The organism is Rubellimicrobium sp. CFH 75288, assembly GCF_009904055.1.
Classification (GTDB): domain Bacteria; phylum Pseudomonadota; class Alphaproteobacteria; order Rhodobacterales; family Rhodobacteraceae; genus Rubellimicrobium.
The window spans coordinates 1-54,799 of the sequence record NZ_WYDP01000023.1; the positions used below are offsets into that span (position 1 = coordinate 1).

A 54,799-nucleotide genomic window follows, 5' to 3' on the forward strand; every position below is an offset into this window, starting at 1 on the left:
CCGATGCCCCGCTCCGACGGCTCGAGCCAGGTGACGTTGCGCCCCTTGATCCAGATCTGCCCGTCCGTCGGCTCCAGAAGTCCCGCGATGCAGTTGAGCAGCGTGCTCTTGCCGCAGCCCGAGGAGCCGAGCAGCACCAGGAACTCCCCCTCGCCCACATCGAGGTCGAGGTCGCGCAGCACCGACACCGCCCCGAAATCGAGGCTCAGCCGGCGGATCGAGACGGACGGGATCATCGGCTCACCCCTTGACGGCGCCGGCGGCGATGCCGCGCACGAACAGCTTGCCCGAGGCGAAGTAGACGAGCAGCGGCACGAGCCCGGTGAGCAGCGTCGCCGCCATGTTGACGTTGTATTCCCGCACCCCCTGGACCGAGTTGACGATGTTGTTGAGCTGCACCGTCATCGGGTAGTTGGCGGGCGTCGTGTAGACCACGCCGAACAGGAAGTCGTTCCAGATCCCCGTCACCTGGATGATGGCCGAGACGACGAAGATCGGCAGGCTCATGGGCAGCATGATCCGCACGAAGATCCCCCAGAACCCCGCCCCGTCCACCCGCGCGGCCTTGTGCAGCTCTTCGGGGATGGCGGCGAAGTAGTTGCGGAACAGCAGCGTGTTGATTGGCATCCCGAAGATCGTGTGCACGAGCACGAGCCCCCAGAGCGAGCCGTAGAGCCCCATCTCCCGCAACAGGATCACGAGCGGGTAGAGCATCACCTGATAGGGGATGAAGGCCCCCACCAGCAGGATCGCGAAGAACAGCTCCGATCCCCGGAACCGCCACTTGGACAGCGCATAGCCCGAGACCGAGGCGACCGCGATCGACAGCAGCACCGAGGGCACGAGGATGCGCACCGAGTTCCAGAATCCCCGGCTCAGCCCGTCGCAGTTGATCCCCGTGCAGGCCGAGGACCAGGCCTTGACCCAGGGCTCGAAGGTGATCTCGACGGGGGGCGAGAAGATGTTGCCCATCCGGATCTCGGGCATCCCCTTGAGCGAGGTCACGACCATCACATAGAGCGGCAGCAGGTAATAGGCCGAGACCACGAACAGCGTGCCGTAGAGCATCACGTTGCCCCGGCTCAGGGCGCGGCGCGGCCGCGGCCCCCGCGGCCCCTCGAGCAGCCCCGCCGAGCCGGTGCGGGCCGCCACGGGGTCGAGCGCGGCGAGATGGGCGGTGGCGGCGGGGCTGGACATGGGTGCGCTCCTCAGGCCTTCCGCCGCCGGCCGAACTCGAGATAGGCCCAGGGGATCAGCACGATGGCCACGCTCACCAGCATCATGGTCGAGGCGGCGAATCCCTGCCCGAGGTTCTGGTCGCGGAACATCCGGTCGTAGACGTACTTGGCCGGCACCTCCGAGGCGATGCCGGGCCCCCCCGATGTCTGGGCCACGACCAGGTCGTAGACCTTGATGATCCCCGACCCGATCAGCACCAGCGCGGTCACGAAGACGGGGCGCATCATGGGGATGATGACCAGGAGATAGGTCTTCCAGGCCGGGATGCCGTCCACCCGCGCGGCCTTCCAGATCTCGCCGTCGATGCCGCGCAGCCCGGCCAGCATGATCACCATGACGAGGCCCGTCCCCTGCCACAGCCCCGCGATCAGGATGCCGTAGATGACGATGTCGGGGTTGTTGAGCGGATCGAAGGTGAAGCCCGTCCAGCCCCAGGACCGCACCACCGCCTGCACCCCGAAATCGGGATTCAGGATCCACTGCCACACGAGGCCCGTGACGATGAACGACAGCGCGAAGGGATAGAGGATGATCGTGCGGAAGACGTCCTCGCCCCGGATCTTGCGGTCGAGCAGCGCGGCCAGCGTAAAGCCGATCACCAGGCTGAAGACCAGCGTCAGCGCCCCGTAGATGGCCAGGTTCTCGATCGAGACGAGCCAGCGCTGCTCGCCCCACAGGCGCCGGTACTGCGCCAGCCCCGCCCAGTCCGTCCGCGGCAGCAGCCGCGAGGTGGTGAAGGAATGGAACACCGTCCAGAGCGTGCAGCCCACGAACACCACGAGCGCGATCAGGATCATGGGCAGCGAGGCGATCTTGGCCTGGAGGTTGCGCAAGACCGCGGGCCGCCGCCGGGCAGGAGCGGCCGGGGCGGCGGCCCGGCGCGGGATCTCGTCGAGGGCGGCCATGGGCGCCTCCGGCTGGACGGACGAAAGGCCCGGCCGGACGGCGCCGGCCGGGCGGAGAGGCTCAGTCGGCCGCCTCGATGATGGCGGCGTAGCGCTCCTGCGCCTGCTCGGCCGTCATGGAGGTGCTCCAGAACTCGGCCATCAGGTCGTCGATCTGCCCCGTCGTGTCGGGCGAGAGCGTGGTCACCCCGTCGGGCAGCACCGCGCCGGCCGCGAGGATCTCGAGCCCCTTTCTCATGCAGTCGTTGGCCGCATCCAGATTGACGTCGCCCCGCACCGGCAGAGAGCCCTTGGCGAGGTTGAAATCGACCTGCACCTCCGGGTCGAGCAGCAGCGCCGCCAGCTCCTTCTGCGCCTCCGTCACGGCCGGATCGGAATGGACGGGGAAATAGAAGGCGTCGCCGCCGGCCGAGATGACCTCGTTGACGCCGAGCCCGGGCAGGCAGGAGTAATCCTCGCCCGCGACCTGGCCGGCCACCTGGAAGTCGCCCTGCGCCCAGTCGCCCATGATCTGCCCGCCGGCCTGTCCGGTGATGACGAGGTTGGTGGCCTGCTGCCATTCCTGGACGTTGGAGCCCTGCGCCATCTCGCGCGCGGCGACGGCGGCCTCGAAGACGCGGGCATAATCCTCGCCCCTCGCCACCTCGGCGTTCTTTTCGCCCATCACCTGCGCATAGGCTTCGGGACCGGCGATGGCCACGGCCATGACGTTGAAGGCGCCGGTGGATTGCCAGGGCTGGCCGCCGAGGGCGAGCGGGATCTTGCCCGCCTCGCGCAGGGCGGGGGCGGCTTCCACGAACTCGAACCAGTCGGAGGGCACCTCGAGCCCGGCATCCTCGAAGGCCTTGTGGCTCAGCCACAGCCATTGCCAGGAATGGATGTTGACCGGAACGCAGTAGATGCGGCCGTCCACGGTGCAGGCATCGAGCAGGTTGGAGGGGCGCACGATGTCGCGCCAGCCCTGCGCCTCGGCCACGTCGGTCAGGTCCAGAAGCAGACCGGCCTCGATCAGCTCCTCGGCCTGACGGCCGTGGTTGAACTGGAACGCCCCCATCGGGTCGCCCCCCAGGATGCGGCTGACCATGATCGGCCGTGCAACCGCCCCGCCCCCGGCGATGGCGCCGTCCACCCAGGTATGGTCGGTGCGCTCCTCGAAATGGCGCGCGAACTCGGCCACGGCCGCGGCCTCGCCGCCCGAGGTCCACCAGTGCATCACCTCGAGCTCGACCGCCCAGGCGGACCCGGCAGCGACGCTGATCGCCGTCATGCCGGCCAGGCTTGCAAAACGTGTCACGGATCTCTCCTCCCGTTGGAAACGCGGCGTTTTCTTGTGGCGTCCGCCGTCTGTTCCGGACTATAACGATTTAAGGCTATACCGGGCGGCCCCGTCCGGCAAGCCCTTTCTGGGGGACCGACCGCATGGAACCGCAGGACCGCAGAGCGGGCAGGATGCGCCCGACCCTGCGCACGATCGCCCAGGCGACGGGGCTCGCCGTGGCCACGGTCTCGCGCGCGCTGTCGGACGCGCCGGACCTCAGGGCGGACACCAAGGCGCGCGTGCGGCGCGTCGCCGACGAACTCGGCTATGTGCCCGACCGGGCCGCGCTGCGGCTGCGCACGGGGCGCACGCAGGTCATCGCCCTCGTGATCGGGACCGAACCCGACGTGATGAGCAACACCGCCCGCCTGATCCGCGCTGTCGCGGTGGCGCTCAGGCCCACGCGCTTCCACCTCAACGTCACGCCCGTCCTGCCCGACGAGGAGCCGCTCCGCCCCATCCGCCACATCGTCGAGAACGCGCTGGCCGATGCCGTCATCTTCAACCAGACCCGCCCGCGCGATCCCCGCGCGGCCTGGCTCCTGGCGCGCGGCTTTCCCTTTGCGACCCATGGCCGCACCGCCTGGGCGGACCGGCATCCCTGGGCCGATTTCGACACCGCCGCCTTCGGCGCCCTGGGTCTGCGCCGCCTGGTTCGGCGCGGCCGGCGGCACATCGCCCTTCTGGCGCCGCCGCTCGGCCAGTTCTACGGGCGCGAATTCGTCCGCGGCGCCCGCGCGGCCGCCGCCGAGGCCGGTGCGGCCGTCGCGCTCCTGCCGCGCGTGACCTCCGACAGCCCCGCTCCGGCCGTCCGCGCCGCCGTCGCGCGCGCGCTCGGGGACGGAATCGACGGGCTCCTGTCCTGTTCCTCCTTTGCCACGCTGGCGGCCGTGGACGCGATCGAGGCCGCGGGGCTGCGCCTCGGCCGGCAGATCGATGTCGTGGCCAAGGAGGCCGAGCCCTTCCTGTCGGCGGTCCGCCCGGACCTGCTGATGGTGCGGGAGAACGTGGACCGGGCCGGCACGGTGCTGGCCCAGGCGGCGATCCGTGCCATAACGGAGCCCGAATCGCCCCCCCTCCAGGATCTGGAGGTGCCGGGCGACGGCCACAGCGAGGAGCCCCGCGCATGACGAGCGAAAGCCAGATCAAGGGACCGGCGATCTTTCTCGCCCAGTTCGCAGGCGACGAGGCCCCCTTCGACAGCCTGCCCGCCATCGCCGCCTGGGCCGCGGGGCTGGGCTACCGGGGCGTCCAGATCCCGACCTGGGACGCGCGGCTCTTCGACCTCGACCGCGCCGCCGAGAGCGGGGATTACTGCGACGAGGTGCTGGGCATCTGCCGCGAGGCGGGCGTGGAGGTCACGGAGCTCTCCACCCACCTCCAGGGCCAGCTCGTGGCCGTGAACCCCGCCTATGACCGCGCCTTCGACGCCTTTGCGCCCGCGCGCGTGCACGGCAATCCCCGCGCGCGCACCGAATGGGCCGTGGACCAGGTCACCAAGGCGGCCGCGGCCTCGCGCCGGATGGGGCTCACGCGGCATGTGGGCTTCTCGGGCGCGCTCGCCTGGCCCTTCCTCTATCCCTGGCCCCAGCGCCCCGACGGGCTGATCGAGGAGGCCTTCGCCGAGCTGGGCCGCCGCTGGACCCCGATCCTCGACGCCTTTGCCGAAAACGGCGTGAGCTACGGCTACGAGATCCATCCGGGCGAGGACATCTTCGACGGCGCCACCTTCGAGATGTTCCTCGACGCGGTGGGCGGGCACGTCGCGGCGACGATCAACTACGACCCCTCGCATTTCGTGCTCCAGGCGCTCGACTATCTCGCCTTCATCGACATCTACCACGAGCGGATCACCTCGTTCCACGTCAAGGACGCCGAGTTCAACCCGGACGGGCGGCAGGGGGTCTATTCGGGCTACCAGCCCTGGGTCTCGCGTGCGGGGCGCTTCCGCTCGCTCGGCGACGGTCAGGTGGATTTCGGCGCCGTGTTCTCGCGCCTCACGCAATACGGCTATGACGGCTGGGCGGTGCTCGAATGGGAATGCTGCCTCAAGTCGCCCGAGCAGGGCGCGCGCGAGGGGGCGCCCTTTATCGCCGGCCACCTGATCGAGCGCGCGACCCGCGCCTTCGACGACTTCGCCGGCGGCGAGCGGGACAAGGCCGCGATCAAGGCGATGCTGGGGCTCTGACATGACGCCCGGAGAGGCGCGCCGGGACCACTGGGAGCGGGTCCACCGGACGCGGGAGCCGCAGACCACGAGCTGGCACCAGCCGCATCCCGCGCCCTCCCTGCGCGCGCTCGGCCATCTAGGCGCGGGGCCGGCCGATTCGCTGATCGATGTGGGCGGGGGTGCCGCGCGGCTGGTCGATGCGCTGCTCGACCGCGGCTGGGAGGATCTGGCCGTGCTCGACATCGCCGCGTCCGCCCTCGAGGCGGCGCGCGCGCGGCTCGGCGCGCGGGCGGAGCGGGTCCGCTGGATCGCGGCGGACGTCACGCGCTGGCAGCCCGACCGCACCTGGACGGTCTGGCACGACCGGGCGGCGTTCCACTTCCTGACCACCCCCGAGGACCGTGCGGCCTATCGCCGCGCGCTCGAGGCCGCGCCCCGACCGGGCTCGGGAGCGATCCTCGCCACCTTTGCCCCGGACGGGCCCGAGCGGTGCAGCGGCCTACCGGTCCGGCGCTGGGACGCCCGGAGCCTGGCGGCGGAGCTCGGCCCCGGCTGGTCGCCCGTCGCCGCCTGGCGCGAGGATCACCGCACGCCCGCAGGCGCCGTTCAGGCCTTCCAGTGGACGGTCTTCCGGCGCGCGGGCGGCCCGGACCCATCCTGACGATGACGCACAAGGGAGGACAGCGCATGGCACGACGGCTGAGGCTGGGCATGGTGGGCGGCGGGCGGGGGGCCTTCATCGGCGCCGTCCACCGCATCGCGAGCCGCATCGACGACCGCTGGGAACTGGTCGCGGGGGCGCTGTCCTCCGACCCCGAGCGCGCACGCCTGTCGGCGGCCGATCTGGGCATCGCGCCCGACCGGGCCTATGCCTCGTTCGAGGAGATGGCCGAGGCCGAGGCCGCACGGCCCGACCGCATCGACGCGGTCGCGGTGGTGACACCCAACCACATGCATGCAGGCCCCGCCGTGGCCTTCCTGCGGCGGGGCATCGCGGTGATCTGCGACAAGCCGCTCGCCGCCACGACCGAACAGGCCGAGGCCATCGCCGCGGCGGTGCGCGAATCCGGCGCGCCCTTCGTGCTCACGCACAACTACACCGGCTATCCCCTGATCCGGCAGGCGCGCGAGATGGTGGCCAACGGCGATCTGGGGACGATCCGCCTCGTGCAGGCCGAATACGCCCAGGACTGGCTGACCGAGAGCGTGGAGACCGCCGGCAACAAGCAGGCCGAGTGGCGGACCGATCCCGCCCAGGCGGGCGCGGGCGCCTTGGGCGACATCGGCACCCATGCCTTCAACCTGCTGGGCTTCGTCACGGGCCTCAGGACCGAGGCGCTGCTGGCCGATCTCCAGAGCTTCGGGGCCGGCCGGCGGGTGGACGACAACGCCCATGTGCTGCTGCGCCTCGAGGGGGGCGCGCGGGGGATGCTGTGGGCGAGCCAGGTCGCCCCGGGCAACGAGAACGCGCTGCGCCTGCGCGTGTTCGGCACCAAGGGCGGGCTCTTCTGGGAGCAGGAGAACCCCAACGTCATGACCTTTGCCCCCCTGGGCGAGCCCAAGAGGCTGCTGACGCGCGGGGGGGCCGGTCTGGGGGGCGGCTCGTCGCAGTTCACGCGCGTGCCCCCCGGCCATCCCGAAGGCTATCTCGAGGGCTTCGCCACGCTCTACAACGACGCGGCCGACCTGATCGCGGGCACGGGCGACGGCGCGCTCCTGCCGGGGATCGAGGCGGGGCTCGAGGGGATGTGGTTCATCGGCGCCTGCCAGCGGTCGAGCGCGGCAGGGGGCGAATGGGTGGCGCGCTAGCGCCCCCTATTCGGCCGCCGGCCGGCCGGGGATGTCCTCGCGCCGCTCGCCCCGGTGGGTCCAGGTCCGGATCGCCTCCAGCGCCTCCTCGGCCGTCTCGACGAAGCGGAACAGATCGAGGTCCTCGGGGGCGATCGTGCCGGCCTCGGCCAGCGCCTCCCAGTCCACGATGCGCTCCCAGAAGGCGCGGCCGAAGAGCAGGAACGGCACCTGCGCCATCCGGCCGGTCTGGATCAGGGTCAGCGTCTCGAACAGCTCGTCCAGAGTGCCGAAGCCGCCGGGAAAGACCGTGATCGCCTCCGCCCGCATCAGGAAGTGCATCTTGCGGATGGCGAAATAGTGGAAGTTGAAGGCGAGGTCCGGCGTCACGAAGAGGTTCGGGGCCTGCTCGTGCGGCAGCACGATGTTGAGCCCGACGCTGCGGCCGCCCGCCTCGCGCGCGCCGCGGTTGCCGGCCTCCATGACGCCGGGCCCGCCGCCCGTCACGATGACGCCGCGCCGCCCGCGCGAGCGGTGCAGCGATTCCTCCGTGACCAGGCGGGCGAAGCGGCGCGCCTCCTCGTAGAAGGGGGCAAGCGCGCGCAGGGTCGCCGTGCGCGCCCCGTCCGCGTCCTCGGGTCGCGGGATGCGCGCGCCGCCGAACATCACCACGGTCGATTCCACCCCCGCCTCGTCCAGCACGAGCTGCGGCTTGAGCAGTTCGAGCTGCAGCCGGACGGGGCGCAGCTCCTCGCGCAGCAGGAAGTCCTGGTCGGTGAAGGCCAGCCGGTAGGTCGGCGACAGGGTCTGGGGCGTGGCGGGAATCTGGGCGGCGGTCTGGAGATCCTCGACGCTGTCGCGCATCATGTGCCGCCCGGGCGGGGGCGCTGCGGGGTCGAAGGGATCGGGCTCTCGGCTGTCGTTCATGGAAGGCTCCTCTCCCCGCCCCTTTGCCAGCTTGGGCCCGCAGGGGAAAGGGTCGGGCGTTGCACCCCGTCCCCGCCCGCCCTAGGACGGGCGCCGACCTCACGCGGGAGAGACGCCATGCCCACCGACCCCTCGCTCGACGCGCTGCGCCCGGCCATCGAGGCTGCCTGGGAGGTTCGCGACACGCTCTCGCCCGCCACCCGGGGCGAGGCGCGCGACGCCGTGGAGGCCGTGCTCGAGGCGCTGGACAGCGGGCGGCTGCGCGTGGCCGAGCGCGGGGCGGACGGAACCTGGACCGTCAACGGTTGGGCCAAGCAGGCCGTGCTGCTCAGCTTCCGGCTGCGCGCCATGGAGCCGATGGAGGGCGGCCCCCAGGGTTCGGTCTGGTGGGACAAGGTGGACAGCAAGTTCAAGGGCTGGGGGCCGGCCGAGTGGGAGCGGGCGGGCTTTCGCGCCGTGCCGGGCGCGATCGTGCGCCGCTCGGCCTTCGTGGGACGCGGCGCGGTGCTGATGCCGTGCTTCGTCAATCTCGGCGCCCATGTGGGCGAGGGGACCATGGTGGACAGCTGGGCCACCGTCGGTTCCTGCGCGCAGATCGGCGCGAACGTGCACCTGTCGGGGGGCGTGGGGATCGGCGGCGTGCTCGAACCCATGCAGGCCGCCCCCACGATCATCGAGGACAACTGCTTCATCGGCGCCCGCTCGGAGGTGGTGGAGGGCGTGATCGTGCGCGAGGGGGCGGTGATCGGGATGGGGGTGTTCCTCGGCCGCTCGACTCGGATCGTGGACCGCGCCACGGGGACGGTGAGCTATGGCGAGGTGCCGCCCTACAGCGTGGTGGTCGCAGGCTCGGTGCCCTCCTCGGGAGGGGTGCACCTCGCCTGCGCGGTGATCGTCAAGCGCGTGGACGCGGGCACGCGCGCCAAGACGGCGATCAACGACCTCCTGCGGGACTGAACGCGGGTCTCACGCGTCCGCGGTCACGAGCCGGACCAGCGCCTCGCCGAGGTCGCGCTCCTGGAAGGGCTTCTGGACCAGCGCGGCCTCCTCGAAGCCCGCGGGCAGGCCGCTGGCGCCGTAGCCCGTGGCAAAGGCGAAGGGGACGCCGCGGGCGCGCAGCGCCTCGGCCACCGGGGCGGTGGTCTCGCCGGCCAGGTTGACGTCGAGGATGGCGGCATCGAGCCGCTCGGCCGTGGCCAAGTTCAGCGCCTCGGCCACCCGGCCGACCGGACCCACGACCGCAGCGCCGGCATCCGACAGGATGTCCTCGATCAGCATGGCCACGATCACCTCGTCCTCCACGACGAGGATGCGCTTGCCGGCCAGTGCGACGCCCCAATCCGTCACGCGTTGCCTCCCTCGCGGACGCGCGCGGCCCCTCGCCGCCGTCCGAAAACGGAACATATCGTGTTCCGGCACGGGCGCCAAGCGCGCAGGCGCCGCCTTCCGTCGGGGAAGGCAGGCTGTCAACGGCGCTGGCCGATCCGCGGCTCGGTCCCGTCCCGGAGGCGGGCGATGTTCGCCCTGTGCCGCCAGACGACCAGCAGCGCGGCCAGCCCGGCCGCGAGCGCGAGATCGGGCCGGCCCAGAAGCAGCGCCCAGACCGGGGACAGCGCCGCCGCGCCGAGCGCCCCGGCCGAGGAGATCCGCGTCAGCCCCGCGACGCCGAGCCAGCTCGCGCAGGCCAGGAGGCCCAGCACCGGCTGGAGCGCCAGCAGCATCCCCAGAAAGGTCGCCACGCCCTTTCCGCCGCGAAAGCCCAGCCAGACGGGAAAGCAGTGCCCCGCCATCGCGGCCGCTCCGGCCGCGAGCGCCGCGCCCTCGCCCCCCAGGGCGCGCGCGAGCAGGACCGCCGCCGCGCCCTTGCCCCCGTCGAGCAGAAGCGTGGCGAGGGCGGCGCCCCGGTGGCCCGTGCGCAGCACGTTGGTGGCCCCGATATTGCCCGACCCGACCTGCCGCAGGTCGCCCAGGCCCAGGGCCCGCGCGATCAGCAGTCCGAAGGGGACCGAGCCCAGCAGATAGCCGAGCGCGGCCCAGAGCAGGACAGCCCCCGTCACGGCGCATCCCCGAAGACCTGCCGCCCGCCGACCCAGGTGGCGCGCACCCGGCCCTGCAGCCGCGCCCCGTCGAAGGGGGTGTTGCGCGACTTGGACCGGAGGGTGGCGCGGTCGAGGACAAAGGGGCGGTCGGGGTCGAACAGCACCAGATCCGCCGGCGCCCCCGCCGCGAGCCGCCCCGTGGGCAGCCCCAGGCGCCGCGACGGGTTGAGCGAGAGGGCCCGGAACAGGACGGGCAGGCTCAGCCGGCCCGCATGGACGAGGCGCAGCGCTGCGGGCAGCAGCGTCTCGAGCCCGACCGCGCCGGGGGCCGCGGCCTCGAAGGGCAGCCGCTTGCTTTCCTCGTCCTGCGGGCTGTGCCACGAGCAGAGCACGTCCAGAAGACCCGAGGCGAGGGCCTCCACGGCGGCCTCGCGGTCGGTTTCGGCCCGCAGGGGGGGGACGAGCTTGAAGAAGGTGCGGTAGCCGCCGATGTCGAGTTCGTTGAGCGTGACGTGATGGATCGAGACGCCGGCGGTGACGTCGAGCCCGCGCGCCTTGGCGCGCGCCAGCGCCTCCAGCGCGGGGGCGGTCGTGACCTGATGGGCATGGAGCGCCGCCCCCGCGGCCTCTGCCAGCGCGAGGTCCCGCTCGAGCCCGATCCGCTCGGCCACGGGCGGCGCCGAGGGCAGGCCCAGAAGCGTCGCGAAGGGTCCCGACGTGGCGGAGGCGCCCGTCGAGAGCCACGGGTCCTGCCCGTGCGTGCCCACCAGCGCGCCGAGGCCCCGCGCATAGGCCAGCGCCCGCGCCATCACGCGGCTGTCGGCCACCAGCCGGTCGGCATCGGTGAAGGCCACCGCGCCCGCGTCGCGCAGGAAGCCCATTTCCGCCATCTCGCGGCCCTCGCGGCCCTTGGTCAGCGCGGCCATGGGATGCAGGCGCACGGGGCAGCCCTCGGCCGCGCGGCGCAGGAGCCACTCGACCGCCTCGGGGCGGTCGAGCGCGGGCTCGGTGTCGGGGCGCGTCACGAGAGTGGTGACGCCGCCGGCCGCGGCCGCGAGCCCCGCGGTGCGGAGGCTCTCGCGGTGGCGCTCGCCCGGCTCGCCGATCTTGACGCCCCAATCCACGATGCCAGGGGCGAGGACGTGACCCTCGCCCTCCACCGTCGCGTCGAAGGTCCCCTCCGGCGGGGCTGGCAGGACGGCGGCGATGCGCCCGCCTTCGAGGACGAGGGCGCCGGGCCCCTCGCGCCCTGCTTCCGGGTCCACCAGGCGCACGTCCCGGATCAGCGTGCGGACCATCCTGCCCCTCCCTGTCCCGCCCCCCTCTAGCCCCGGCCGCGGCGGGGCGGCAAGGGGATCAGCCGCGGGGCTGGAGGAGAGGCGGAGCCGGGGGCAGGGCGCTGAGCAGGGCAGGCGCCTGGCAGCCGGGATCGGCGGGCGGCGTGGGCTGGGCGATGAAGGGCGTGGCGGGGGGGACGCCCGATTCCTCCACCCAGCGGCCATCGAGGCAGAAATCCTGCGCGTAGTTGCCCGCATTGAAGCCGAAGCGTCCCTCGCCGCAATCGGTGGCCGTGCCGTCCGCGTTCCAGCCCTGGTCGAAGGGGCCCGGAACCTCGCCATTGGTGGGAAAGTGCCAGTCGCGCGGGAAGTAGCGCAGGTACCAGGTGTCGCCCGGCTCGCGCGTGGCCATGTCCCAGCTGCCGATGACCTCGCCGTGGAGATAGCCCACGATGCGGAAGGCCGTGACGTCCCTCTCGGTGATCATGTCCGCCTCGCGCAGCGCGTCCGGAAACTCCATCGTGCCGGTCATGGAATAGCCGTTCGCGCCCAGCCAGCAGAAATGCACCGTCGCCGCCGGCGCGGGCGAGGCGAGAAGCGCGAGACCGAGGGCCGCCCGGATCATTCCCACTCCCTCAGGACGTGGCCGGCAAGGTAGAGCGAGCCGCAGATCAGCACCCGGCCCGCGCCGTGGGCCGCGGCCGCGCGCACCGCCGCCTCGACCGAGGGGGCGGTCCCGGCGCGCAGACCCGCCGCCTCCGCATGCGCGGCCGTCTCCTCCGCCGGCAGGGTGTTGGCCTCGCCGGGGATGGAGACGGCCCAGAGCCGGTCGGCCACCGCGGCCAGCGGGCGCAGGAATCCCCCCACATCCTTGGTCCGCAGCATCCCCGCGACGAGGTGGACAGGCCGCGGCGGCATCCGGCGCAGCGTGGCGGCCAGCGCCTCTCCCGCAGCCGGGTTGTGCCCGCCGTCGAGCCACAGCTCCGCCGGCCCGGCCAGAGCGGCAAGGGACCCTCGCAGCCGCTGCATCCGCGCGGGCCATTCGGCGCGCGACACCGCCGCCTCCGGGTCGCCCTCGCCCAGGACGCGCAGGGCGGCGACGGCCGTGCCCGCATTCACGATCTGGTGGGGCCCGGGCAGGTTGGGCAGGGGCAGGTCCAGAAGCCCGCGCTCGTCCTGATAGACGAGGCGGCCGCGGCTTTCCTCGGCCACCCATTGCTCGCCCCAGGCATGGAGCGGCGCGCCCAGACGCTCGGCCCGCGCGGCGATCACGGCCATGGCCTCGGGGTGCTGGCGGGCGACCACGACGGGGACGCGGCGCTTGATGATCCCGGCCTTCTCGCCCGCGATCGCGCCCAGCGTGTCGCCCAGATATTGCTGGTGGTCCATGTCCACGGGGGTGATGACCGACAGGCGCGGGACGACCACGTTGGTCGCGTCGAGCCGCCCGCCCAGTCCCACCTCGAGCAGCGTCCAGTCCGCCGCCTCCTCGGCGAAGGCCAGAAAGGCCGCGCAGGTGGTGATCTCGAAGAAGGTGATCGGCGCCTCGCCGTTGGCCTCCATGCAGCGGTCGAGCACGGCCGACAGCCGCTCCTCGGCGATCAGGCGGCCCGCGAGGCGGATGCGCTCGTGGAAGCGGGCCAGATGGGGCGAGGTATAGGCGTGGCAGACCCGGCCCCTTGCCTCGAGGCCCGCGCGGATCATGGCCAGCGTCGAGCCCTTGCCGTTCGTGCCCGCCACGTGGACGACGGGGGGCAGCCGCGCCTCGGGATGGCCGAGCGCGGCGAGCAGACGCTCCACCCGCTCGAGCGTCAGGTCGATGATCTTCGGATGGAGCGCCGTCATCCGCTCGAGCAGCGCGTCCGAGGCGGCACGGGGCAGGGTCACCGGACGGGCCTCGGCGGGATCACGGGGGCGGCCTCACTCGGCGGCGCGCGTCTCGGGCGGCGCGGCGGCGGCCTCGGGCGCGGGCAGGTCGCCCTTGACGGCCGCGGGCTCGCGCAGCAGCAGCCGCAGGATCGTCACGATCTCGTCCTTGAGCTGGCCGCGCGGCGTCACCCGGTCGAGCATCCCGTGATCGAGCAGGTATTCGGCCCTCTGGAACCCCTCGGGCAGCTTCTCGCGGATGGTCTGCTCGATGACGCGCGGCCCGGCAAAGCAGATCAGCGCGCCCGGCTCGGCGATCTGGACGTCGCCCAGCATCGCATAGGAGGCGGTGACCCCCCCGGTCGTCGGATGGGTGAGGACCACGAGATAGGGCAGCCCCGCCTCCTTGAGCGACTGGATCGCGACGGTGGTGCGCGGCAGCTGCATCAGCGACAGGATGCCCTCCTGCATCCGCGCGCCTCCCGCGGCGCTGAAGAGCACGAGCGGACGGCGCAGCTCGACTGCGCGCTCGGCCGCGGCGATGACGGCATTGCCCACATACATGCCCATGGAGCCCGCCATGAAGGCGAAGTCGTGCGCGGCCGCGACGATCGGGGTGCGGCCCACCTCGCCCTCGGCGACCAGCATGGCCTCCTTCTCGCCGGTGGTCCTGCGCGCCTCCTTGAGGCGATCGACGTATTTCTTCTGGTCGCGGAAGCCCAGCGGGTCGGCGACGGGTTCGGGGACCTTCACCTCGGTAAACACGCCACCGTCGAACAGCGCCTTGAAGCGCTCGCGCGGCTTGATCGCCATGTGGTGCCCGCAATGGGTGCAGACGTTGAGATTGGCGGCCAGCTCGCGGTGGAACAGCATCTGCCCGCACTCGTCGCACTTGGTCCACAGGTTCTCCGGCACCTCGCGCCGCGAGAAGATGGAGTTGATCCGCGGACGGACGTAGTTGGAGATCCAGTTCATGCGCGCGGGCTCCGTTGGGGCTCGGGAGGCGGAGATAAGCAAGCGGCGGGCCGGATGCAATCGACCGGGTCCTCGGCCCCTCCGGCCCGGCGCCCCTCCGCGCCCGCCCTTGCCGCCTCTCCGCCCCGCCTCTATCCCTGCCCGGAGCCAGAGGGGGAGAGCCATGAACCAGCGCTTCGACAAGTCGCGCCTGCCCAGCCGCCACGTGACCGAGGGGCCCTCGCGCGCGCCGCACCGGTCCTACTTCTACGCCATGGGCCTGACCGAGGAGGAGATCCACCAGCCCCTCGTCGGCGTGGCGACCTGCTGGAACGAGGCCGCCCCCTGCAACATCGCGCTCAATCGCCAGGCGCAGGTGGTCAAGCTCGGCGTCAAGAAGGCCCGCGGCACCCCGCGTGAGTTCACCACGATCACCGTCACCGACGGCATTGCCATGGGCCACGAGGGGATGCGCTCCTCGCTCGCCAGCCGCGACGCGATCGCCGACACGGTGGAGCTGACCATGCGCGGGCATTGCTACGACGCGCTGGTGGGGCTCGCGGGCTGCGACAAGTCGCTGCCGGGCATGATGATGGCGATGGTCCGCCTCAACGTGCCTTCCGTCTTCATCTATGGCGGCTCCATCCTGCCGGGGCGCTACCAGGGCCGCGACATCACCGTGCAGGACCTGTTCGAGGGCGTGGGCAAGGTCCAGGCCGGCGCCATGTCCGAGGCCGAGCTGGAGATCATGGAGCGCGTGGCCTGTCCGTCCTCGGGCGCCTGCGGGGCGCAGTACACGGCCAACACCATGGCCTGCGTCAGCGAGGCGATCGGGCTCGCGCTGCTCAACTCCTCGGGCGCGCCCGCTCCCTACGAGAGCCGCGACGCCTTCTGCGAGGCCTCGGGCGAGGCGGTGATGCGCCTTCTGGAGAAGAACATCCGCGCCCGCGACATCGTCACCCGCCAGAGCCTGGAGAATGCCGCCCGCGTGGTGGGCTGCACCGGGGGATCGACCAACGCGGCGCTGCACCTGCCGGCCATCGCGCACGAGGCGGGCATCCCCTTCGACCTCTTCGACGTCGCCGACATCATGCGCGACACGCCCTATTTCGTGAACCTGCGCCCCGGCGGCCAGTATGTCGCCAAGGATCTCTGGGAGGTGGGCGGCGTCCCCGTGGTGATGAAGGAACTGGCCAAGCTCGGCCTTCTGCACCTCGACTGCCTGACCGCCTCGGGCCGCACGCTGGGCGAGGAGCTCGAGGAGATCCGGGGCGAGGCCGACGGCCGCGTGATCCATCCGGCCGCCACCCCGATCACGCCGACCGGCGGGGTCGTGGGGCTGAAGGGCAACCTCGCCCCCGACGGGGCCATTGTGAAGGTCGCGGGCATGAGCCCCGAGGAGCAGGTCTTCACCGGCCCGGCGCGCGTCTTCGAATGCGAGGAGGAGGCCTTCGAGGCGGTGCGCGCGCGCGCCTACCGCGAGGGGGAGGTGCTGGTGATCCGCAACGAGGGCCCTGCCGGGGGGCCGGGCATGCGCGAGATGCTGGCGACCACGGCCGCCATCTCGGGACAGGGGATGGGAAAGAAGGTCGCGCTCATCACCGACGGGCGCTTCTCGGGCGCGACGCGGGGCTTCTGCGTGGGCCATGTGGGACCCGAGGCCGCGCATGGCGGGCCCATCGCGCTGCTGCGCGACGGGGACATGATCACCATCGACGCGATCCGGGGCGAGCTGTCGGTGGCGCTGTCGGACGAGGAGCTGGAGGCGCGCCGCCGCGAATGGAGCGGGCCGCGGCCCACCCCCTACACGTCGGGCGCGATCTGGAAGTTCGCCCGCCTTGTGGGATCGGCCCGCTACGGGGCCGTCACCCATCCCGGCGCGGCGGGCGAGTCGCATGTCTATGCGGATCAGTAGTGGCCGCCCGCAGCCGGGGCGTTTCCGTTTCGTTAACGATTCGATGCTATAGTGGCCGCGAATCGGGGGCGGATGATGGCCGGCGGGGCAGGGGGGCGCGTGTGGTCGGCGGTGCTCGATCGCGCGGCGGTGGCGCGGTGGACGCGCGCCGGCCGACAGGTCTCGTCGGCCGAACTGTCGGCGCTGCGGCGCGATCTGGCGCAGGCTCATGTCCTGCGCCACCGGCTCGAGGAGTTTCTGGCCGCGGGCGAGGACCGTCTGGCCCTGCCCCGGATCGGCTCGCAGGCCTTTGCCCGCCCGGCGGGGACTGATTGGGCCTGGCGGCCCAGGCTCTGGCGCGGGCCCTTGGCGCGGAAGGGAGTGGCAGCCGTGGAGACGCGCACCCGCATCGGGGACGAGGCGACGCTCTTTCACGACTGCGCGGTGAGCGAGATCACCCTGCGGCAGATCCGCAACAGCCGCGAGGCGGATCTGGCTCCCTTCGGGCTGCGCTTCGACGTGTTCCGCTTCGACGGCACCTATCTCGCGCTTGCCATCGACCTGCCGGCGGCCGCCTGCGCGGGGCTGGGGCGGCGCCATCTGATCCGTCTCGGGGTGGGGGTCGAGATGGAAAAGCCGCTGGAGATCTTTGCGCGCCTGAACATCCGCCACGGACCCAACACCGAGCAGATCGTGCGCGAGCTGCCGCTGCACCTGCCGCCGCCCCACGACGATGTGGGGGTGGAATTCGACCTCGCCTATACCCGCCTCAACGAGAAGCGCGTGGAGCGGATGTGGCTCGACCTGATCCTCGAGGGGCCGCAGATGAACCAGGTGACGCTGCGCGACCTGACCTTCGCCCGCTATCCGAGGGCGGACCTGTGAGGGGCGAGGAGGCCGTCTCGCCCCGGCTCGTGCCGCTCCGTCTCGCCGGGGGCATGTGGGAGGGACTCTGGGAGGGCGCGGACCCTCCGCGGCTCGTGGCCAGCCACACGGGCATCCCGCTTCCGCCGCCCGAAGCCGCGGAAACCGAAGGGGGCTGGCTGGTCCGCCTCCGCCTGCCGGTCGAGCTGATCGCGGAGGGCGTGCAGACGGTCGTCATCGCCGATGCCGGGACGGGAGGGACGCTCGCCCGCATCACCCTCGTGGCAGGCGAGGTCCTTGCCGACGACCTGCGCGCGGAGATCGACCTGCTGCGGGCCGAGCTCGACATGCTCAAGCGGGCCTTCCGCCGCCACTGTCTCGAGACCGGCGGCGCCTGATCAGCGGCGTGCGCCGAACAGCGCGCTGCCCACGCGCACATGGGTCGCCCCCTCGGCGACGGCGGCCTCGAAGTCGCCGCTCATGCCCATGGACAGCCAGGGCAGTCCCTCGGTCTCCGCGATGGAGCGCAAAAGGCGGAAATGGGGGCGGGGATCGGCGCCGTCCGGGGGAATGGCCATGAGACCGCGCAGCGGCAGGCCCAGCCGCCGGACAAGCGCGACGAGCCCGGCCGCGTCCTCGGGCGCCACGCCGGCCTTCTGCGGCTCGCGGCCCGTGTTGACCTGCACCAGCAGGTCGGGGCAGGAACCCCTCTCGTCGGCGAGGCGCGCCAGAGTCTCGGCCAGGCGCGGGCGGTCGAGGCTGTGGATGGCGTCGAACAGGGCCATCGCCGCGCGCGCCTTGTTGGTCTGAAGAGGCCCCACGAGGTGCAGCGCCACGCCGGCATACCGGCTCCGCAAACCGTCCGCCCCGTCCCAGCGGGATCGCGCCTCCTGCACGCGGTTCTCGCCGAACAGGCGGTGGCCGGCCTCGAGCACGGCGCGCACACGCTCGCATGGCTGTTCCTTGGAGACCGCCACAAGCGCGACCGATCCGGGGGGGCGGCCGGCCGCGGCCTCGGCCGCCCGCAGCCGCGCGAGAACCGCTGCCAGACCCCGTGCCGAACCCGTTTCGTCCAACGTCCCGAACCCCCTTGCCGCGCCGCCTTCGCGCTCCATCTGGCTGACGCGCGAGCCGGTCCGGGTCAAGGGGTGCGGCAGGTTTGCCGCTGTGTGGCCGGCCTGCATCATTTTCGGGGCGCAGGCCGGGCACCCGGCCGAGACGGTTGAATGTGGCGCTGCCCCGGCGCAAAGACGGATCAATGCTAGTCGGACTGGCATTCTCGGGAATGCACAACACGAGGGAAACCATGAAACGCATCCTCTTGGCCTCGGCCTCGATCGTGGCCTTCGCCGGCGCCGCGGCGGCCCAGAACATCACCTTCGGCGGCACCGCCGAACTCGGGTTCAACGACGAGGAAGAGGACGGGTTCTTCTACTCGGCCGACCTCGATGTGACCTTCACGACCACGCTCGACAACGGCCTCGTGGCCTCGGCGACCTTCACGCTGCCGATCGCCAGCAACAACCTCGGCAACACCAATATCGGCGTGGACGACAACTTCGTGCTCGCCATCGAGTCCGAGGGCTTCGGCGGCCTGTTCTTCGGCGACACGGCCTTCGCGGCCGAGACCCGCTGGGATCCGGGCTTCGCCATGGCGTCCGACAACTTCTCGGAGCAGGACAACGAGACCGTCCTGCGCGGCGACGGCGTGTTCGGCGACTGGGAGTTCTCGGTCTCCGGCATCGTGGCGGATGCGGACAACGACCGTCCGGGCACCGGCGGGTCGGGCCGTGACTATCTCGACCAGATCTCGCTCGGCGGCGCCGGCTCGTTCGGCAACTTCGTGATCGACTTCGCCTATCAGGAAGAGTCGCAGATCGCGTCGGATCGCGTCGGCCTCGACGAAAGCGAGGAAGGCGTCTACGACAGCGCCAACGACGACTTCAACCCGAACGAGATCCTCGCCGCGGCCGTCGGCACCACCTTCGGCGGCGCCGACCTGAAGTTCGCGGTCGCCCGCGACCTGACGGCCGAGACCACCTCCTACGGGGTGCTGGCCCGCTATCCGTTCGGCCCCGTGACGCTGACCGGCTCCTACACCTTCGAGCCCGATTTCGACGAAGACTCCTGGCGGGTGCAGGCGGACTACGCCTCCGGCCCCGTCACGGCGAAGGTCTTCTACGAAAGCGAAGTGGGCGAAGAGGACTGGGGCATCGAGGCCGGCTACGCCCTCGACGACCTGACCAACATCTATGTCGGCTACATCGACGCGGATGGCGCCTATGCCGGTGCGCGGTTCGGGATCGGCTCCAACGCCTATCTCGAGGCTTCCTACTCGGAATTCTCGGATGCCGGTCCGACCGAGTTCCGTCAGGGCACCACGCTGCTGGTCGGCCTGACCTTCTGATCCTTCGGCGGTCGGATGGAACGGGGGCGGGTCTTCGGGCCCGCCCCTTTGCGTTGGCCGTCTGGACAAGGACGCGCCCGGCGGGCATCACCGGCGGCGCCATGCCCCCAGCCGAAGGTCGATCCATGTCCGCCCGCTACGACGCTCCCGCCATCGAGGCCCGCTGGCAGGACGCCTGGGACAGGGCGGGCCTGTTCCGCGCCGTCGCGGACCCCGCGCGGCCGAAATGCTATGTACTCGAGATGTTTCCCTATCCGTCGGGGCGCATCCATATGGGCCATGTGCGCAACTACACGATGGGGGATGTGGTGGCGCGGCACCGGCGAGCGACGGGCCATGCGGTGCTGCACCCGATGGGATGGGACGCCTTTGGCCTGCCGGCCGAGAATGCCGCCATGGCCTCCGGCGGCCATCCCAAGGACTGGACGCTCGCCAACATCGCGGCCATGCGCGACCAGATGAAGCCGCTCGGCTTTTCCATCGACTGGAGCCGGGAATTCGCGACCTGCGATCCCGCCTATTACGGGCACCAGCAGCGTCTCTTTCTGGACATGTGGGAGGCCGGCCTCGTCACCCGCAAGGCGGCCGTCGTGAACTGGGACCCGGTGGAGAACACGGTCCTGGCCAACGAACAGGTGGTGGACGGCAGGGGCTGGCGCTCGGGGGCCGAGGTCGAGCGGCGGGAACTCACGCAATGGTTCTTCCGCATCAGCGACATGGCGGGCGAGCTTCTGGATGCGCTCGACGGGCTCGAGGCCTGGCCGGCCAAGGTGCGCCTGATGCAAGCCAACTGGATCGGCCGGTCGCGCGGCCTGGAGATGGCCTGGCCCCTCGTCGAGCCGAGCCACGGGCACGAGACGATCCCCGTCTACACGACCCGTCCGGACACGCTGCTGGGCGCGAGCTTTGTGGGCATCTCGCCCGATCATCCGCTGGCGCGCGCCCTGGCGGCGGCGGATGCGGGAGTCGCCGCCTTCTGCGAGGAGGCGCGCAAGGGCGCCGCCACGGAGGAGGCGATCGAGACCGCGCCGAAGCTCGGGCTCGACACGGGCCTGCGGGTACGCCATCCGCTGGAGACCGGCCGCACGCTGCCGGTCTGGATCGCCAACTTCATCCTGATGGATTACGGCACGGGGGCCATCTTCGGCTGCCCGGCGCATGACGCGCGCGACCTCGAATTCGCACGCAAGTACGGCCTGCCCGTGATCTCCACCTTCGAGGCGGAAGGGGGCAATCCGCTGCCCGAGGAGGGGGCGCCCGCCTTCGTGCCGCCCAGGACCGAGCGGGTCCGCTACACCCGCTCCGTCGCCGGGCCCGAGCACCAGACGGGCGCGGACGCCGTGGAGGCCGCCATCGCGCGCGCCGAGGTCGAGGGCTGGGGCAGGGGTGTCACGCGATACCGCCTGCGCGACTGGCTGCTCAGCCGGCAGCGCTACTGGGGCTGTCCGATCCCCGCGATCCATTGCCCTGCCTGCGGCACGGTGCCGGTGCCGCGCGACCAGCTGCCCGTGCTGCTGCCCGACGACGTGACCTTCGACAGGCCCGGCAACCCGCTCGACCGCCATCCGACCTGGAAACATGTCGCCTGTCCCCGCTGCGGGGGTCAGGCCCAGCGCGAAACCGACACGATGGACACGTTCGTGGACTCGTCCTGGTATTTCGCCCGCTTCACGGCGCCGCACGCATCCACGCCCACCGACCCGGCCGAGGCCGCCTACTGGATGAACGTGGACCAGTATATCGGAGGCATCGAGCACGCGATCCTGCACCTGCTCTACAGCCGCTTCTTCGCCCGTGCGATGGTCCGCACGGGGCATCTGCCGCCCAAGGCTGCCGAGCCCTTCGACGCGCTGTTCACCCAGGGCATGGTCACGCACGAGATCTACCAGACGCGCGACGCGCAGGGCCGCCCCGTCTATCACTTCCCCGAGGAGGTGGAGGACGGCCGCCTGCGGAGCACCGGCGAGGCGGTGGAGATCATCCCCTCGGCCAAGATGTCGAAGTCCAAGAAGAACGTCGTGGACCCCGAGACGATCGTGCGGCGCTGGGGCGCGGACACGGCGCGCTGGTTCGTGCTCTCGGATTCTCCGCCCGAACGGGACGTGGAATGGACCGCGGCCGGGGCGGAGGCGGCCTGGCGCCACCTCGCACGCGTCCATCGTCTCGCGCAGGAGGCTGCCCTGTCGGAGGCGCCCGCCGTGCCGGAGGCCGATGCGGCGCTCGAGCGGGCGCTCCACCGCACGATCCACGAGGTCACGCAAGGTATCGAGAGCTTCGGCTTCAATGCGGCGATCGCCCGCCTGTACGCCTTCACCAACCTCGTGGCCCGGTCCGAAGCCGGAGCCGAGGCGAAGCGTCGCGCCCTGCGGATCATGGCCCAGCTCATGGCGCCCATGACGCCGCATCTGGCCGAGGAGATGTGGTCGCTGCTGGGCGGCGAGGGCCTCTGCGCGGCCGCCCCCTGGCCGGTGGCCGATCCGGCCCAGCTCATCGACGACACGATCACGCTGCCTGTCCAGGTCAACGGCAAGCGGCGCGGCGAGATCACCGTTCCGCGGGATACGGGTCCGGTCGAGATCGAGCGGCTCGCCGTCGAGGCGGTGGCGCGCAGCCTCGATGGCGCGCCGCCCCGCAAGGTCATCGTCGTGCCGGGCCGGATCGTCAATGTGGTCGCCTGAGCCGATCGGCCGGCGCGCGCTCGTCAGCGCCCTGCTGCTCGGTCCGGTCGGTTTGGCCGGATGCGGATTCGCCCCCGCTCTTGCCCCCGGTTCCGTCGGGGCGGGGCTTCGCGGGCAGGTGAGGGTGCTGGCGCCTGCCACGGCCCGCGGCTTTCGCCTGCGAGCGGCCCTGGAGGATCGCCTGGGCGCTCCGGCCGCGGGGGCGCCGCTCGTCCTCGAGACGGATGCGACGGTGCGACAGGTGGAATCCGCCGTCGGCCCGACGGGGGCGATCGCCCGCTACACGCTCGAAGGCCGCGCGCCGTGGCGTCTCGGTCGGGCCGGCACCCCGCTCGCCGAAGGGGAGGTGCAGGCGTTTTCCGGCTACTCGGCCGGGGGCTCGACCGTTGCCCTGCGGGCAGCGGCCATGGATGCCGAAACGCGGCTGATGGCGCAGCTGGCCGAGGCGATCGTGGCACGGCTGCTGCTGCTGGAGGATCTGCCCTGAAGCTGTCCGGGCGCGAGGCACGCCGCTTCCTCGGCCGCCCCCCTGCCGACGTGGCGGCGGTGCTTCTGTCGGGAGAGGATCCGGGGCGCATCGCGGACGCGCGGGGCCGCCTGGTCTCCCTCTGGGCAGGGCCGTCGGCCGAGGCGGAAATGCGGATCGAGCGGCTGTCCGGCGCGGACCTGCGCCGCGACGGACGCGGTCTCGGGGATGCCCTCAAGGCGCAGGGCTTCTTTCCCGGCCCCCGGGTGGTCATCCTGGAGGACGCGACGGACGGTCTGGCGCCGGTCGCGGAGGCGGCCCTGGAGGATTGGCGCGAGGGCGATGCGCGGCTCGTGGTGACGGCGGGGAGCCTGCCGGCCCGCGGGGCGCTGCGGCGCCTGTTCGAGGGTCGGCGGGGTCTGGTGGCGATCACCTTCTACGACGATCCTCCCGATGCGGCCGAACTGGACGCGCTGCTGGCGGAGGCGGGCGTCGGATCGCTGGAACCGGAGGCGCGGGCCCTGATCGAGACGGCGGCGCAGAGCCTGCCGCTCTTCGAACTCTGCGGGCTTCTGGAGCGTCTCGCGCTCTACGGGTTCGGGGATACGGGGCCTGTGGCAGCCGAGGCGGTCGAGGCGTTGTTACCCGACGGGGCCGAGGCGGATCTCGACGCCCTCCTGGCGGCCGTTGCGGCAGGCGAAGAGGCGCGAATTCCCTCGATACTTCAGCGGCTTTCCGCTCAGGGTGTGAATGGCGTGGCGATCGCGACCGGCTTGGGGCGCCATCTGCGCGCCGCCATGGGCGTGGCTGCCGCGAAAGGGGGCCGCGATTCGGCCCTGGCTTCGCTCAGGCCGGTGCCGTTCGGTGCCCGGCGGACGGCGCTCCTGCGTCTGGCCTCCTGGGCCCCGGAGCGACTGGAGAACGCAGCCGGCCTGATCCTCGAACTCGACCGCAACCTTCGCGGCGGCTCGCCCGCGCCGCAGGGCGCTCTGGTGGAACGGGCGCTCCTCCGCCTGGTTCGGCTGGGCCGCTGACACAAGAAGGCCCGCGCCCCGGGAGGGGACGCGAGCCAGCCGTGATCCCGTGGAGGATCAGTTGTTGGGCGTGTCGCTGTCGCTGTCGTTGGCGACCGCGAGCGCGATCAGGCCGCCGAGCAGGGCGAGCGGGAGGATGATGCCCCAGGTGCTGCGCGGAGCCGGCGGCGGCTCGGCGATCACGACGGGCGGGGGCACGTCCACGACGGGGGCAAAGCCACCGGCGAAGGACGGGCCGGCCGCGGCGGCGAGCGCGGCGGCGAGGGCGAGGGATTTCAGATGGCGCATGGTCTCACTCCTGTTTTCTGCGCACGGCCGGGGCCGTCGTTCACGATCATGGCGCATTGCCGTGATGCAGACAAGGCAGGCAAGTAGGCCAGCCTTGTCGGAAATCCCCACCTTGCGGCGGGAATGTCACTAGGCGTCCGGGTCGTCATCGTCGTTGCTGCTGTTGGCGACGGCGAGCGCGATGAGCCCTCCGAGCAGCGCGAGCGGCAGGATGACACCCCAGGTGGAACGGGGCGCGTCAGGCTCGACCAGCACCACGGGACCTTCGACCATCGGCGCGGCGAAGCCGCCCGCCAAGGCCGGTCCCGAGAAACCAGCCAGGGCGGCGATGAGGGCGAATGACCTGAAGGCGCGCATGACCTGCTCCGATGGGCTCACGAAACGCTGAGCCCCACCTAGAGCGATCTGTCCCGCTGCTCAAGCATGGGACGGCCGAAGCGGCGGTTTCTGTGTCGTTACAGCCGATTGGCGCGCAAATATGCAACAGTCGGCGAGACGTATTGCCGGGATGCCGCGATCTCTCCCCGTTCGTCGAGCCAGTAGATGTTGTCGAAGATGAGCCGGTCGCTCCGGCAATTCTCGTCGAAGCGGGCGAGGGTAGCCTGCCTGAGGCCGAGATCCACCGTCTCTCGTCCGGCTGGCCTGACCTGGCAGGCAAAGCGGGTGGTCACGACCTGATCCTGCGCGTCGAGCGTCTCGGCCGTGCGGGTGAGGCTGCCGCCGCCTGCCCGGAGAAGTCCCAGAAGGCCCGGCGCGTCGATGGTGAGCAGATCGTCGCCGAACCCCCGCGTGGCGGTCAGGATGCCGGCATCGAAGGCGGCGGTCGGCCCGGACTGGAGCGCGAGCGTCGTTCGCGGACCGTTGGTCTGGATGATCCGGCCCAGTTCGTTGATTCCGAGGGCGTTGATCTGGACGATCCGGTAGGCGCCGGGAGCGGCAGCGATCGCCTCCGGCGCGAACTGCTCCGGTCCGACCGGCGGGCGGCCGACATCGTCCACCGCGCTGCCGCCGAACAGGCGGCCGATCCCCTGGGCGACCGCGAGGACCCGGGTTTCGGCCGCGGACGCCCCGGGCGGCGCATCGGGGGGAGGGCCGCCGCAGCCGGCCAGCAGGAGCGCGGCGGCCGCCGCGAGCAGGGTCCGTGTCATCGCCAGAACCGCCCCCATGTATCCTCGAGATCCGCATAGCGCCCGCCGCGGACGACCTCGTAGAGGCGGCCCTCCACGTTGAGCCGCGCTCCGCCGTCGCGGTTGAGCGACCGGATCGTGTTGGTCAGATCGCGCCGCGTGGGCCGGCCGAGCACGAAGTCGATCGGCACGGTGAACCGGATGCCCTTGTCGAACGATCCCTCGCCGAAATCCTCGAACGGGATGTCGGTGAGCGTCGCATAGGCGCCGACGCGCCAGCCGTTCTCGAATTCCCGATCCACGGCGAGGGTCGCACCCCAATCCCCCGCAAGGTAGCGCCCGGCATCGACCTGCGCATGGAAGCCGTTGCCCAGATCGTAGTAGAGCGAGGCGTGCCCGGTCACCGTGTCGTAGTCGCGGAAGCCCAGGAGCATGTCGAAGTCGCGCTGGACGGCATAGTTGATCTCGGCGCCCAGCGCCCAGCGGGTGCTGACCGGGGCATAGAGCAGCTCGCCCGAGACCCCGCCATACATGGCCTCGAGATAGCCGGCGGTGACGCGGCTGTAGAGATCGCGGCCGGGCCGGCCGTAATGCGACAGCGTCAGGGTCTGGAGAACCGGATGGCCGTCGCGGCCATAAAGGCCCTGGTCGCGGCGCACCACGGGGATGCCCGCGATGGGCTCGGCCGGCTCGAGGTCGCGCAGGCCCGAGCTGATGACGCGCTGCCGCACGGCCCCCGACAGGATCAGGTTGGGCTGGATGCGGTAGGCAGCCGAGAGTTCCGCGCCGGCGCTGAACTGGATCGGGCTTCCCGCATTGAACAGCGTCAGTCCGAAATACGGCCGGACCCCCCAGGAGAAGGGGTCGCGCGGCGACGGGACGGGCGTGAGACCCGCCGAGGGGCCGGCATCGTCGAACTCGGCTCGGGCCAGGCTGGCGGCGGTCCCGCCGACGCGGTTTTCCAGATCCTCGATGTCCGAGCGTGCGAAGGTGACGGCCGACAGGGGGATGCCCCTCTGCATCGGCTCCAGCGTGAGCCGCTCGATGGAGGGCGGCAATTCCCGCGTCAGGATGCGCGCGATCCGCCCCATGGCCTGCGCCTCCGAGCGGTAGCGCGTGTTGGTATAGCGCACCCGGGCCGTCCGGTCGGTCAGCTCGAGGCCAGCCAGTTCCACGCCTTCGGCGCGCATCGCGGCGGTCAGGCGGTCGCGCAGCGTGCTCTCGGGAAGGGCGGCGCGGTCCCAGCTCTGGGCGGCGCGGAGACCGTCGGCTCGCACCGCCACGGGCAGGGGCGCAGGATCGAGGCCGCTCAGGAACGGACGGTCGTTGGGATTGACGGTGATCGTGCCGCGAAAGGCCAGCTCGCTGCCATACAGATAGCCGAGACCCAGCTGGATGCCGGGCAGGGGCGTCCAGGCGACGCCGAAGTTGAGCGGCGTGCGACGCTCGAACAGGGGCTCGCCCTGGAAGGTCGTGTAGCCGTCGTCCGAGGAATATTCGGCCGTGACGATCCAGCGTTCGTTGGGCGCCCACTCGATGCCGCCGAACAGGGCCGCATCGCCGCGGAAGAACGTCTCGTAGGAGGGCGTGCCGCCCGGATCGCCCGGCAGGAATCCCACGGGACGTTCCTCGAAACGGTCGTCGAGAGCGCCGAGCGGGTTGGTGAAGCCGTTATAGGTGCCGAGCCGCCCCCAGCCCAGGCCCGTGGTCACGCGGAAGGCGCTTCCGATCGTCTTGGTCGCCACGAGATACTCGGACGCATAGAGTCCCGTGCCGAGGAAATCCTGAAGGCCGATCGCGATGGCCGGCATGACCGGCCCCTCGTCGGTCAGGCGGAACCGGAGGTCGAAGGAGCGGTCCCAGTAGCCCTCCCCCTCCTCGGCATAGCCGTCGATGCCGGCATAGCGGAAGGTGCCCGAGAGCCGCGGCGTCACCTGGAAGGTGAAGGAGTTGCGCAGTTCGCGCCCGCGCCAGCCCAGGGTGCCCGCGATCTGCCCGTCCGGTGCGCTGATCGCGGAAGGCATCTCGATCAGACCCGGCGTGCCGTAGAGCGTGTAGTTGGTCCCGTCCTGCGCTCCGGCGGGAACGGCCACGGCCAGCGCCAGCGCGCTTGCAGCGCGGAGCGGTCGGAAGAGGGAGCGGGCCATGGGGCACCTCCTGATCGCGATCGCTGCCACCTAAGCGGAAGCGGACCCCGATGAAAAGCCGTTCTCCTCGTCCCGCGCTCCGTCGCGGGGGCTTTCCGCCGCCGCGATCCAGGCTGCGGCCCCGATCCCGGCCAGCCGGCCCGTGGCCAGGCAGGCCGTCAGAAGATAGCCGCCGGTCGGTGCATCCCAGTCCAGCATCTCGCCGGCCGCGAAGGTCCCGGCCCGGTTGTGCAGCATGAGCCCGTCGGTGAGCGCCGCGAAGCGCAGGCCTCCCGCGGTGGAGATGGCCTCGTCAAGCGGACGGAATCCGTGGTGTCGGACCGGCAGCGCCTTGAGAAGGGGGGCGAGATCCCCGGGCAGGGGACGGCCCCATTCGTGCAGCAGCGCCGCTCGCACCCCTTTCAGCCCCAGCCGCTTGCGCAGCCGGTTGGCGAGGCTGTCGCGCCCGCCCGCCGGCCCCAGCCGCGCGCGCAGCGCCTCTGTTGTCAGATCGGGAAAGAGGTCGAGCCGGAGCGGCGCGCCCTCCCGCAGCGGACGCGAGAGCGCGTAAAGACCGCCCCCCTCGAGCCCTCGGGCCCCGACCACCACCTCTCCGCGCGAGACCACATCGCCAGCGATCCAGGCGGCGGCCTTCACGGCTTGTCCGAAGACCCGTTCCATGGGAGGCGACCAGGACACCGACAGACCGGCATTGGAGGGCGCGAAGGGCGCCGTCAGGCCGGGGGGGAACCGGGCGGACCAGGTCCCGTCCGAACCCAGCCGGCTCCAGCTCGCCCCGCCCAGCGCGAGGACGGTCGCCTGCGCCTGCACCTGCCAGGTGCCCTGGGGGGTGGCGAAGCGGAGGGCCGCTCCGGCCCAGCCGGTCCAGCGCCAGCGCATCCTGAGGACCGCGCCTGCTGCCGTGAGGCGGGCGAGCCAGGCGCGCAGGAGCGGCGAGGCCTTCCAGGCCAGCGGAAACACGCGCCCGGTCGATCCGGTAAACAGGTCCTGCCCCAATCCCCGGGCCCAGGCCATCGCCGCCTCGGGGCCGAACTCCGCAAGCGCCCGGTCCAGGGCCGGCGGGAGCGCCGCGCCATAGGCGGCCCTGAACATCTCCTCCGGTTCGTTCTTGGTCAGGTTGAGCCCGGACCGGCCGGCCATCAGGAACTTGCGCGCCGGCGAGGGCATGGCATCGCAGATCAGCACCGGCCGGCCCGCGGCACACAAGGCTTCGGCCGCCATCAGCCCGGCGGGTCCCGCCCCGACGACGACCGCTCCCGGCCAGCGTTCGACGCTGCCATCCCCCTCCCCCGGTGCGCCCCCCTTGTCGGCCCGCCTTTCCGCCCCGAGATCCCCTGCCATGCCCCGCCGCCGCGCCCGTCCCCCGCCGCCCGGTCCCCCGCCCCCCGAGGAGCGCGGCGAGCCGCTCTGTGCCCTGTGCCTGCGGCCGATCCCGGCCGGCGCGCCGCAGAGCCTGCACCATCTGGTGCCGCGCCTGAAGGGGGGCGGCCGCGGTCCCACAGTGCTCTTGCACCACCTCTGCCACAGGGAAATCCATGCCACGCTGACGGAAGCGGAACTGGCGAGGGGCTATGCCACGGCCGAGGCCTTGCGCGCCCATCCGCGCCTGGCCCGCTTCATCGAATGGCTGCGGGGCCGGCCGCCCGGCTTTCACTCGGCCACGCGGCGCGGGTCCGGTCCGCTCCGGCGCGGGGGGCGCTGAGGATCGCGTCCGCCCGGCGGTTTTGCTGCTTTCCCTTGTGGCTGGGGCGCCGTAGTTTGGCGTCAGGCGCACGTGTCCGCCCGGTGGCGGATCGTGGGCGTGCGCGCCGCAGAGAAGGACCGTTCGATGATCGCACCGCGCTTTCGCCGCCTCGGCGCCGCCTCGGCGCTGGCCCTCGCCGCGTCGCCGGCCCTGGCCGACCTGACCGCGCAGCAGGTGTTCGATGACTGGCTGTCCGGCCTGAACGTCTATGGCGAGGAGGGCGTCACGATCGGCGCGCAGGATTATGCTGCAGGCGTGCTGACCGTTCGCGACATCGCCTTTTCCTTCGAGAGCGAGGACGGCACCGTGGTGGCGGGCCGGGTGCCCGAAGTGGTGATGACCGAGAACGACGACGGTACTGTGACCGTCACGATGTCGCCGGAATATCCCATGACCATCTCCGCGCCCGCCGACCCGGAGGCCGGCACCGGCGCGTCAGAGGCCCGCCTCCTCTTCCGCCAGGCCGGGCTCGCGATGACCGTATCGGGCGAGCCGGGGGCGATGACCTACGACCTGTCCGCCGACCGCTTCTCGCTCGAGCTCGACTCGCTCGCCGAGGATGGAGAGGCGGTGCCCGCCGAGTTCCTCCTCGCGCTCAACGATCTGGAGGGCACCACCGTGTCCACCGGTCTTCCGGGCGAGGACAGGGGCTTCGACTACGACTGGGAGGCCGGCACGCTCGACCTGCTGCTCGACATTCCCGATGCGGAGACCGGAGGCCATGTGATGCTCTCGGGGCGTGTCAGCGACATGGCCCTGCAGATCCTGCTCGACATGCCCGCGGCCGCGCTCGACTCGCCCGAGACCGCCCTGCGCGACGGCCTGTCCATGGAGGGCGGCTATGAGTATGCCTCGGCCAGCTACCTCTTCGAGGTAGCCGATCCCGACATGGGCAGCCTCAACGGCACGGTCGCGACCGGTGCCGGAACGCTCTCCTTCGCCGCCAGCGGCGAGGAGGTCAGCTACAGTTCCCAGGTTGTCTCCCTTGCGCTCGCGGCCACCGGCGATCAGCTGCCCTTTCCGATCGAGGCCAGCATCGCCGATTACTCGGTGGACCTGCTGATGCCGCTGGCTGCCAGCGACGAGCCGAGGCCCTGGGCGCTCGGGCTCAACCTCGCCGGCTTCGCCCTCAACGAGGAGATCTGGCAGACCTTCGATCCGGGCGGGGTACTGCCGCGCGATCCTGCGACCCTGACGCTCAGCCTGTCGGGACTGGCGACCCTGTTCTCGGACCTGACCGATCCCGCCTTGGCGGAGGCCGCCGAGCCCCCGGGGCAGATCGACTCGGTGGAGATCGAGACGCTGGTCCTGTCGCTCGGCGGAGCAGAGGTGACGGGCAGCGGTGCCTTCACGCTCGACAACACCGATCTGGAGACGATGGGCGGCCTGCCGCGCCCCGAGGGCACGGCCGAGTTCCGCCTCGTGGGGGTTAATGCCCTGCTCGACAACCTCGCCGCACTGGGCCTTCTCCAGCCCGACCAGATGCTCCCTGCACGGATGATGCTGGGCGCCTTCGCCACGGCGGTCGGCCCGGACGAGCTCACCAGCCGGATCGAGGCCACAGCCGAGGGGCAGATCCTCGTCAACGGACAGCGCATCCAGTAGGATCGCGGCCGGGCTGCTGCGGCCCGGTTTTCCTGCGCCCGATCGCGACCCACCTGCCGCGAAGGATCGTTCATGGATTCGCCTGCCGAACTTGCCGCCCGGCTTCTGGACCTTGCGCGTCGCGCGGGGGCCGACGCCGCCGACGCCCTCGTGGTGCGCGGCGCCTCCCTGTCCGTCGAAGTCCGCGGCGGACGACTGGAGGAGGCGCAGCGCGCCGAAGGGATCGATCTGGGTCTGCGCGTCCTCGTGGGACGGCGGCAGGCGGCCGTGTCGGTCTCCGACCCCCGCGAGCCCGTCCTGACCCAGCTGGCGGAGCGGGCCGTCGCCATGGCGCGGGAGGCGCCGGAGGACGACACCGCGGGTCTTGCCGATCCCGGAGAGCTCGCCACCGCCCGGGCCATGGAGTCGCTCGATCTCGAGGACCGATCTCCCGAGCCCGACCCCTCTGCCCTCGAGGAGCAGGCCCGTCGCGCCGAGGCCGCCGCGCTGGGCGTGCGGGGCGTGACGCAGGTCGAATCGGCCTCTGCCGGCTGGTCGCGCCGGGAGATCGCCCTGGCCGCCACCAACGGCTTTGCCGGTGCCTACACGCGGACCGAGCGCGGCCTGTCCTGTTCTGCCATCAGCGGGCAGGGCACCGCGATGGAACGCGACTGGGACTATGACAGCCGTGTCCACGCCTCCGACCTGCGTTCACCCGAGGAGATCGGCCGGACGGCCGGCGAGCGCGCAGCCGCCCGCGAGGGGGCGAGCAAGCCGCCCACGGGCGCGTTCCCCGTCCTGTTCGACGAGAGGGTGGCGGGCTCTCTCATCGGACACCTTCTGTCGGCGATCAACGGGGCGGCCGTCGCGCGCGGATCGTCCTTCCTGCTCGACCGGCTGGGCGAGCCTGTCCTGCCCGACGGCCTGACGCTGCGCGAGGACCCCCATCGTCCCCGCAACCCGGTCTCGCGCCTGTGGGACGCCGAAGGTCTTCCGACGCGACCCAAGGCCCTGGTGGAGGAGGGGCGGCTGACGACATGGCTTCTCGACCTTGCCTCGGCGCGGCGGCTGGGGCTGCGGAGCACGGCGAATGCCGCGCGGGGGCCTGGCAGCGCGCCTGCCCCCTCCGCGACGACGGTCGAACTGACCCAGGGCACGGAGACCCGCGACGACCTGCTGCGCCGGATGGGACGGGGTCTCTGGGTGACCTCGCTCATCGGATCGACGATCAACCCCAACACGGGCGACTATTCGCGCGGGGCAGGCGGGTTCTGGGTCGAAGGGGGCGTGCCCGTCCGTCCGGTCTCGGAGGCGACGGTCGCGGGCAACCTGCGCGACATGCTCCGGCGCATCGTGCCCGCGTCCGATGCGAGACCTCACGTGACGCGCGTCGTCCCGTCGCTCCTGATCGAGGAGGGCATGACCGTCGCGGGAGCCTGACCGGCGGCGCATGCGGCTCCATCACCCTTGACGAGTGCGGAGGGGCGGACCAAACCCGCCGCGACCCGTTTCCTTCAGGAGCCGATCATGGCCAAGCAGCGCCTCCACCTGGTGTTCGGCGGCGAACTCGTGGACCCGGCCCGGACCGAGTTCCGCGACGTCTCTCGCATCCACATCGTGGGCATGTTCCCGGATTATGCCAGCGCCTTTGCCGCCTGGAAGGCCGAAGCCCAGCGGACCGTGGACGATGCCCACATGCGCTACTTCATCGCCCACCTGCATCGCCTGCGCGACGAGGAGCAGGCCGGGTCCGCCGTCCCGCAGGCCATGGAGGGCTGAGGAGCGCAGGGGTGCCGCGCCATCCTCTGGCGCTGACCGCCTGGGCGGCCCTGTCGGCCGCGGCTGCCGACCAGCAGGGCGGCGAGACTGACGGCGCCGGGCGGGGCGGGGGCTGCCTGGTCTGGCTGCACAGCGACAGCGAGGGTCGGCTGCCTTCGCTTCTGGCGCTGGCCGAGCGGCTCGAGCGCGAGGATGGGGTCGCCTGTCTGCTGACCCTTCCGGCGGAGGCAGCGGCCCGTCCGACCTGCGCGGCGGCGCTCGCCTCGGGGGCGATCCGGCCCAGCCTGCGGCCCGTGCCGTCCGAAGCGCCCGCGGCGGTGCAGGCCTTCCTGGACCGGTGGCGGCCCGATGCCGCCGTCTGGTGCGGCGGCGGCCTGCGGCCCAATCTGCTGGCGCGGGCCGCGCGGGCCGGCCTTCCGCTCGTTCTGGCCGAAGGCGCGCCGAACCCGCGGCTCCTGGCCCAGGGGGGATGGATGCCGGGCCTTTCTGCGGCGGTCGTGCCGCTCTTCGCTCGCGCGCTCGTCACCGGGCGGGTGTCCGCCGACCGTCTGGCCCGGGCGGGCCTGCCCCCGGAACGCATCGAACTGCGCCCTCCGCTCGAGGCGCCCCCGGTCGTGCTGCCCTGCAACGAGCGCGAACGGCGCGACCTCGCTGCCCTGATCGGAGCGCGTCCGGTCTGGCTCGCTGCGGACCTGCCGCTCTCCGAACTCGCGCAGGTCGCCGCGGCCCATCGTCTGGCCAGCCGTGCGGCCCATCGGCTGCTGCTGCTGATCGCCCCCCGCGATCCCGACGAGGGCTCCGCCATGGCGCGCGGCCTGACCGAAGCCGGTCTGCGGGTCGCGCTGCGGGCGGAGGGCGCCGAGCCCGAGGAAGATGCCGCCGTCTATCTGGCCGACGGCACCGGGGAGACGGGGCTCTGGCTGCGCCTGGCCCCCGTGGCCTATCTGGGCGGCACCTTGCCGGGCGGACCCGGCGGGCGGCACCCCTTCGAGGCGGCCGCACTGGGCTCGGCGCTGATCCATGGTCCCGTGACGGCCCCGCATACCGGAGCCTGGGGACGTCTCGACGCGGCGGGCGGCGCCCGCGCCGTCCGCAACGGAGTCGAGCTGGGCCATGCGGTCGAGTCGCTTCTGGCGCCGGATCGGGCGGCCGCCTCCGCCCGCGCCGCCTGGGACATCGCGACGGAAGGCGCCGAAACGCTCAACCGGCTGCACGATCTGGTCCGCGCCGCGCTCGACGGAGCGCTGCGGTGAAGCCCCCGTCCTGGTGGTGGCGCCCCGAGCCTGCGCGCCAGGCGCGGCTTCTCGCTCCGCTGGGGGCGCTCTATGCGGCGGCCACGGCACGCCGGCTCGCGCAGGGCGGCGGCTCGCCGCCCGGCCTGCCCGTGATCTGCGTCGGCAATCTCGAGGCGGGCGGCGCCGGCAAGACGCCGGTGGTGATCGCGCTCGCCGAGCGGCTGACCGTGCGGGGCGTGAAGGTCCATCTGGTTTCGCGGGGCTATGGCGGCCGGCTGCCCGGTCCCGTGCAGGTCGGGCCCGTCCACAGCGCCGGCGACGTCGGCGACGAGCCGCTTCTGCTGTCGGCCTTTGCGCCGACCTGGATCGCCCGCGACCGCGCCCAGGGGGTCCGCGCCGCCGCCTCTGCCGGGGCGAAGGCGATCGTTCTCGACGACGGGCTCCAGAATCCCGCTCCGCCGAAGGATCTGTCCCTGCTCGTCGTGGATGCCGCACGCGGCTGGGGCAACGGTCTGCCGCTTCCGGCCGGTCCCCTGCGCGAGCTGCCGCGCGACGGGGTGTCCCGGGCCGACCTGCTGGTCACGCTGGGGCCGCCCGAGGCCCAGGAGGCGTTCGAGCGACGCTGGGCTCCCCTGGTCGCACGATTGCCGCGCCTGCGGGCGATGGTGCGGCCCCTGCCCACGGGGATGCCGTGGGAGGGGTTGCGCGCCCTGGCCTTCGCCGGGATCGGGGTGCCGGACAAGTTCTTTGCCACCTTGCGGGGTCTGGGCGTCGATCTGGCTGGAACGCGCGCGCTTGCGGATCATCAGCCGATTCCGCCGCGGCTGTTTGCGCGGCTGGAGGCGGAGGCGCAGGCACTGGGGGCGCGGCTCGTGACCACCGAAAAGGATGCGGTGCGGCTTCCCCCGGAATGTCGCGGGCGCGTTCTCGTCCTGCCCGTACGGCTCGCGAGCGAGGACTGGAGCCCGCTCGACGCCGCGCTCGATCGGCTGTTTGCGGCCTATGCGCCGCCGGCCTCGCCCCAGAGGTCCGGGTCATCCTGATCCGCCCCGAGCCGCGGCGAGGGGCGCGCCAGCACCAGCGGCGAGCGGGAAAAGCGGACGGGCGAGCGCACCCCCGGCACGTCCTCCGCTTCGATCCGCAGGCCGCGGGCGGCGACCTGCGGATCGTCGAACACGTCCGCCATGGTATTGATCGGCCCCGCAGGGACACCCTGCGCCTCGCAGGCCGCCAGAAGGTCGGCGCGCGTGAACCGGACGGTCTGCTCCGCGATCCGCCGCACCAGTTCGGCCCGATGGGCGAGCCGGCCCGGATTGGTGTCCCAGGGCGGATCGGCCAGTCCGGGCACACCCAGCAGGCCACAGAGCCGCCGGTGCTGGGCATCGTTGCCCACAGCCAGGATCACGTGTCCGTCCGCGCAGGGAAAGATCTGATAGGGCACGATGTTTGGATGGGCGTTCCCGAGCCGTCCCGGCGGGTGCCCCGAGGCGAGGAAGTTCATCGCCTGGTTGGCAGCCATGGCCACGCCCACATCCAGAAGCGCCATGTCCACCCGCTGTCCCAGACCGGTGGCGTCGCGCTCGCGCAGGGCAGCCAGGATCGCGGCGGCGGCATAGACGCCGGTGAACAGGTCCACCACCGCGACCCCGACCTTCATCGGTTCGCCCTCGGGTTCGCCGGTAAAGGACATGAGTCCGCTCATGCCCTGGATGATGAAGTCGTAGCCCGCCCGGGCCGCATAAGGCCCGTCCTGGCCGAACCCGGTAATCGAGCACCAGACCAGACGGGGATTGACCGCCGAAAGGGCCTCCCAGCCCAGGCCGAAGCGGTCGAGACCGCCGACCCGGAAGTTCTCGATGACGACGTCCGCCTCGGCCGCCAGACGGCAGACGAGATCACGGCCCTCGGGGGTGGAGAAGTCGGCCACGACCGACTTCTTGCCCCGGTTGGCCGCATGGAAGTAGGCCGCGGCCCGTTCGCCGTCCCGCTCGATCCAGGGCGGACCCCAGCGGCGCGTGTCGTCGCCCTCCGGCGCCTCGACCTTCACCACGGAGGCTCCCAGATCGGCCAGGAACTGGCCCGCCCAGGGCCCCGCGAGAATGCGGGCGAGCTCGAGCACCTTCAACCCCGCGAGGGGCGGAGCGGCCGTGGCGGCGGATGGGCTCACTCGGCGGCGGCCGCGACGTATTCGGCGTCGAGCAGCTGGCGCATCGCCTCCCAGCCCATGTTGGAATGACGCTCGCCGTTGATGATGAAGGTCGGAGTGCTGTTGATGCCGTCGGCCTCGGCATTTCCCTGCCACCAGGCGACCAGCGCTTCGGCCTTCTCCGCATCGCTCAGGCAGGCGTCCAGCGCCTCCGCCGTCAGACCCGAGGCCAGTCCGATCCGCCGGAGGTTGTCGGCGATGGCGGCCGGAGACCCGTCGCCGACCCATTGCCTCTGCTGCGCGAAGAGCTGGTCCAGGACAGGGAAGAAGCGCATGGGACCGGCACAGCGCGCCACCATCGAGGCCCAGAGGCCGTAGCGGTCGAAATACACCTCCCGGAAGGTGTAGTGGACCTTGCCCGTGTCGATGAACTGCTCCTTGAGCTGGGGATAGCCGTTGGCGTGCCAGGCGGCGCAGTGCGGGCAGGTGAGCGAGCCGTATTCGATCATCCGGACGGGCGCCTCGGGATTGCCCAGCGTCATCTCGAAGATGCCGGGGGCCACCTCCTGCGGCTCGTCGGCGGCGACCTCGGTCCCCGTCCCCTCCGTCGTTTCGGCGGGCGCCTCGTCGAGCGCCGGCGCCATCTCGGCGACCGCCTCGTCCGCTGCCGCGGGAGCGGGATCGGCCGGAGCCTCCTGGGCGGCCAGCGGCAGGGCGGCCAGCAGCGCCGCGATGGAAGCCGGAAGAAGGGGTGTCATGTCGCGGGCTCTCCGTCCTGGGCGCCGTCAGGGGCGCTGCGGCTCAGGACATTGGCTGCAAGGGCGGCAAGCGCAAGTCGCAATCGCGTGTCGTTGATGCCCTCGGCGCCGCATGTTTCGGCGAGGGCGGCAGGCCCGGATGCGGCAGGCGGAACCGGCGGGGCGGGCGGAGCGGATCCCGCGGCAAAGGCGGCCGCGCTCGTCTGCCGGATGCGCAGGCGCGCGACGGCCTTGTAGCCGTAGCAGGCATTCACCCGGTCGCAGATGCGGTCGCGCTCCATCTCGAGGCGCAGGGCAGCGGCGCCCACGGCCAGCACCACCAGCGTGGCGCCGTCGGGAGCGCCCTTCCGGGATGGGCGCGGATGGCGCACCTCCAGTGGTCGCGCCAGGCGCGCGATCTCCTCGCCTACGATCTCGGGCCAGTGGGTGAGAAGCCGCGTCGCCAGAAATCCGCGCGCCTCGCCCACCTCCCGGATTACGGGCCGCAGGATGTCCGCGGCAGGAACGAATCGGCCGGCGCGCTGCATGGTCCCTCCTCCGGGACCATGATAGGCCGTTCGCCGGCCCGGAAACAGATCCCGGGCACCCGGATCTGATGGACCTGACTTCCGCTCTTCTCGACTGGTACGACCGCCACGCACGGGTCCTGCCCTGGCGTCTGCCGCCCGGCAGTCCCGATCGGCCCGATCCCTACCGGGTCTGGCTGGCCGAGGTGATGCTCCAGCAGACCACCGTCGCGGCCGTTCGCCCCCGCTGGGAGCGCTTCGTGGCGCGATGGCCCGACATCGGGAGCTTGGCGGACGCGCCGGACGCGGCCGTCATGGAGGAGTGGGCGGGACTGGGCTACTACGCGCGCGCGCGCAACCTGCTGGCCTGCGCGCGCGCAGTGGCGGCCGTCGGGGAGTTTCCCCGGACCGAGGCCGAACTGCGCCGCCTGCCGGGCCTCGGGGCCTATACCGCTGCCTCCGTGGCGGCCATCGCCTTCGGCGAGCCTGCGGCGGTGGTGGACGGCAACGTGGAGCGGGTCATCGCCCGGCTCGACGATCTCGACGAGCCGTTGCCCGCCGCGCGCCGGACGATCCGCGATCGCGTCGCGCAGCTCGTGCCCGCGGATCGCCCGGGCGACTTCGCCCAGGCGATGATGGATCTGGGCGCCACCATCTGCACCCCGCGCCGCCCGGCCTGCGGACTCTGCCCCTGGCGGGATGCCTGCCTGTCCCGCCGGCACGGAACGGAACTGTCCAGACCCGTCAAGCCTCCGCGCCGGACCGTGCCGGAGCGCGAGGGGGTCGTCTATGTCGGCCGTCGCGATGACGGAGGCTGGCTTCTGGAGACGCGGCCTGCCGACCGCATGCTGGGAGGGATGCCGGGCTTTCCGGGCTCCGCCTGGGATCGTGGCGAGACCGAGGCACCGCCCCCGGTTCCCGGCCCCTGGGAGGAACTGCCCGCCCGCGCCCGCCACGGCTTCACGCATTTCGCGCTGGTCCTGCGGGTCAGGGTTGCCCGCCTGTCGCGAGACACGGTCATTCCCGAAACCCTCTTCGTGGGCGAGCTGCGCCCCGAATCGCTCCCCACGGTCATGCGCCGCGTCTGGGATGTCGCCCGCACCGCTCCGCAACTGGCCGATCCGCTCTCCGGCGCACCAGCCGATTGAGCCCGCGACAGCGCGGTCCTAGTCTGTCCTCGCGTTCCCCCGCCCAGAAGATCCGGACAACCGCCATGGCCGACCTGTCCTCCTCCGGTACTGCTCCTCAACACGTTCCTGTCTCGTTCTGGCGGGCCATTCCCTACTGGATGTCCGTCCTGACGGTTCCGGTGGCCTTTGCCGGCGCGTGGTGGGGCGGCTGGACGGTGTTCCTGCTGCCGCTGCTGACGTGGTTCCTGTTCGATCTGCTGGACCTCGCGATCGGTCTCGACACGTCGAACGCCGATCCCGCGACGCCCGATTCGGCGCTGTTCTGGTATCGGCTGGTCACGCTGATCTGGTGGCCCCTCCAGGCGCTCATGGTGTTCGGTCTGATCTGGTACGTCCCGGGCGCGGACCATCTCGCCCCCTGGGAAAAGATCGCGCTGTTCTTCGGGGTGGGGATCGTCTCGGGTGCCGTGGGCATCGTCTATGCCCATGAACTGCTCCATCAGGGCTCGCGGCTCGAGCGCTGGCTGGGCGACCTGCTGCTCGCGCAGGTGCTCTACTCCCATTTCCGCTCGGAGCATCTGCGCGTCCATCATCCCCATGTCGGCACGCCGCGCGATCCGGTCTCCGCACGCTACAACGAGGGCTTCCACCGCTTCTTCCTGAGGGTCCTGCGGCAATGTCCCCCCTCGGCCTGGCGGGCCGAGCGGGCGCTTCTGGCCCGCAAGGGCCTGACGATGCGCAGCCTGCGCAACCCCTTCTGGCTCTACGGGGCGCTTCAGGCGGGGTTCGTGCTGCTGGCGCTCGCCCTGGGCGGCTGGGAGGGGCTGGGGCTGTTCCTGCTCCAGGCCGCGGTCGCCGTCTGGCAGCTCGAGCTGACCAACTACATCGAGCATTACGGCCTCACGCGGAAGCATCTGGGCGAGGGCCGCTACGAGCCCGTCCGTCCGCGCCATTCCTGGAACGCGGCGCATCGGGCCTCCAACTGGTTCCTGATCAACCTCCAGCGCCATTCGGACCACCATACCAAGCCCGACCGACGCTTTCCGCTCCTGCAGACCTATGGCGAGGACGAGGCGCCCCAACTCCCCTTCGGCTATCCGACCATGGCTGCCATCGCGCTCGTGCCGCCGCTCTGGCGGCGGGTGATGAATCCGCGCGTGCGCGCTTGGCGGCGGCGTTTCTACCCGGAGGTCACGGACTGGACCCCCTACAAGACGGGCGCTCTGCCGATGCCAAGGGGCGCCTGAAGAAAAGGGCCCCGCGCGGGTAGCGAGCCGTCGCGCGGGGCCAGGTGGGAGCCGGGCGCATGAGGGCGCACGCCGGCTCCGGCGGTCTGGAGGCCCAGCCCCGGGGCGGGGGCGGGCCGATCCGGTCAGGTCAGGCGTGGGCGGCCATCTCGGCGCGCACCTGCTGGCGCAGCACGTCGATCGGCACCAGCGCGCCCTCGCGGCGGAAGTGCCAGTAGGTCCAGCCATTGCAGGACGGGGCGCCTTCCAGATGCGCGCCCACCTGGTGGATCGAGCCCTTGACGTCCTGGCCTACCAGCGTGCCGTCGGCGCGCACCCGGGCCTTGTGCCGCCCGCCCAGCGACCACAGCTCCTCGCCCGGCCGGAGCATCCCCCGTTCCACGAGCTGGCCGAAGGCCACGCGCGGCTCGGCGCGGCGCGAAAGGGCGGTCTCCAGCGCCTCGCGGTCGTGCGGCCGCACGTCCCTGAGCCGCGCCTCGGCAAGGCGCCGATAGGCCTCCTCGCGCTCGATGCCGACGAAGTGCCGGCCCAGGCGCCGGGCGACCGCGCCGGTCGTGCCCGTCCCGAAGAAGGGATCGAGCACCACGTCGCCCGGATGGGTCGTTGCCAGCAGGACCCGGTGCAGCAGGGCCTCGGGCTTCTGGGTCGGATGGGCCTTGGCCCCGTCCGCATCCTTGAGCCTCTCGTGCCCGGTGCAGATCGGCAGATGCCAGTCCGATCGCATCTGCACGCCGTCGTTGAGCGCCTTGAGCGCCTCGTAGTTGAACGTGTAGCGGCTCGCCTCCGCCCGCGAGGCCCAGATCAGCGTCTCGTGGGCATTGGTGAAGCGCGTGCCGCGGAAGTTCGGCATCGGGTTTGCCTTGCGCCAGATGACGTCGTTGAGGATCCAGAAGCCCAGGTCCTGCAGCGCGGCGCCGACGCGGAAGATGTTGTGATAGGAGCCGATCACCCAGATCGCTCCATGGGGCTTGAGCACGCGGCGCGCCTCCGCGAGCCAGGCCCGCGTGAAGCGGTCGTATTCGCCGAAGCCGCCGAAGCGGTCCCAGGCGGCGTCCACGCCGTCCACGCGCGATCCTTCCGGGCGGTGGAGTTCGCCCCGAAGCTGAAGGTTGTAGGGCGGGTCCGCAAAGACGAGGTCCACGCTCGCCTCCGGCAGGCGCCGCATCACCTCGATGCAGTCGCCCGCCAAGACCCGGTCGAGGACCTCCGAGAGGCCCGCCGCCGCTGCCGTTTCTGCCATTCACTGCCTCATGAACCGGCGGGTTGTCCCGCTCTGGTTGACCGAACACTGGCAGGGCCTTCGGGAGGCGTCAAAAACTAAAAGTCACGGCCGACAGGTTGCACCCTCTGGACACAACATGTGGCGAAGCGGTGCGAAACTGCGTCTATGGGCAGGGGATGGTCCCAGCCGGTGTAGCGCGGCGATGTGGCTTTCGGACCCGTAGCCCTTGTTGCGCTCCCAGCCATAGCCCGGATGCTGTTGCGCCAGTGCGACCATGATCCTGTCGCGCCACGATTTTGCCACGATCGAGGCCGCTGCGATCGAGAGCGACAGCCGGTCGCCGCCGACCACGGGCCGGGCGGGGCAGGGCAGATGGGCGGGTCGCCAGGGCCCGTCGATCAGCACGTGATCGGGGGCGCACGCGAGTGCGCCGACCGCCCGCTCCATGGCCAGAAGACTCGCCCGAGCGATTCCCAGCGCGTCGATCTCGTCCGCCTCGACCAGTCCGAGGCCCCATTCGGCCGATTCGCGGATCAGCCGATCGAGCCGGTCCCGCGCGGCAGGCCGCAGGCGCTTGCTGTCGTCGATACCGTCCGGGATGCGGTCCGGATCGAGGATGACGGCAGCCGCCACGACGGGTCCGGCCAGAGGGCCGCGTCCGGCTTCGTCCACGCCGGCGATCCGCTGCAGGCCGGCATTCAGCAGGGTGGTCTCGTGCGAGAAGTCGGGCGGCGTCCGCATGTCCCCATCCCGCCATGCCGCTCCCGAGCGATCAAGCCCGTCAGGTGCCGTCTGGACGGATCGGGGGAGGCCTTCGAGGCCTCCCCCGTCCCGACGCGAGCCACCTGGGGCATCGGGCCCGCGCCGCTGCTCGACCTTCGGCTCCGATGGAGCCTCTGCCGAAGTCCTGTGGTCCGTCCGGGCCCGCCGTCGCTGTCGGGCGGCGGGCATGTCCGACGAGGCCATCTGCGGGCACCCCGCCCAGCTAGGCAATGACAGCCCGCGGTTATCGGCTGGCCGGTCCCTCCGGAGCGGCCGCGGCAGCCCGGAGGGGGTCGGGCGGGCAGGGTGCCGGACCGCTATTGAATAGCGCACGCGCGCCTGAGACATGTGGAACCATGAGACCGCTCCTTCTTGTCCTTCTTCTGGCCCTGCCGGCCGAGGCGTTCGCCGCCTGCTTTGCCGATTACAAGGCGAGCCGCCGCGATCCGTTCGAACTGCATTACGGCGTGGCCGAGATCCTCGGCCCCTGCGATCCGCGATCGGCCGAGCAGGAACTCGCGCCGCGTCTGGCGGCGGACGGCTGGCAACTCCTCGAAGTGGTCGCTACCTTCGACGAGACCGGCCTGGAGGAGCGACGTGAGAGCGCTGGCGACTTCTATCTCCGCTACTGAGGCGCGCGCGGCCGGCAGCCGCACCATCGTTGCAGGAATCGCCGCCATCGTCCTGATCCTGGGGCTGACGGCCGTCCTGCTGTTTGCCAACCTGCCCGATGCCGACGCGTTCAACGCGCAGGTGGAGCGGCTCTTTGTCGAATCGGACCTGACCTCGCGCGGCGAGATCCGCCTGCTGGAGATCCTGGCCCAGTCGGGCACGGCCTTCTCCGAGGTGCTCGCCTCCTACCGGTTCATCATCTTCGTGCTTCTGGTCTTCGCCGCGGCCCTGCTGATCGCGGCGGTGACGTTTCTCGTGATGCTGATCGCGCTCAACCGCCGCATGGGCCGGATCGAGCGCAAGGGCATCGAGGTCAACTCGCTCCTGATCTCGCGCGAGTCGAACACGGTCTACCTCAACGACTTCGAGTTCAAGCTGACGGAGGCCGCCATCGAGACGCTGGCCGTGCTGGCCGAGGCGCGCATGGACGACGAGGTTCTCTCGGGCGCCCAGATCGAGGCGGTGATCTCGGGTCGCGATCCGTCGCAATGCGACGAGGCGGCCGGGGCCACGCGGATCAAGCGGCTGCGCGACACGCTGGGCAACCAGATGGTCTCGGAGCTTCTCGTGCGCAACATCGCGCGCAAGGGCTATACCCTGGCGGTGGACAAGAACGCGATCCGCATGGTCTAGGCGGGCAGGCGGGCGCGCGGACCCTCGATCCCCGCTGCGCGGCGCTCGGCCACCAGGCGCTCGACATGTCCGCGCAGGACCGGCTCCTCGGCCATCAGCGTGCGGAAGCGCTCCTCGTCGAGCCGGAAAAGGGTGGCATAGCTGATCGCCTTGACGTCGGCGCGCCGGGCGCGGCGGCCCAGGACGCCCATCTCGCCAAACACCTCGCCGCGCCCGAGACGGACGGCACGATGGCCGAAATCCGCTTCCACCGCGCCCGAGGCGATAAAGAACACCGCATCGGCCGGCTCGCCGCGCCGCACCAGGACGTCGCCCGGCGCGGCATAGATGGGCACAAGGGCATCGGCCACGCGATCCACCACCGCGTCGTCCACGCCGCGAAAGAGCGCCGAGCCGCGGACGATCTCGCGGTTGCGCAGCGCCGGATCGAGGGGGGGGCGGCTTTCCTCGCGCCGTCGCGCTGCCGCGATCCCCCGCAGCAGGCTGCGGTGCAGCTCCGGTCCGATCAGGCGATCCTCGAGGAGGCGGTTGTATTCGATCTCCTCGCGCCGCAGGGCCGCCTTGCGGATCAGACGGCGCTCGAGTTCCTCCGCATAGCCGGGATATTGCAGCCGCAGGGCATCCAGCGCCTGCTGCACCTGCTCGGCCCGGCGCGACAGGATTTCCTGGATCAGGGCGCAGACCCGATCCCCATGGATTGGCCGGACTCGCGCCTGCGCGAAGTCCTGAAGCTCGCGCACGATGATGCGGGTGGTCACCAGAAGCTCGAAGCGGCGGGCGATCTGCTGCTGGAGCGGACCGGGCAGCCCGAACCGGAGCTGAAGGGCGTGGGCGAGGCGGAAGGCCCGCGAATAGGCCAGCGCCCGGGCGGCGGTGCGGTTGTATTCGGTCCGCCCTCCCGCCCGGGTGCGGTCGATCAGGCGGCTCGCCTCCGACAGCATCGGGTCCACCAGCCGCAGCGAGATCAACCGCTCCCGGAAGAGTTCGAGAACCAGGTCGTATTCGCGCGCGGCGAGGGTCAGAAGGCTCAGCGTGATGCGGTCCTTGTCGCCGATGCCACCCCCTTCCTCGGCGCGCCGGATCGCCGCTTGCAACCTTTCGCCGAAACGCTTGGCCTCGCTGCGCACTACGCCCCTGGCGAACCCGTAGGCGGCGGCCGTCTCGGCGACGCTTTCGCGCACGTTCTGCAGCGCCACGGCGATGACCTGATTGCGCAGGGCGAGGTCGAGCGGGCCGAGCCGGTCGAGCCCCAGCGCCCGGATCATCCGGCGCAGCGTCGTGCCCTGCACCAGAAGCGTGAACAGCAGGAACCCCGTGGCCAGCACGGCGACAAAGCGCTGCGCGTCGGGGGGCAGCAGGCGGTTCTCCGTCACCGACAGCGCCAGCGCCAGCGTGACCGAGCCGCGCAGGCCCCCCCACAGGATCACCGCGCGGTAGGGCGTGCTCACATGCGGGCTGAGCCGCGCCCATGTCAGCAGCGGCAGCACGCCCCACAGAACGATTGCCCTCGCGGCCAGCGCCGCAACGACCACCACCGCGATCAGTCCGACCTCGATCAGCGTCACCTCGCCCAGAAGGCGCGGAATCAGCAGGGCGGCGAGAAGGAAGATCAGCGTGGCCGCCCAGAAGGCGAGCTGATCCCAGGTGGCGGTCAGATAATCCCAGTCCTCGGGCCTGAGCCTTGCCGGTCCCATCAGGTTCAGCGTGAGACCGGCAAAGACCACCGCCACGACCGCGGAGACTCCCACGATCTGGTCGGCGGTGATGAAGATGACATAGGGCAGGGCGAGCGAGACCGACATCTCGGCCTGCCTGTATTCCCGCACCACTCCCAGAAGGAACACGCCCACCCGTGCCGCGCCGTAGCCGAACAGGCAGCCTCCGATGAGCGTGACGGCGAAGTCGAGCACGACGGTCAGCGCATCCGTCTCCGCCGCGGTGGTGGCGAGCGCCAGAAAGACACCGAACAATGCGATCGCGGCAGCGTCGTTGAGCAGGCTTTCCCCCTCGATCAGGCGGCCCAAGCGACCCGGGGCGCCGATGTCGCGGAAGATGCCGACGACGGCCGAGGGATCGGTCGTGGCCACGATGGAGGCCACGATCAGGCAGACAATGAGGGGCTGGACGCCGAAGGGCGCCAGCGCGAACCCGATCACGAAGGTGGCGACCACCACCGCCACCACGGCCAGCACGAGGATGGGCACCCAGTCGTCGATCAGCCGCCGCACTTCGAGCGTCAGCGCCGTCTGAAACAGCAGCGTGGGCAGGAAGACGTAGAGAAAGACGGTCGATCCGATGGGCAGCAGCAGGATCGACAGGGCGAGGTCGTTGAACGCATCCGTCAGCCGCGTCTGGAGCAGAAAGGTGGCGCCCGCCCCGATCAGGATGCCGACAAGCGCCAGCAGCACCGTCAGCGGCAGGCGCAGGCGCTTGGCCAGCGGCTGCATCAGCCCGATGATGATCAGGAAGACCGCCAGAAGCAGAAGGATGATGACGAGGCTCATGGCCGCGGCCGACGGATCGGATGGACGGGACCGGAAGGAATCGGATCGCGCGGTCCTGTCATGCCCTCGTCCCTCCCCTCACCGGATCGCTGGCCGAACGCGGATCGGGCGGCCGCAGGAGCCGCTGGCGCCGTCCGGATTGTCGGCTGTCCGGACACGAGATACGCACTCGCCGTCCGCGATGAAAGGGCGCAGGTCTCCGACCGGCGAAGTGGCCGGGCAAGGGGCCGCCGATCGGGTCTGGCATCCGGCGGCGGGCTGACGCAGAACGGCGTCCGACCTGCCGCCGTCCGGAGCCTCGCTTGCGCCGCTACCTCAAGGACCCCGACGCCATCTACGCCGAGAGCTTCGCCACCGTCTCGCGCGAGGCGCGGCTCGACCGCTTCCCCGAGGGGCTGCGCCCGCTCGTCCTGCGCGTGGTCCATGCCTGCGGCATGACCGAGGTGGCCGACCGCCTCGCCTTCTCGCCCGACGCGGCCGAGGCGGGGCGCGCGGCGCTGGCCGCGGGCGCGCCGGTGCTGTGCGACTGCGCCATGGTGGCCGCCGGCATCACCCGCCTGTCGGGCAACGACCTCGTCGTGACGCTGAACCACCCGGGCGTGCCGGACCTCGCCCGCCGGCTCGGCACCACGCGGTCGGCCGCCGCGGTGGAACTCTGGGAGGGGCGCATCGCCGGGGCGGTGGTGGCCATCGGCAATGCCCCGACCGCGCTCTTCCACCTGCTCGAGCGGCTGGATGCGGGCTGGCCGCGCCCGGCGCTGATCCTCGGCTTTCCCGTGGGCTTCGTGGGCGCCGCCGAGTCCAAGGCCGAGCTGGCCGCCGACCCGCGCGGCACCCCCTTCGTCACCCTGCGCGGCCGGCGCGGCGGCTCGGCCATGGCCGCGGCGGCCGTCAACGCGCTGGCGCTGCCGTGACGCCCTGGCTCCATGTCGTGGGCCTGGGCGAGGACGGCCTCCCCGGCCTTTCTCCCGCCGCCCGCGCGCTCGTGCTTGCGGCCGAGGTGCTGGTGGGCGGACCGCGCCACCTCGCCCTCGCGGCCGAGGCTCCGGCGCCCGAGCGTCTCCCCTGGCCCTCCCCATGGGACGTCATGGAAGGCACGCTCGCCGCCCGGCGCGGCCGGCGCGTGGCGGTGCTCGTCTCGGGCGATCCGCTCTGGTTCTCGGCCGGGGGGGCGATCGCCCGCGCCTTCGGCCCCGAAGCCGCGTTCCATCCCCACCCGTCCGCGTTCCAGCTCGCCGCCGCGCGGCTGCAATGGCCGCTCGAGGACACGGCCTGCCTGTCGATCCACGGCCGCCCCGCCGCCCGCCTCCTCGCCCATCTCGCCCCCGGCGCGCGCCTCCTGCTGCTCGCGGCCGGCCCGGCCTCCGCCGGGGAGGTCGCGCGCCTCGTCACCGAAGCCGGCTGGGGCCCCAGCCGCCTCGTCGCGCTTTCGCATCTGGGCGGCCCCGGGGAGGCGGTCCGCGAAGCCTCCGCTCAGGACTGGGCCGGAGAGACCCCGGCGCTCACCACCCTCGCGCTCGAGGCCCGCCCCGCACCCGGCACGCGCGTCCTGCCCCGCTGGGGCCTGCCCGACGACGCCTTCGCAAGCGACGGCACCATGACCAAGCGAGAGCTGCGCGCCCTCGCGCTCGCCCGCCTCGCCCCCCGCCCGGGCGAGACGCTGTGGGACATCGGCACGGGTGCGGGCTCGGTCGCCGTCGAATGGCTGCGCGCCGCGCCGGGCGCCCGCGCCTGGGGACTCGAGCCGCGCGCCGACCGGCGCGCGATGGCCGCCGCCAACGCCCTTGCCCTCGGTGCCCCGGACCTCGCTCTTGTGGCCGGAGAGGCGCCTGCCGCGCTCGCGGACCTGCCCGACCCCGACGCCGTGTTCCTCGGCGGCGGCCTTTCCGAGGAAACGGCCGAGACGGCCCTCGCCCGCCTGCGCCCCCGCGGCCGCCTCGTGGCCCATGCCGTCACGCTTGAGGGCGAGGGCGTGCTCGCCCTGCTCCACGCCCGCCACGGGGGCGACCTCGTCCGCGTCGCCGTCTCGCGGGCCGAGGCGCTGGGCCCCCGCCGCGGCTGGCGCCCGCTCATGGAGGTGACGCAATGGGCGTGGACGCGCCCGTGACCGGGCGGCTCTGGGGGGTCGGCGTGGGGCCGGGCGCGCCGGACCTGCTCACGCTGCGCGCCGTCTCCGTGCTCGGGCGCTGCCCCGTCGTCGCCTATCCGACGCTCGAGGACGCTCCCTCGCTCGCCCGCTCGATCGCCGCCCCCCACATCCCCCCGGGGGTCGAGGAGGTGGCGATCCCCGTCCCGATGACGCCCGCTCGCGCCCCCGCCCAGGCCGCCTACGACGCAGGCGCCGCGCGCCTGGCCGCCCATCTCGCCGCGGGCCGCGACGTGACCCTCCTGTGCGAGGGGGACCCCCTCTTCTACGGCTCCTTCATGTATCTCGCCGCCCGCCTCGCGCCCCGCTTCCCGGTCGAGGTCGTCCCCGGCATCACCTCCGTCTCCGCCGCCGCTTCGCTCGCCCGCCTGCCGCTCGGCGCGCGCGCGGGCCGTATCGCGATCCTCCCCGCCACCCTGTCCGACGAAGCCCTGCGCGAGGGCCTCCTCGGCCACGAGACGGCCGTCATCCTCAAGCTCGGCCGCCACTGGCCGCGCCTGCGCGCCCTGGTCGAGGGGCTGGGCCTCGGCCCCCGCACGGTCTATGTCGCGCGCGCGGGCCTGCCCGGAGAGGCGGTCCTGCCCTTCGCCCAAGCCCCGCCCGAGGCCCCCTACTTCTCGCTCCTTCTCGTCACCCGCGAGGCCGATCCGTGGACCTGAGCGCATCCCCGCCCCCCGCCGTGGTCGCCCTGACCCCCTCGCCCGTGGCCCGCCGGGTGGCCGAGGCGCTGGGTGCGCCGCTTCACGCCCGCGCGGGCCGGGCCGAGGGGGACCTCCTTTTCGACGACACGGCCGAGCACCTGCGCACCCTCTTCGCCGCCGGCACCCCCATCGTCGGGATCTGCGCCGCGGGCATCCTGATCCGCGCGCTCGCCCCCCTTCTCGCCGCCAAGACCGACGAGCCGCCGGTCCTCGCCGTGGCCGAGGACGGATCGGCCGTGATACCCCTGCTGGGCGGCCATCGCGGCGCCAACGCGCTCGCCCGCCGCATCGCCGCCGCGCTGAGCGTCGCGCCCGCCATCACCACCGCGGGCGACCTCCGCCTGGGGCTCGCGCTCGATGCCCCGCCCCCAGGCTGGCGTCTCGCGCGGCCCAAGGGGGCCGGCGCCGCCATGGCGCGGCTCCTGGCGGGCGAGGGCGCGGCGATCGAGGGCGAGGCGCCCGCCTGGCTCGCGCCCCTGCCGCGCGGAGGAACGGTGCGCGTCGCCGCCACCCCTGCCCCCGCGCCGGGGGCCGATCTCCACTACGCGCCCCGGATCGCCGCCCTCGGCGCGGGCTGCGCGCGCGGCTGCCCGCCCGAGGATCTTGAATCCCTCGCCCGCGACGTGCTCGCCGAGGCCAACATCGCCCCCGAGGCCGTCGCCGCCCTCGGCACGCTCGACCTCAAGGCCGACGAGCCCGCAATCCTCGCCCTCGCCCGCGCCCTCGACGTTCCCCTGCGCCTCTTCGACGCCCCGCGGCTGGCCGCCGAGGAGGGTCGCCTGCCCACCCCGTCCGAGATCGTGCGCGCCGAGGTGGGCACCCCCGGCGTGGCCGAGGCCGCGGCGCTGGCGCTTGCGGGCCCCGAGGCGCGACTCGTCGTGCCCAAGCGCCGCTCGGCGCATGCGACCTGCGCGCTGGCCCTCGCCCCCGCCCCGATCCTCGCCACGCCCGGCCGGCCGCGCGGCCGTCTTGCCGTGGTCGGAATCGGGCCCGGCCAGGCCGCCTGGCGCACCCCCGAGGCCTCGCGTCTCGTCGCCGAGTCCGAGGAGATCGTGGGCTACGGCCTCTATCTCGACCTGCTCGGCCCCCTCGCGCACGGCAAGCCCCGCGCCGACTTTCCCTTGGGCGGCGAGGAGGAGCGCTGCCGCCACGCCCTCGAGCGGGCGGGGCAGGGGGCGCGCGTCGCCCTGGTCTGCTCGGGGGATGCGGGCATCTACGCCATGGCCGCGCTGGTCTACGAGCTGCTGGACCGCCCTCCCGGCGATCCCCGCGCCGTCTCGGACGCCGCCCGCCGGGCCGAGGTGGTCGTCAGCCCCGGCATCTCCGCGCTGCAGGCCGCGGCCGCGCGCATCGGCGCCCCCCTCGGGCACGATTTCTGCGCCGTCTCGCTCTCGGACCTGCTCACGCCCCGCGCGGACATCCTGCGCCGCCTGCGTGCCGCGGCCGAGGGGGACTTCGTCCTCGCCCTCTACAACCCCGTCTCGCGCACCCGCCGCACCCTGCTCGAGGAGGCGCGCGCCATCCTGCTCGACCACCGCCCCCCCTCCACGCCCGTGCTGCTCGCCGCCAATCTCGGCCGCCCGGCCGAGCGGCTCCGCCTCGTGACGCTCGAGGGGCTGAGGACCGACGACGTGGACATGCTCACCGTCGTCCTCGTGGGCTCGAGCCAAAGCCGCGTCGTCGCCCTGGGCGAGGGGCCGCGCCTCTACACCCCCCGCGGCTACGAGGGGAAACGCCCGTGACCGTCCACTTCATCGGCGCTGGCCCCGGCGATCCCGAACTGCTGACCCTGCGCGCGCAGCGCCTGATCGCCGCCTGCCCCGTCTGCCTCTATGCCGGCTCGCTCGTCCCCGCCGAGGTCGTGGCCGGCGCCCCCCCCGGCGCGCTCGTGCGCGACACCGCCTCCATGACGCTCGAGGAGACCCACGCCCTCATTCTTGCGGCCCACGCGCACGGGCAGGACGTGGCGCGCGTCCATTCGGGCGACCCCTCGCTCTACGGCGCCATCGCCGAACAGATCCGCCTGCTGCGCCGCGACGCCATTCCTTACGCCATCTGCCCCGGCGTGCCCGCCTATGCCGCCGCCGCCGCCGCCCTCGGCCAGGAGCTGACGATCCCCGGCCTCGCCCAGAGCATCGTGCTCACCCGCGTCTCCATGCAATCGACCGCCATGCCCCCCGGCGAGACGCTCGAGGCCTTCGCCGCCACCGGCGCCACGCTCGCCATCCATCTCGGCGTGCGGGCGCTGCGCGACATCGTCCGCCGCCTGTCGCCCCTCTACGGCCCCGATTGCCCCGTCGCCGTCTGCGTCCGCGTGGGCTGGCCCGACCAGCGGCTGATCCGCGGCACGCTCGCCACGATCCACCCCCTCGTCCGCGAGGCCAAGGTCACCCGCACCGCCCTGATCCTCGTGGGCCCCGCCCTCGCCGCGGCCGAGGGCTTTCCCGACAGCGCCCTCTACGACCCCGCGAAGCCCCATCTGCTGCGCCCTCGCGCGCGTGTGCCATCTCCTTCGGATTCCGCTTGATTTCCGCCTGTCGCGCCCCATCCTCCTTTGTCAGGGGATGGGGGCCCCGAATCCATGACCGACGTCCTGCCCGACGCGGTGCGCCAGGGTCTCGAGGCTGCGCGTGCCGCTGCGCGAAAGCGCGGAAACCGCCTCTGCATCCATGACCGCGGCACGGTCCACCGCGTGCTGCGCATGTGGGACGGCGGCTTTGCCCTGGCCTCCGGCAGTGCGGCGCCCCTGCGCGGCTATGTGGATCTTTACGACGGCCCGCGTCATCTGTCCTCCTGCCTCATCGTCGCCACGGGGGAGGAGCGGGACGGCGAACGTCTCTACGAATTCAAGCTCGAGACGCCCGTCGCCGAGGGTCCGCCCCTCGACTATCCCCTCGAGGAGAGCCGACCCGCCGCCCTGATCCCTCCCGCCTTCTAGGGCCGGATCTCCACGGGCGTGCCGATCGGCGCCACGGCCCAGATCTCCTCCATGGCATCGTTGGTCACGGCGATGCAGCCGTCTGTCCAGTCACCCGGCACGCGCCAGCGGCCCGTCACGCCTGCGGGCTGGCCGTGGATGAAGATGTCGCCCCCCGGGCTGTAGCCGCCTGCCGCCGCCCGCGCCCGGTCCTCGGGGCGTGGATAGTCGATCCCCAGCGACAGGTGGAACCGGCTCGCGGCATTGCGCCGGTCGATGCGGAACACCCCCTCGGGCGTGCGCCCGTCGCCCTGCCGCGCCTTGGGCCCCTCGGGCGCAAAGCCCAGCGAGACGTGATAGCGTCGCAGCACCCGCCCGTCCCGGACCAGCGACAGGACCCGGTCGGACTTGTCCACCACGATCAGGTCCACCGGCCCCTCGAGCGGGGGCAGGGGTGCCGGCTTCGGCGCCAGGCCCGCCCAGAGCGAGAACAGCGCCACCAGCAGCGCGGACAGGAACGGCGGCATCCGACCCCCTCCCTACTGCACGTCGCCAAAGGCCGCCCGCAGGCGCCGCGCCGCCTCCTCGACCCGCACCCGCGGCGTGGCGAGGTTGAGGCGCATCCACCCCTCGCCCCCCGTCCCGAAGCTCGAGCCGAGATTGGCCGCGATCCGCGCCCCTTGCGCGAAGCGCCGCGCCACCTCCGCCTCCGACATCCCCAGCCGCGAAAAGTCGAGCCAGGCGAGATACGTCGCCTCCAGCGGCATCGAGCGCACCCCCGGCAGGTCCGCCAGCCCCGCCTCCAAGGCCCGCCGGTTGCCGTCCAGGTAGCGGCACAGCGCGTCCACCCACTCGGCCCCCTCGGGCGAATAGGCCGCCGTCGCCATCGCCATCCCGAACGAATTGGGCGAAAGCCCCAGCGCCCCCAGCCGTGCCGCAAACCGCGCCCGCAGGCCCGGATCGGGGATGATGACGTTGCCCGTGTGCATGCCCGCGATGTTGAAGGTCTTGGTGGTCGCCGTCATCACCACCAGCCTGTCCTCCAGGCCGGGAATCAGTGCGGTGGGCAGGTGGCGGTGCCCCGGCATCACCAGGTCGTGGTGGATCTCGTCCGAGACCAGCACGAGGTCGTGCGCCCGCGCGAATTCCCCCACCGCCTCCAGCTCCGCCCGCGTCCAGACCCGCCCCCCGGGATTGTGGGGCGAGCACAGGATCACCATCCGCTCGCGCCCCGTCATCCGCGCGCCGTAGGCGTCCCAGTCGAGGACGTGCCGCCCCCCCTCGATCGCCAGAGGCAGCTCCGTCACCGCGCGCCCCGCGGCCCGGATCACGCGGGCAAAGGCATGATAGACCGGCGTGAACAGGACGACCGCCTCCCCCGGCTCCGTCCACACATCGACCGCCAGCCCCACGGCGTTGACGATCCCGTGCGTGGTCAGAACCCAGTCCGGATCGACCGTCCAGCCATGCCGCGTCTCCATCCACCAGCGGATCGCGTCCAGGTATTCGGCATCGCCGCCCCAGTAGCCGAAGATCCCGTGCGCGGCCATCGACTCGACCGCCCGGCGCACGCAGGGAGGGGCGCGGAAATCCATGTCCGCCACCCACATGGCGATCCCGTCCCCGGGGTTCACGCCGTAAAGGGGTTCCATCAGGTCCCACTTGGCGCAATGCGTCCCGCGCCGGTCGATCACCGTGTCGAAATCCATGCCCGTCCCCTTCCAGACCACGCCCCGCGGACGCAACGCAGGCGCCGTTGCGCCCGCCCGCCCCTCGGCCTACATCGCAGGCATGGCGATCCGACCGATCCTGCTGCATCCCGATCCCCGGCTCAAGACCGTGGCCAGGCCCGTCCAGGCCGTGGACGACGCGACGCGCCGGCTCGCGCAGGACATGCTCGAGACGATGTACGACGCCCCCGGCATCGGGCTCGCCGCCCCGCAGGTGGGCGTACTGCTGCGCCTCTTCGTCATGGACTGCGCCAAGGGAGACGAGCCGCCCGATCCGCTCGTCCTCGTCAACCCCGAGATCCTCTGGACCTCGCCCGAGCGCGTCCCCTACGAGGAGGGCTGCCTCTCGGTCCCCGACCACTATGCCGAGGTGATCCGCCCCGCCGCGGTGGAGCTGCGCTGGACCGACCTCGACGGAGGCGTGCGGCAGGCCCGGTTCGACGGCCTGCGCGCCGTCTGCGTCCAGCACGAGATCGACCATCTCGACGGCCGCCTCTTTCTGGACCACCTGAGCCCGATCAAGCGCGGCATGATCACGCGCAAGATGGTCAAGCTCAAGCGCGACCGCGCCCGCGACCGGGCCGAGCCCGCGCGCGCCTGACGCGCTTCCCGTGCCGCCCCCCGCGATCCTCCGGGTCCCCGATCCCCGCCTGCGCCTCCGCGCCCGCCCCGTCGGGGCCTTCGATGCCGATCTCGCCCGCCTCGCGCGCGCGATGCTGGGGGCGATGTACGCCGCCCACGGGCGGGGCCTCGCCGCCCCCCAGATCGGCGCGGGCCTGCGCCTGTTCGTGATGGATGCCCGCTGGAAGGACGGCCCCCCCGATCCGCGAGTCTTCGCCGACCCCGAGATCCTCTGGACCTCGCCCGAGACGGCGACCCGCTCCGAGGGCTGCCTCTCCATCCCCGGTCCCCCCGTGTCCGTCACCCGCCCCGCCCGCCTGCGCCTCGCCTGGCGCACGCTCGCCGGGGAACCCCGCACCGCTCCCTTCGACGGCTGGGAGGCGGCCTGCATCCAGCACGAGATCGACCATCTCGACGGCATCCTCGTCACCGACCGCGCAGACCAGGGGGGACAGGGGGCATGAGGCTCGTCTTCATGGGCACGCCCCTCTTCGCCGTCCCCGCCCTCGAGGCGCTGCTTGCGGCAGGCCACCATGTCGCCGCCGTCTATACGCAGCCGCCCCGCCCCGCAGGCCGCGGCCACAAACCCCGCCCCTCGCCCGTCCAGACCCTCGCCGAGGAGAGGGGCCTCCCCGTCCGCCACCCCGCCACCTTGCGCGACCCGGCCGAGCAGAAGGCCTTCGCCGCCCTCGGGGCCGAAGTCGCGGTGGTCGTGGCCTACGGCCTTCTCCTGCCCCCCGCCGTCCTCGCGGCGCCGGCGCGGGGCTGCCTCAACATCCACGCCTCGCTCCTGCCGCGCTGGCGCGGGGCGGCGCCGGTCCAGCGCGCGATCCTCGCCGGCGACACCGTGACCGGCGTGTGCATCATGCGCATGGAGGAGGGGCTGGATACCGGCCCCGTGCTCCTGCGCGAATCCGTCCCCATCGGCCCCGAGGAGACGGCGGGCGAGCTGTCGGACCGCCTCTCGGTCCTGGGCGCCCGGCTGATCGTCGAAGCTCTCGCCCGCCTTGATGCGCTCCACCCCGCGCCGCAGCCCGCCGACGGCGCCACCTATGCCGCCAAGATCCTCAAGTCCGAGGCACGGATCGACTGGACTGCCCCCGCTCCGGCGGTGGACCGCCTCATCCGCGCCCTGTCCCCCGCGCCGGGCGCCTGGACCGAGTCGGGGGGCGACCGGCTGCGCCTGCTGCGCTCGCGCCTGGCCGAGGGGTCCGGTCCCCCCGGCACGGTCCTGCCTGCCCCTCCCGGCGGCCTCCGCGTGGCCTGCGGCACCGGCGCGGTCGAGATCCTCGAGCTCCAGCGCCCCGGCGCCCGCGCCATGTCCAGCCCCGAAGCGCTGCGCGGCTGGACGCCGCCCCCCCGCCTCGGCTGAGC

56 protein-coding genes are annotated in these 54,799 nt (G+C 72.3%); 31 read left to right on the forward strand and 25 right to left on the reverse strand.

What is annotated here, in order from left to right; translation table 11 throughout:
- The 4 genes from GT358_RS14400 to GT358_RS14415 form a co-directional block, all read right to left on the reverse strand.
- The coding region (locus tag GT358_RS14400; protein WP_166583335.1) for an ATP-binding cassette domain-containing protein at window positions 1-236 on the reverse strand (236 nt) is incomplete at its 3' end.
- 4 nt (window positions 237-240) lie between these two features.
- Window positions 241-1,197 carry a carbohydrate ABC transporter permease gene (locus GT358_RS14405; RefSeq protein ID WP_166583336.1) on the reverse strand — a complete coding sequence of 319 codons (957 nt, stop codon included), beginning with the start codon at window positions 1,195-1,197 and terminating at the stop codon, window positions 241-243.
- Window positions 1,198-1,208: 11 nt separating this feature from the next.
- A complete protein-coding gene (locus tag GT358_RS14410; RefSeq protein WP_371416308.1) occupies window positions 1,209-2,036 on the reverse strand; it encodes a carbohydrate ABC transporter permease in 828 nt (275 codons plus the stop codon).
- 169 nt (window positions 2,037-2,205) lie between these two features.
- Window positions 2,206-3,411 carry an ABC transporter substrate-binding protein gene (locus GT358_RS14415; RefSeq protein WP_166583402.1) on the reverse strand — a complete coding sequence of 402 codons (1,206 nt, stop codon included), beginning with the start codon at window positions 3,409-3,411 and terminating at the stop codon, window positions 2,206-2,208.
- Between the two features lie 182 nt (window positions 3,412-3,593).
- On the opposite strand from GT358_RS14415, the gene GT358_RS14420 reads away from it, so the two are divergent.
- Genes GT358_RS14420 through GT358_RS14435 form a run of 4 tightly spaced genes read left to right on the forward strand, consistent with a single transcriptional unit; the run spans window position 3,594 to window position 7,441 of the window.
- A complete protein-coding gene (locus tag GT358_RS14420) occupies window positions 3,594-4,592 on the forward strand; it encodes a substrate-binding domain-containing protein (protein ID WP_243730912.1) in 999 nt (332 codons plus the stop codon).
- On the forward strand, window positions 4,589-5,650 hold the full coding sequence (locus tag GT358_RS14425) for a sugar phosphate isomerase/epimerase (RefSeq protein ID WP_166583339.1): 1,062 nt from the start codon (window positions 4,589-4,591) through the stop codon (window positions 5,648-5,650). Before GT358_RS14420 ends, GT358_RS14425 begins: the two co-directional genes overlap by 4 nt.
- Before the next feature lies 1 nt (window position 5,651).
- Complete coding sequence (locus GT358_RS14430; RefSeq protein WP_166583340.1) at window positions 5,652-6,293, forward strand: methyltransferase domain-containing protein; 642 nt, start codon at window positions 5,652-5,654, stop codon at window positions 6,291-6,293.
- A 26-nt stretch (window positions 6,294-6,319) separates the two neighbouring features.
- The gene (locus GT358_RS14435) at window positions 6,320-7,441 is read left to right on the forward strand and encodes a Gfo/Idh/MocA family protein (RefSeq protein ID WP_243730913.1); all 1,122 of its coding nucleotides are present in this window, start codon (window positions 6,320-6,322) and stop codon (window positions 7,439-7,441) included.
- A 6-nt stretch (window positions 7,442-7,447) separates the two neighbouring features.
- Here GT358_RS14435 and GT358_RS14440 read toward each other — a convergent pair whose 3' ends face one another.
- Window positions 7,448-8,287, reverse strand: a complete 840-nt coding sequence (locus GT358_RS14440; RefSeq protein WP_243730916.1) for a TIGR00730 family Rossman fold protein — start codon at window positions 8,285-8,287, stop codon at window positions 7,448-7,450.
- 177 nt (window positions 8,288-8,464) lie between these two features.
- Here GT358_RS14440 and dapD point away from each other — a divergent pair, with 177 nt between their 5' ends.
- Window positions 8,465-9,304, forward strand: a complete 840-nt coding sequence (gene dapD / locus GT358_RS14445) for a 2,3,4,5-tetrahydropyridine-2,6-dicarboxylate N-succinyltransferase (protein WP_166583342.1) — start codon at window positions 8,465-8,467, stop codon at window positions 9,302-9,304.
- 9 nt (window positions 9,305-9,313) lie between these two features.
- Here dapD and GT358_RS14450 read toward each other — a convergent pair whose 3' ends face one another.
- The 6 genes from GT358_RS14450 to accD form a co-directional block, all read right to left on the reverse strand.
- On the reverse strand, window positions 9,314-9,694 hold the full coding sequence (locus GT358_RS14450; protein WP_371416303.1) for a response regulator: 381 nt from the start codon (window positions 9,692-9,694) through the stop codon (window positions 9,314-9,316).
- A 119-nt stretch (window positions 9,695-9,813) separates the two neighbouring features.
- Window positions 9,814-10,404: a glycerol-3-phosphate 1-O-acyltransferase PlsY gene (plsY, locus tag GT358_RS14455; protein WP_166583344.1), complete on the reverse strand. Its 591-nt coding sequence runs from the start codon at window positions 10,402-10,404 to the stop codon at window positions 9,814-9,816.
- Window positions 10,401-11,684, reverse strand: coding sequence for a dihydroorotase (pyrC, locus tag GT358_RS14460; RefSeq protein ID WP_166583345.1), 1,284 nt, complete (start codon window positions 11,682-11,684; stop codon window positions 10,401-10,403). Before pyrC ends, plsY begins: the two co-directional genes overlap by 4 nt.
- Window positions 11,685-11,742: 58 nt before the next feature.
- Entirely contained in the window at window positions 11,743-12,288 is a 546-nt protein-coding gene (locus tag GT358_RS14465) for a hypothetical protein (RefSeq protein WP_166583346.1), read from the reverse strand.
- Window positions 12,285-13,550 carry a folylpolyglutamate synthase/dihydrofolate synthase family protein gene (locus GT358_RS14470; RefSeq protein WP_166583347.1) on the reverse strand — a complete coding sequence of 422 codons (1,266 nt, stop codon included), beginning with the start codon at window positions 13,548-13,550 and terminating at the stop codon, window positions 12,285-12,287. Before GT358_RS14470 ends, GT358_RS14465 begins: the two co-directional genes overlap by 4 nt.
- A 33-nt stretch (window positions 13,551-13,583) precedes the next feature.
- The gene (gene accD / locus GT358_RS14475) at window positions 13,584-14,504 is read right to left on the reverse strand and encodes an acetyl-CoA carboxylase, carboxyltransferase subunit beta (protein ID WP_166583348.1); all 921 of its coding nucleotides are present in this window, start codon (window positions 14,502-14,504) and stop codon (window positions 13,584-13,586) included.
- Window positions 14,505-14,667: 163 nt separating this feature from the next.
- Here accD and ilvD point away from each other — a divergent pair, with 163 nt between their 5' ends.
- From ilvD to GT358_RS14490, 3 genes are all read left to right on the forward strand, one after another.
- Window positions 14,668-16,398, forward strand: a complete 1,731-nt coding sequence (ilvD, locus tag GT358_RS14480) for a dihydroxy-acid dehydratase (protein WP_166583349.1) — start codon at window positions 14,668-14,670, stop codon at window positions 16,396-16,398.
- 75 nt (window positions 16,399-16,473) lie between these two features.
- On the forward strand, window positions 16,474-17,262 hold the full coding sequence (locus GT358_RS14485) for a DUF6478 family protein (protein ID WP_166583404.1): 789 nt from the start codon (window positions 16,474-16,476) through the stop codon (window positions 17,260-17,262).
- A complete protein-coding gene (locus GT358_RS14490) occupies window positions 17,259-17,639 on the forward strand; it encodes a hypothetical protein (protein ID WP_371416304.1) in 381 nt (126 codons plus the stop codon). Before GT358_RS14485 ends, GT358_RS14490 begins: the two co-directional genes overlap by 4 nt.
- Here the strand turns inward: GT358_RS14490 and GT358_RS14495 are convergent, their stop codons facing one another.
- Window positions 17,640-18,317: a YggS family pyridoxal phosphate-dependent enzyme gene (locus tag GT358_RS14495; RefSeq protein ID WP_243730914.1), complete on the reverse strand. Its 678-nt coding sequence runs from the start codon at window positions 18,315-18,317 to the stop codon at window positions 17,640-17,642.
- Between the two features lie 230 nt (window positions 18,318-18,547).
- Between GT358_RS14495 and GT358_RS14500 the strand changes: the two genes are divergently transcribed.
- From GT358_RS14500 to holA, 4 genes are all read left to right on the forward strand, one after another.
- Window positions 18,548-19,648, forward strand: a complete 1,101-nt coding sequence (locus GT358_RS14500) for a porin (protein ID WP_166583350.1) — start codon at window positions 18,548-18,550, stop codon at window positions 19,646-19,648.
- A gap of 125 nt (window positions 19,649-19,773) precedes the next feature.
- The gene (leuS, locus tag GT358_RS14505) at window positions 19,774-22,326 is read left to right on the forward strand and encodes a leucine--tRNA ligase (RefSeq protein WP_166583351.1); all 2,553 of its coding nucleotides are present in this window, start codon (window positions 19,774-19,776) and stop codon (window positions 22,324-22,326) included.
- Between the two features lie 124 nt (window positions 22,327-22,450).
- On the forward strand, window positions 22,451-22,813 hold the full coding sequence (lptE, locus tag GT358_RS14510; protein ID WP_166583352.1) for an LptE family protein: 363 nt from the start codon (window positions 22,451-22,453) through the stop codon (window positions 22,811-22,813).
- A gap of 59 nt (window positions 22,814-22,872) precedes the next feature.
- Entirely contained in the window at window positions 22,873-23,826 is a 954-nt protein-coding gene (gene holA, locus GT358_RS16875) for a DNA polymerase III subunit delta (RefSeq protein WP_166583353.1), read from the forward strand.
- Window positions 23,827-23,883: 57 nt separating this feature from the next.
- Here holA and GT358_RS14520 read toward each other — a convergent pair whose 3' ends face one another.
- From GT358_RS14520 to GT358_RS14540, 5 genes are all read right to left on the reverse strand, one after another.
- Complete coding sequence (locus GT358_RS14520) at window positions 23,884-24,114, reverse strand: hypothetical protein (RefSeq protein ID WP_166583354.1); 231 nt, start codon at window positions 24,112-24,114, stop codon at window positions 23,884-23,886.
- A 129-nt stretch (window positions 24,115-24,243) separates the two neighbouring features.
- Entirely contained in the window at window positions 24,244-24,492 is a 249-nt protein-coding gene (locus tag GT358_RS14525) for a hypothetical protein (protein WP_371416305.1), read from the reverse strand.
- Window positions 24,493-24,569: 77 nt separating this feature from the next.
- Complete coding sequence (locus GT358_RS14530; RefSeq protein WP_166583355.1) at window positions 24,570-25,262, reverse strand: YjbF family lipoprotein; 693 nt, start codon at window positions 25,260-25,262, stop codon at window positions 24,570-24,572.
- Window positions 25,259-27,388 (reverse strand): YjbH domain-containing protein, encoded by a 2,130-nt coding sequence (locus GT358_RS14535; RefSeq protein ID WP_166583356.1) that lies wholly within the window; start codon window positions 27,386-27,388, stop codon window positions 25,259-25,261. The genes GT358_RS14530 and GT358_RS14535 overlap by 4 nt, the downstream gene beginning before the upstream one ends.
- A 30-nt stretch (window positions 27,389-27,418) precedes the next feature.
- Window positions 27,419-28,729, reverse strand: coding sequence for a TIGR03862 family flavoprotein (locus GT358_RS14540; protein WP_166583357.1), 1,311 nt, complete (start codon window positions 28,727-28,729; stop codon window positions 27,419-27,421).
- Here GT358_RS14540 and GT358_RS14545 point away from each other — a divergent pair.
- The 6 genes from GT358_RS14545 to lpxK all read left to right on the forward strand — a co-directional run bounded on the left by GT358_RS14545 (window position 28,728) and on the right by lpxK (window position 34,773).
- Window positions 28,728-29,090, forward strand: coding sequence for a hypothetical protein (locus GT358_RS14545; RefSeq protein WP_166583358.1), 363 nt, complete (start codon window positions 28,728-28,730; stop codon window positions 29,088-29,090). The genes GT358_RS14540 and GT358_RS14545 overlap by 2 nt on opposite strands.
- Window positions 29,091-29,216: 126 nt before the next feature.
- Complete coding sequence (locus GT358_RS14550) at window positions 29,217-30,737, forward strand: DUF2125 domain-containing protein (RefSeq protein WP_166583359.1); 1,521 nt, start codon at window positions 29,217-29,219, stop codon at window positions 30,735-30,737.
- A 72-nt stretch (window positions 30,738-30,809) separates the two neighbouring features.
- Complete coding sequence (locus tag GT358_RS14555) at window positions 30,810-32,156, forward strand: TldD/PmbA family protein (protein WP_166583360.1); 1,347 nt, start codon at window positions 30,810-30,812, stop codon at window positions 32,154-32,156.
- 87 nt (window positions 32,157-32,243) lie between these two features.
- Entirely contained in the window at window positions 32,244-32,495 is a 252-nt protein-coding gene (locus GT358_RS14560; RefSeq protein ID WP_166583361.1) for a DUF4170 domain-containing protein, read from the forward strand.
- A gap of 11 nt (window positions 32,496-32,506) precedes the next feature.
- Complete coding sequence (locus GT358_RS16745; protein WP_166583362.1) at window positions 32,507-33,748, forward strand: glycosyltransferase N-terminal domain-containing protein; 1,242 nt, start codon at window positions 32,507-32,509, stop codon at window positions 33,746-33,748.
- Entirely contained in the window at window positions 33,745-34,773 is a 1,029-nt protein-coding gene (gene lpxK, locus GT358_RS16750; RefSeq protein ID WP_166583363.1) for a tetraacyldisaccharide 4'-kinase, read from the forward strand. The genes GT358_RS16745 and lpxK overlap by 4 nt, the downstream gene beginning before the upstream one ends.
- On the opposite strand, the gene GT358_RS14575 is transcribed toward lpxK, so the two are convergent.
- Genes GT358_RS14575 through GT358_RS14585 form a run of 3 tightly spaced genes read right to left on the reverse strand, consistent with a single transcriptional unit; the run spans window position 34,731 to window position 37,161 of the window.
- On the reverse strand, window positions 34,731-35,897 hold the full coding sequence (locus GT358_RS14575) for a CaiB/BaiF CoA-transferase family protein (RefSeq protein WP_166583364.1): 1,167 nt from the start codon (window positions 35,895-35,897) through the stop codon (window positions 34,731-34,733). The genes lpxK and GT358_RS14575 overlap by 43 nt on opposite strands.
- Entirely contained in the window at window positions 35,894-36,634 is a 741-nt protein-coding gene (locus GT358_RS14580) for a DsbA family protein (RefSeq protein WP_166583365.1), read from the reverse strand. Before GT358_RS14580 ends, GT358_RS14575 begins: the two co-directional genes overlap by 4 nt.
- Window positions 36,631-37,161, reverse strand: a complete 531-nt coding sequence (locus GT358_RS14585) for a DUF721 domain-containing protein (RefSeq protein ID WP_166583366.1) — start codon at window positions 37,159-37,161, stop codon at window positions 36,631-36,633. Before GT358_RS14585 ends, GT358_RS14580 begins: the two co-directional genes overlap by 4 nt.
- 68 nt (window positions 37,162-37,229) lie before the next feature.
- Between GT358_RS14585 and GT358_RS14590 the strand changes: the two genes are divergently transcribed.
- Window positions 37,230-38,288: an A/G-specific adenine glycosylase gene (locus tag GT358_RS14590; RefSeq protein WP_166583367.1), complete on the forward strand. Its 1,059-nt coding sequence runs from the start codon at window positions 37,230-37,232 to the stop codon at window positions 38,286-38,288.
- A gap of 65 nt (window positions 38,289-38,353) precedes the next feature.
- Window positions 38,354-39,517 (forward strand): alkane 1-monooxygenase, encoded by a 1,164-nt coding sequence (locus GT358_RS14595; protein WP_166583368.1) that lies wholly within the window; start codon window positions 38,354-38,356, stop codon window positions 39,515-39,517.
- A 130-nt stretch (window positions 39,518-39,647) separates the two neighbouring features.
- On the opposite strand, the gene GT358_RS14600 is transcribed toward GT358_RS14595, so the two are convergent.
- Together GT358_RS14600 and GT358_RS14605 are read right to left on the reverse strand one after the other, a co-directional pair.
- Complete coding sequence (locus GT358_RS14600; protein ID WP_166583369.1) at window positions 39,648-40,757, reverse strand: site-specific DNA-methyltransferase; 1,110 nt, start codon at window positions 40,755-40,757, stop codon at window positions 39,648-39,650.
- Between the two features lie 84 nt (window positions 40,758-40,841).
- Window positions 40,842-41,480, reverse strand: a complete 639-nt coding sequence (locus tag GT358_RS14605; RefSeq protein ID WP_166583370.1) for a ribonuclease HII — start codon at window positions 41,478-41,480, stop codon at window positions 40,842-40,844.
- A 377-nt stretch (window positions 41,481-41,857) separates the two neighbouring features.
- Between GT358_RS14605 and GT358_RS14610 the strand changes: the two genes are divergently transcribed.
- Window positions 41,858-42,133 carry a hypothetical protein gene (locus tag GT358_RS14610; RefSeq protein ID WP_166583371.1) on the forward strand — a complete coding sequence of 92 codons (276 nt, stop codon included), beginning with the start codon at window positions 41,858-41,860 and terminating at the stop codon, window positions 42,131-42,133.
- Window positions 42,134-42,158: 25 nt separating this feature from the next.
- The gene (locus tag GT358_RS14615; RefSeq protein ID WP_166583408.1) at window positions 42,159-42,806 is read left to right on the forward strand and encodes a hypothetical protein; all 648 of its coding nucleotides are present in this window, start codon (window positions 42,159-42,161) and stop codon (window positions 42,804-42,806) included.
- Here GT358_RS14615 and GT358_RS14620 read toward each other — a convergent pair.
- Entirely contained in the window at window positions 42,803-45,310 is a 2,508-nt protein-coding gene (locus tag GT358_RS14620) for a cation:proton antiporter (protein ID WP_166583372.1), read from the reverse strand. The two genes, GT358_RS14615 and GT358_RS14620, sit on opposite strands and share 4 nt — an antisense overlap.
- 302 nt (window positions 45,311-45,612) lie before the next feature.
- On the opposite strand from GT358_RS14620, the gene GT358_RS14625 reads away from it, so the two are divergent.
- The 6 genes from GT358_RS14625 to GT358_RS14650 are packed head-to-tail and all read left to right on the forward strand — an operon-like array spanning window position 45,613 to window position 51,095.
- A complete protein-coding gene (locus tag GT358_RS14625) occupies window positions 45,613-46,224 on the forward strand; it encodes a precorrin-8X methylmutase (protein ID WP_166583373.1) in 612 nt (203 codons plus the stop codon).
- Window positions 46,221-47,417, forward strand: coding sequence for a precorrin-6y C5,15-methyltransferase (decarboxylating) subunit CbiE (cbiE, locus tag GT358_RS14630; protein WP_166583374.1), 1,197 nt, complete (start codon window positions 46,221-46,223; stop codon window positions 47,415-47,417). The genes GT358_RS14625 and cbiE overlap by 4 nt, the downstream gene beginning before the upstream one ends.
- On the forward strand, window positions 47,396-48,115 hold the full coding sequence (cobI, locus tag GT358_RS14635; protein WP_208103549.1) for a precorrin-2 C(20)-methyltransferase: 720 nt from the start codon (window positions 47,396-47,398) through the stop codon (window positions 48,113-48,115). Before cbiE ends, cobI begins: the two co-directional genes overlap by 22 nt.
- Window positions 48,106-49,899, forward strand: a complete 1,794-nt coding sequence (gene cobJ, locus GT358_RS14640; RefSeq protein WP_166583375.1) for a precorrin-3B C(17)-methyltransferase — start codon at window positions 48,106-48,108, stop codon at window positions 49,897-49,899. The genes cobI and cobJ overlap by 10 nt, the downstream gene beginning before the upstream one ends.
- Complete coding sequence (gene cobM / locus GT358_RS14645) at window positions 49,896-50,684, forward strand: precorrin-4 C(11)-methyltransferase (protein ID WP_166583376.1); 789 nt, start codon at window positions 49,896-49,898, stop codon at window positions 50,682-50,684. Before cobJ ends, cobM begins: the two co-directional genes overlap by 4 nt.
- Before the next feature lie 54 nt (window positions 50,685-50,738).
- Window positions 50,739-51,095, forward strand: coding sequence for a hypothetical protein (locus GT358_RS14650; RefSeq protein ID WP_166583377.1), 357 nt, complete (start codon window positions 50,739-50,741; stop codon window positions 51,093-51,095).
- Here GT358_RS14650 and GT358_RS14655 read toward each other — a convergent pair.
- Window positions 51,092-51,601 carry a murein L,D-transpeptidase family protein gene (locus GT358_RS14655; RefSeq protein WP_166583378.1) on the reverse strand — a complete coding sequence of 170 codons (510 nt, stop codon included), beginning with the start codon at window positions 51,599-51,601 and terminating at the stop codon, window positions 51,092-51,094. The genes GT358_RS14650 and GT358_RS14655 overlap by 4 nt on opposite strands.
- Before the next feature lie 12 nt (window positions 51,602-51,613).
- Window positions 51,614-52,783 (reverse strand): MalY/PatB family protein, encoded by a 1,170-nt coding sequence (locus GT358_RS14660; RefSeq protein WP_166583379.1) that lies wholly within the window; start codon window positions 52,781-52,783, stop codon window positions 51,614-51,616.
- An 82-nt stretch (window positions 52,784-52,865) separates the two neighbouring features.
- On the opposite strand from GT358_RS14660, the gene def (GT358_RS14665) reads away from it, so the two are divergent.
- From def (GT358_RS14665) to fmt, 3 genes are read left to right on the forward strand one after another with little or no spacing between them, the layout of a single operon-like run.
- Window positions 52,866-53,405 carry a peptide deformylase gene (gene def / locus GT358_RS14665; RefSeq protein WP_166583410.1) on the forward strand — a complete coding sequence of 180 codons (540 nt, stop codon included), beginning with the start codon at window positions 52,866-52,868 and terminating at the stop codon, window positions 53,403-53,405.
- A gap of 10 nt (window positions 53,406-53,415) precedes the next feature.
- Window positions 53,416-53,889: a peptide deformylase gene (gene def / locus GT358_RS14670; RefSeq protein WP_371416306.1), complete on the forward strand. Its 474-nt coding sequence runs from the start codon at window positions 53,416-53,418 to the stop codon at window positions 53,887-53,889.
- Window positions 53,886-54,797 (forward strand): methionyl-tRNA formyltransferase, encoded by a 912-nt coding sequence (gene fmt / locus GT358_RS14675; protein ID WP_166583380.1) that lies wholly within the window; start codon window positions 53,886-53,888, stop codon window positions 54,795-54,797. The genes def (GT358_RS14670) and fmt overlap by 4 nt, the downstream gene beginning before the upstream one ends.
- Window positions 54,798-54,799 lie beyond the last annotated feature (2 nt).

Bases quoted from the DNA above. Each gene is read 5' to 3' on its own strand.
- GT358_RS14545 (WP_166583358.1), top strand. From the start codon at position 28,728: ATGCCCCGCCGCCGCGCCCGTCCCCCGCCGCCCGGTCCCCCGCCCCCC.
- GT358_RS14520 (WP_166583354.1), bottom strand. From the start codon at position 24,114: ATGCGCCATCTGAAATCCCTCGCCCTCGCCGCCGCGCTCGCCGCCGCG.
- GT358_RS14595 (WP_166583368.1), top strand. From the start codon at position 38,354: ATGGCCGACCTGTCCTCCTCCGGTACTGCTCCTCAACACGTTCCTGTC.
- GT358_RS14655 (WP_166583378.1), bottom strand. From the start codon at position 51,601: ATGCCGCCGTTCCTGTCCGCGCTGCTGGTGGCGCTGTTCTCGCTCTGG.
- GT358_RS14540 (WP_166583357.1), bottom strand. From the start codon at position 28,729: ATGGCAGGGGATCTCGGGGCGGAAAGGCGGGCCGACAAGGGGGGCGCA.
- GT358_RS14485 (WP_166583404.1), top strand. From the start codon at position 16,474: ATGGCCGGCGGGGCAGGGGGGCGCGTGTGGTCGGCGGTGCTCGATCGC.
- GT358_RS14415 (WP_166583402.1), bottom strand. From the start codon at position 3,411: ATGACGGCGATCAGCGTCGCTGCCGGGTCCGCCTGGGCGGTCGAGCTC.
- GT358_RS14610 (WP_166583371.1), top strand. From the start codon at position 41,858: ATGAGACCGCTCCTTCTTGTCCTTCTTCTGGCCCTGCCGGCCGAGGCG.
- ilvD (WP_166583349.1), top strand. From the start codon at position 14,668: ATGAACCAGCGCTTCGACAAGTCGCGCCTGCCCAGCCGCCACGTGACC.
- GT358_RS14660 (WP_166583379.1), bottom strand. From the start codon at position 52,783: ATGGATTTCGACACGGTGATCGACCGGCGCGGGACGCATTGCGCCAAG.
- dapD (WP_166583342.1), top strand. From the start codon at position 8,465: ATGCCCACCGACCCCTCGCTCGACGCGCTGCGCCCGGCCATCGAGGCT.
- GT358_RS14465 (WP_166583346.1), bottom strand. From the start codon at position 12,288: ATGATCCGGGCGGCCCTCGGTCTCGCGCTTCTCGCCTCGCCCGCGCCG.
- GT358_RS14535 (WP_166583356.1), bottom strand. From the start codon at position 27,388: ATGGCCCGCTCCCTCTTCCGACCGCTCCGCGCTGCAAGCGCGCTGGCG.
- GT358_RS14410 (WP_371416308.1), bottom strand. From the start codon at position 2,036: ATGATCCTGATCGCGCTCGTGGTGTTCGTGGGCTGCACGCTCTGGACG.
- GT358_RS14580 (WP_166583365.1), bottom strand. From the start codon at position 36,634: ATGACACCCCTTCTTCCGGCTTCCATCGCGGCGCTGCTGGCCGCCCTG.
- GT358_RS14420 (WP_243730912.1), top strand. From the start codon at position 3,594: ATGCGCCCGACCCTGCGCACGATCGCCCAGGCGACGGGGCTCGCCGTG.
- GT358_RS14405 (WP_166583336.1), bottom strand. From the start codon at position 1,197: ATGTCCAGCCCCGCCGCCACCGCCCATCTCGCCGCGCTCGACCCCGTG.
- GT358_RS14500 (WP_166583350.1), top strand. From the start codon at position 18,548: ATGAAACGCATCCTCTTGGCCTCGGCCTCGATCGTGGCCTTCGCCGGC.
- GT358_RS14560 (WP_166583361.1), top strand. From the start codon at position 32,244: ATGGCCAAGCAGCGCCTCCACCTGGTGTTCGGCGGCGAACTCGTGGAC.
- def (WP_166583410.1), top strand. From the start codon at position 52,866: ATGGCGATCCGACCGATCCTGCTGCATCCCGATCCCCGGCTCAAGACC.
- GT358_RS14620 (WP_166583372.1), bottom strand. From the start codon at position 45,310: ATGAGCCTCGTCATCATCCTTCTGCTTCTGGCGGTCTTCCTGATCATC.
- GT358_RS14600 (WP_166583369.1), bottom strand. From the start codon at position 40,757: ATGGCAGAAACGGCAGCGGCGGCGGGCCTCTCGGAGGTCCTCGACCGG.
- GT358_RS14430 (WP_166583340.1), top strand. From the start codon at position 5,652: ATGACGCCCGGAGAGGCGCGCCGGGACCACTGGGAGCGGGTCCACCGG.
- GT358_RS14530 (WP_166583355.1), bottom strand. From the start codon at position 25,262: ATGACACGGACCCTGCTCGCGGCGGCCGCCGCGCTCCTGCTGGCCGGC.
- GT358_RS14435 (WP_243730913.1), top strand. From the start codon at position 6,320: ATGGCACGACGGCTGAGGCTGGGCATGGTGGGCGGCGGGCGGGGGGCC.
- cobI (WP_208103549.1), top strand. From the start codon at position 47,396: ATGGGCGTGGACGCGCCCGTGACCGGGCGGCTCTGGGGGGTCGGCGTG.
- GT358_RS14605 (WP_166583370.1), bottom strand. From the start codon at position 41,480: ATGCGGACGCCGCCCGACTTCTCGCACGAGACCACCCTGCTGAATGCC.
- GT358_RS14585 (WP_166583366.1), bottom strand. From the start codon at position 37,161: ATGCAGCGCGCCGGCCGATTCGTTCCTGCCGCGGACATCCTGCGGCCC.
- pyrC (WP_166583345.1), bottom strand. From the start codon at position 11,684: ATGGTCCGCACGCTGATCCGGGACGTGCGCCTGGTGGACCCGGAAGCA.
- GT358_RS14425 (WP_166583339.1), top strand. From the start codon at position 4,589: ATGACGAGCGAAAGCCAGATCAAGGGACCGGCGATCTTTCTCGCCCAG.
- fmt (WP_166583380.1), top strand. From the start codon at position 53,886: ATGAGGCTCGTCTTCATGGGCACGCCCCTCTTCGCCGTCCCCGCCCTC.
- accD (WP_166583348.1), bottom strand. From the start codon at position 14,504: ATGAACTGGATCTCCAACTACGTCCGTCCGCGGATCAACTCCATCTTC.
- GT358_RS14555 (WP_166583360.1), top strand. From the start codon at position 30,810: ATGGATTCGCCTGCCGAACTTGCCGCCCGGCTTCTGGACCTTGCGCGT.
- GT358_RS14440 (WP_243730916.1), bottom strand. From the start codon at position 8,287: ATGATGCGCGACAGCGTCGAGGATCTCCAGACCGCCGCCCAGATTCCC.
- GT358_RS14550 (WP_166583359.1), top strand. From the start codon at position 29,217: ATGATCGCACCGCGCTTTCGCCGCCTCGGCGCCGCCTCGGCGCTGGCC.
- GT358_RS14590 (WP_166583367.1), top strand. From the start codon at position 37,230: ATGGACCTGACTTCCGCTCTTCTCGACTGGTACGACCGCCACGCACGG.
- GT358_RS14650 (WP_166583377.1), top strand. From the start codon at position 50,739: ATGACCGACGTCCTGCCCGACGCGGTGCGCCAGGGTCTCGAGGCTGCG.
- leuS (WP_166583351.1), top strand. From the start codon at position 19,774: ATGTCCGCCCGCTACGACGCTCCCGCCATCGAGGCCCGCTGGCAGGAC.